The organism is Microbacterium limosum (genome assembly GCF_036324365.1).
Lineage (GTDB): Bacteria > Actinomycetota > Actinomycetes > Actinomycetales > Microbacteriaceae > Microbacterium > Microbacterium limosum.
In genome coordinates, this window is record NZ_CP137080.1 from 506034 (window position 1) to 563704 (window position 57671).

The 57671-nt window shown below is 66.8% G+C and carries 46 protein-coding genes, 1 tRNA gene and 2 pseudogenes (2 of these 49 cut by a window edge); 27 read left to right on the forward strand and 22 right to left on the reverse strand.

Features of this window, described 5'->3' with window-relative positions:
* The 6 genes from RYJ27_RS02505 to RYJ27_RS02530 all read left to right on the forward strand — a co-directional run.
* Nucleotides 1-534, forward strand: the end of a protein-coding gene (locus tag RYJ27_RS02505; protein WP_330171203.1) for a thiamine pyrophosphate-binding protein. 1110 nt of this gene lie to the left of the window's left edge; only the last 534 of its 1644 coding nucleotides appear in the window; its start codon lies beyond the left edge, outside the window; it ends in the stop codon at nucleotides 532-534.
* Nucleotides 535-602: 68 nt separating this feature from the next.
* Nucleotides 603-1658: an ABC transporter substrate-binding protein gene (locus RYJ27_RS02510; protein ID WP_330171204.1), complete on the forward strand. Its 1056-nt coding sequence runs from the start codon at nucleotides 603-605 to the stop codon at nucleotides 1656-1658.
* Between the two features lie 10 nt (nucleotides 1659-1668).
* Nucleotides 1669-2460 (forward strand): ABC transporter ATP-binding protein, encoded by a 792-nt coding sequence (locus RYJ27_RS02515; protein WP_330171205.1) that lies wholly within the window; start codon nucleotides 1669-1671, stop codon nucleotides 2458-2460.
* Entirely contained in the window at nucleotides 2457-3239 is a 783-nt protein-coding gene (locus RYJ27_RS02520; protein ID WP_330171206.1) for an ABC transporter permease, read from the forward strand. Before RYJ27_RS02515 ends, RYJ27_RS02520 begins: the two co-directional genes overlap by 4 nt.
* Nucleotides 3236-4030, forward strand: coding sequence for an ABC transporter permease (locus tag RYJ27_RS02525; RefSeq protein WP_330171207.1), 795 nt, complete (start codon nucleotides 3236-3238; stop codon nucleotides 4028-4030). The genes RYJ27_RS02520 and RYJ27_RS02525 overlap by 4 nt, the downstream gene beginning before the upstream one ends.
* Nucleotides 4031-4216: 186 nt before the next feature.
* Nucleotides 4217-4873 (forward strand): histidine phosphatase family protein, encoded by a 657-nt coding sequence (locus RYJ27_RS02530; protein WP_330171208.1) that lies wholly within the window; start codon nucleotides 4217-4219, stop codon nucleotides 4871-4873.
* Nucleotides 4874-4906: 33 nt separating this feature from the next.
* On the opposite strand, the gene RYJ27_RS02535 is transcribed toward RYJ27_RS02530, so the two are convergent.
* Nucleotides 4907-6226, reverse strand: coding sequence for a nuclease-related domain-containing protein (locus tag RYJ27_RS02535; RefSeq protein ID WP_330171209.1), 1320 nt, complete (start codon nucleotides 6224-6226; stop codon nucleotides 4907-4909).
* Between RYJ27_RS02535 and RYJ27_RS02540 the strand changes: the two genes are divergently transcribed.
* Together RYJ27_RS02540 and RYJ27_RS02545 are read left to right on the forward strand one after the other, a co-directional pair.
* The gene (locus RYJ27_RS02540) at nucleotides 6111-6626 is read left to right on the forward strand and encodes a hypothetical protein (RefSeq protein ID WP_330172083.1); all 516 of its coding nucleotides are present in this window, start codon (nucleotides 6111-6113) and stop codon (nucleotides 6624-6626) included. The two genes, RYJ27_RS02535 and RYJ27_RS02540, sit on opposite strands and share 116 nt — an antisense overlap.
* A gap of 104 nt (nucleotides 6627-6730) precedes the next feature.
* Nucleotides 6731-7495, forward strand: coding sequence for a type I restriction-modification system subunit M N-terminal domain-containing protein (locus RYJ27_RS02545; RefSeq protein ID WP_330171210.1), 765 nt, complete (start codon nucleotides 6731-6733; stop codon nucleotides 7493-7495).
* 538 nt (nucleotides 7496-8033) lie between these two features.
* Here RYJ27_RS02545 and RYJ27_RS02550 read toward each other — a convergent pair.
* The 9 genes and pseudogenes from RYJ27_RS02550 to RYJ27_RS02590 all read right to left on the reverse strand — a co-directional run.
* Nucleotides 8034-9215, reverse strand: a pseudogene (locus tag RYJ27_RS02550) (OLD family protein); the annotation flags it as partial.
* 20 nt (nucleotides 9216-9235) lie between these two features.
* Complete coding sequence (locus RYJ27_RS02555; RefSeq protein WP_330171211.1) at nucleotides 9236-12625, reverse strand: DUF499 domain-containing protein; 3390 nt, start codon at nucleotides 12623-12625, stop codon at nucleotides 9236-9238.
* Nucleotides 12626-12630: 5 nt separating this feature from the next.
* Nucleotides 12631-15417 (reverse strand): DUF1156 domain-containing protein, encoded by a 2787-nt coding sequence (locus tag RYJ27_RS02560; protein WP_228177893.1) that lies wholly within the window; start codon nucleotides 15415-15417, stop codon nucleotides 12631-12633.
* Nucleotides 15418-15461: 44 nt separating this feature from the next.
* Entirely contained in the window at nucleotides 15462-19061 is a 3600-nt protein-coding gene (locus RYJ27_RS02565) for a helicase-related protein (protein WP_330171212.1), read from the reverse strand.
* A gap of 70 nt (nucleotides 19062-19131) precedes the next feature.
* Nucleotides 19132-19314 (reverse strand): helix-turn-helix domain-containing protein, encoded by a 183-nt coding sequence (locus RYJ27_RS02570; RefSeq protein WP_036294314.1) that lies wholly within the window; start codon nucleotides 19312-19314, stop codon nucleotides 19132-19134.
* Nucleotides 19315-19362: 48 nt separating this feature from the next.
* Nucleotides 19363-20172 carry a hypothetical protein gene (locus tag RYJ27_RS02575; RefSeq protein WP_195692259.1) on the reverse strand — a complete coding sequence of 270 codons (810 nt, stop codon included), beginning with the start codon at nucleotides 20170-20172 and terminating at the stop codon, nucleotides 19363-19365.
* On the reverse strand, nucleotides 20165-20572 hold the full coding sequence (locus RYJ27_RS02580; RefSeq protein ID WP_195692258.1) for a hypothetical protein: 408 nt from the start codon (nucleotides 20570-20572) through the stop codon (nucleotides 20165-20167). Before RYJ27_RS02580 ends, RYJ27_RS02575 begins: the two co-directional genes overlap by 8 nt.
* A gap of 47 nt (nucleotides 20573-20619) precedes the next feature.
* Nucleotides 20620-21000, reverse strand: coding sequence for a hypothetical protein (locus RYJ27_RS02585; protein ID WP_195692257.1), 381 nt, complete (start codon nucleotides 20998-21000; stop codon nucleotides 20620-20622).
* A 72-nt stretch (nucleotides 21001-21072) separates the two neighbouring features.
* Complete coding sequence (locus RYJ27_RS02590; RefSeq protein WP_036295200.1) at nucleotides 21073-21354, reverse strand: helix-turn-helix domain-containing protein; 282 nt, start codon at nucleotides 21352-21354, stop codon at nucleotides 21073-21075.
* A gap of 213 nt (nucleotides 21355-21567) precedes the next feature.
* Between RYJ27_RS02590 and RYJ27_RS02595 the strand changes: the two genes are divergently transcribed.
* Nucleotides 21568-22209 (forward strand): NYN domain-containing protein, encoded by a 642-nt coding sequence (locus tag RYJ27_RS02595; RefSeq protein ID WP_036295197.1) that lies wholly within the window; start codon nucleotides 21568-21570, stop codon nucleotides 22207-22209.
* Nucleotides 22210-22230: 21 nt separating this feature from the next.
* Here the strand turns inward: RYJ27_RS02595 and RYJ27_RS02600 are convergent, their stop codons facing one another.
* From RYJ27_RS02600 to RYJ27_RS02615, 4 genes are read right to left on the reverse strand one after another with little or no spacing between them, the layout of a single operon-like run.
* Complete coding sequence (locus RYJ27_RS02600; protein WP_195692256.1) at nucleotides 22231-22647, reverse strand: hypothetical protein; 417 nt, start codon at nucleotides 22645-22647, stop codon at nucleotides 22231-22233.
* Nucleotides 22640-24745, reverse strand: coding sequence for a hypothetical protein (locus RYJ27_RS02605; protein WP_195692255.1), 2106 nt, complete (start codon nucleotides 24743-24745; stop codon nucleotides 22640-22642). Before RYJ27_RS02605 ends, RYJ27_RS02600 begins: the two co-directional genes overlap by 8 nt.
* Nucleotides 24742-26556: a hypothetical protein gene (locus RYJ27_RS02610; protein WP_330171213.1), complete on the reverse strand. Its 1815-nt coding sequence runs from the start codon at nucleotides 26554-26556 to the stop codon at nucleotides 24742-24744. The genes RYJ27_RS02605 and RYJ27_RS02610 overlap by 4 nt, the downstream gene beginning before the upstream one ends.
* Complete coding sequence (locus tag RYJ27_RS02615; protein ID WP_330171214.1) at nucleotides 26553-27968, reverse strand: tyrosine-type recombinase/integrase; 1416 nt, start codon at nucleotides 27966-27968, stop codon at nucleotides 26553-26555. The genes RYJ27_RS02610 and RYJ27_RS02615 overlap by 4 nt, the downstream gene beginning before the upstream one ends.
* Nucleotides 27969-28019: 51 nt before the next feature.
* On the opposite strand from RYJ27_RS02615, the gene RYJ27_RS02620 reads away from it, so the two are divergent.
* From RYJ27_RS02620 to RYJ27_RS02630, 3 genes are read left to right on the forward strand one after another with little or no spacing between them, the layout of a single operon-like run.
* Nucleotides 28020-28922 (forward strand): HsdM family class I SAM-dependent methyltransferase, encoded by a 903-nt coding sequence (locus tag RYJ27_RS02620; protein ID WP_330171965.1) that lies wholly within the window; start codon nucleotides 28020-28022, stop codon nucleotides 28920-28922.
* 11 nt (nucleotides 28923-28933) lie between these two features.
* On the forward strand, nucleotides 28934-30019 hold the full coding sequence (locus tag RYJ27_RS02625; protein WP_330171215.1) for a restriction endonuclease subunit S: 1086 nt from the start codon (nucleotides 28934-28936) through the stop codon (nucleotides 30017-30019).
* Nucleotides 30016-30912 carry a GIY-YIG nuclease family protein gene (locus RYJ27_RS02630; protein WP_330171216.1) on the forward strand — a complete coding sequence of 299 codons (897 nt, stop codon included), beginning with the start codon at nucleotides 30016-30018 and terminating at the stop codon, nucleotides 30910-30912. The genes RYJ27_RS02625 and RYJ27_RS02630 overlap by 4 nt, the downstream gene beginning before the upstream one ends.
* 30 nt (nucleotides 30913-30942) lie before the next feature.
* Here RYJ27_RS02630 and RYJ27_RS02635 read toward each other — a convergent pair whose 3' ends face one another.
* From RYJ27_RS02635 to RYJ27_RS02645, 3 genes are all read right to left on the reverse strand, one after another.
* Nucleotides 30943-31140, reverse strand: a complete 198-nt coding sequence (locus RYJ27_RS02635; RefSeq protein WP_330171217.1) for a hypothetical protein — start codon at nucleotides 31138-31140, stop codon at nucleotides 30943-30945.
* A gap of 135 nt (nucleotides 31141-31275) precedes the next feature.
* On the reverse strand, nucleotides 31276-32199 hold the full coding sequence (locus RYJ27_RS02640) for an Ltp family lipoprotein (protein WP_330171218.1): 924 nt from the start codon (nucleotides 32197-32199) through the stop codon (nucleotides 31276-31278).
* A gap of 133 nt (nucleotides 32200-32332) precedes the next feature.
* On the reverse strand, nucleotides 32333-33781 hold the full coding sequence (locus tag RYJ27_RS02645; protein ID WP_330171219.1) for an HNH endonuclease signature motif containing protein: 1449 nt from the start codon (nucleotides 33779-33781) through the stop codon (nucleotides 32333-32335).
* 193 nt (nucleotides 33782-33974) lie between these two features.
* Between RYJ27_RS02645 and RYJ27_RS02650 the strand changes: the two genes are divergently transcribed.
* Nucleotides 33975-37364 carry a type I restriction endonuclease subunit R gene (locus RYJ27_RS02650; protein WP_330171220.1) on the forward strand — a complete coding sequence of 1130 codons (3390 nt, stop codon included), beginning with the start codon at nucleotides 33975-33977 and terminating at the stop codon, nucleotides 37362-37364.
* A gap of 8 nt (nucleotides 37365-37372) precedes the next feature.
* Here the strand turns inward: RYJ27_RS02650 and RYJ27_RS02655 are convergent, their stop codons facing one another.
* Nucleotides 37373-37861 carry a YajQ family cyclic di-GMP-binding protein gene (locus RYJ27_RS02655; protein ID WP_330171221.1) on the reverse strand — a complete coding sequence of 163 codons (489 nt, stop codon included), beginning with the start codon at nucleotides 37859-37861 and terminating at the stop codon, nucleotides 37373-37375.
* A gap of 230 nt (nucleotides 37862-38091) precedes the next feature.
* Between RYJ27_RS02655 and RYJ27_RS02660 the strand changes: the two genes are divergently transcribed.
* The 6 genes from RYJ27_RS02660 (at nucleotide 38092) to RYJ27_RS02685 (ending at nucleotide 43626) form a co-directional block, all read left to right on the forward strand.
* Nucleotides 38092-39327, forward strand: coding sequence for a sugar ABC transporter substrate-binding protein (locus RYJ27_RS02660; RefSeq protein WP_330171222.1), 1236 nt, complete (start codon nucleotides 38092-38094; stop codon nucleotides 39325-39327).
* A 66-nt stretch (nucleotides 39328-39393) separates the two neighbouring features.
* Complete coding sequence (locus tag RYJ27_RS02665) at nucleotides 39394-41004, forward strand: ABC transporter permease subunit (protein WP_330171223.1); 1611 nt, start codon at nucleotides 39394-39396, stop codon at nucleotides 41002-41004.
* Nucleotides 41005-41011: 7 nt separating this feature from the next.
* On the forward strand, nucleotides 41012-41965 hold the full coding sequence (locus RYJ27_RS02670; protein ID WP_422732879.1) for a sugar ABC transporter permease: 954 nt from the start codon (nucleotides 41012-41014) through the stop codon (nucleotides 41963-41965).
* A gap of 47 nt (nucleotides 41966-42012) precedes the next feature.
* Nucleotides 42013-42498: an FBP domain-containing protein gene (locus RYJ27_RS02675; RefSeq protein ID WP_330171225.1), complete on the forward strand. Its 486-nt coding sequence runs from the start codon at nucleotides 42013-42015 to the stop codon at nucleotides 42496-42498.
* Nucleotides 42499-42538: 40 nt separating this feature from the next.
* Nucleotides 42539-43462, forward strand: coding sequence for a PfkB family carbohydrate kinase (locus RYJ27_RS02680; protein ID WP_330171226.1), 924 nt, complete (start codon nucleotides 42539-42541; stop codon nucleotides 43460-43462).
* A gap of 79 nt (nucleotides 43463-43541) precedes the next feature.
* Nucleotides 43542-43626 (forward strand) — tRNA-Tyr (locus RYJ27_RS02685).
* 50 nt (nucleotides 43627-43676) lie between these two features.
* On the opposite strand, the pseudogene RYJ27_RS02690 reads toward RYJ27_RS02685, so the two are convergent.
* Both RYJ27_RS02690 and RYJ27_RS02695 read right to left on the reverse strand, forming a co-directional pair.
* Nucleotides 43677-44860: pseudogene (locus RYJ27_RS02690) on the reverse strand (IS481 family transposase).
* A 210-nt stretch (nucleotides 44861-45070) separates the two neighbouring features.
* Nucleotides 45071-46072, reverse strand: coding sequence for a LacI family DNA-binding transcriptional regulator (locus RYJ27_RS02695; protein WP_330171227.1), 1002 nt, complete (start codon nucleotides 46070-46072; stop codon nucleotides 45071-45073).
* A 212-nt stretch (nucleotides 46073-46284) separates the two neighbouring features.
* On the opposite strand from RYJ27_RS02695, the gene RYJ27_RS02700 reads away from it, so the two are divergent.
* The 4 genes from RYJ27_RS02700 (at nucleotide 46285) to RYJ27_RS02715 (ending at nucleotide 50643) form a co-directional block, all read left to right on the forward strand.
* Nucleotides 46285-47436, forward strand: coding sequence for a Gfo/Idh/MocA family protein (locus RYJ27_RS02700; protein ID WP_330171228.1), 1152 nt, complete (start codon nucleotides 46285-46287; stop codon nucleotides 47434-47436).
* Between the two features lie 34 nt (nucleotides 47437-47470).
* Complete coding sequence (locus RYJ27_RS02705) at nucleotides 47471-48709, forward strand: sugar ABC transporter substrate-binding protein (RefSeq protein WP_330171229.1); 1239 nt, start codon at nucleotides 47471-47473, stop codon at nucleotides 48707-48709.
* A 66-nt stretch (nucleotides 48710-48775) separates the two neighbouring features.
* The gene (locus RYJ27_RS02710) at nucleotides 48776-49789 is read left to right on the forward strand and encodes a carbohydrate ABC transporter permease (RefSeq protein WP_330171230.1); all 1014 of its coding nucleotides are present in this window, start codon (nucleotides 48776-48778) and stop codon (nucleotides 49787-49789) included.
* A 17-nt stretch (nucleotides 49790-49806) separates the two neighbouring features.
* Nucleotides 49807-50643 carry a carbohydrate ABC transporter permease gene (locus RYJ27_RS02715; protein ID WP_330171231.1) on the forward strand — a complete coding sequence of 279 codons (837 nt, stop codon included), beginning with the start codon at nucleotides 49807-49809 and terminating at the stop codon, nucleotides 50641-50643.
* A gap of 76 nt (nucleotides 50644-50719) precedes the next feature.
* On the opposite strand, the gene RYJ27_RS02720 is transcribed toward RYJ27_RS02715, so the two are convergent.
* A complete protein-coding gene (locus tag RYJ27_RS02720) occupies nucleotides 50720-51565 on the reverse strand; it encodes an NAD-dependent epimerase/dehydratase family protein (protein ID WP_330171232.1) in 846 nt (281 codons plus the stop codon).
* Between the two features lie 74 nt (nucleotides 51566-51639).
* On the opposite strand from RYJ27_RS02720, the gene RYJ27_RS02725 reads away from it, so the two are divergent.
* From RYJ27_RS02725 to araA, 4 genes are read left to right on the forward strand one after another with little or no spacing between them, the layout of a single operon-like run.
* Entirely contained in the window at nucleotides 51640-52632 is a 993-nt protein-coding gene (locus RYJ27_RS02725; protein ID WP_330171233.1) for a LacI family DNA-binding transcriptional regulator, read from the forward strand.
* A gap of 33 nt (nucleotides 52633-52665) precedes the next feature.
* A complete protein-coding gene (locus RYJ27_RS02730; RefSeq protein WP_330171234.1) occupies nucleotides 52666-53412 on the forward strand; it encodes an L-ribulose-5-phosphate 4-epimerase in 747 nt (248 codons plus the stop codon).
* Nucleotides 53409-54992: a xylulokinase gene (locus tag RYJ27_RS02735; protein WP_330171235.1), complete on the forward strand. Its 1584-nt coding sequence runs from the start codon at nucleotides 53409-53411 to the stop codon at nucleotides 54990-54992. Before RYJ27_RS02730 ends, RYJ27_RS02735 begins: the two co-directional genes overlap by 4 nt.
* A gap of 21 nt (nucleotides 54993-55013) precedes the next feature.
* A complete protein-coding gene (araA, locus tag RYJ27_RS02740; RefSeq protein WP_330171236.1) occupies nucleotides 55014-56528 on the forward strand; it encodes an L-arabinose isomerase in 1515 nt (504 codons plus the stop codon).
* Here the strand turns inward: araA and RYJ27_RS02745 are convergent.
* On the reverse strand, nucleotides 56525-57671 hold the 3' portion of the coding sequence (locus tag RYJ27_RS02745) for an ROK family protein (protein ID WP_330171237.1). The gene runs 41 nt beyond the window's last position; only the last 1147 of its 1188 coding nucleotides appear in the window; its start codon lies beyond the right edge, outside the window; the stop codon is at nucleotides 56525-56527. The genes araA and RYJ27_RS02745 overlap by 4 nt on opposite strands.

Below are 57671 nucleotides of genomic sequence, written 5' to 3' on the forward strand. Positions count from 1 at the left end.
GACGCGATGCTGCCCTCCGAACGCGTCGTCGTGGTGGACGGCGGCAACGTCAACGCCTACCCGGGCGCCCACCTGCGTGTCCCCGACGACGAGGGCTACGTCCTGCCTCTCTCCTTCCAATCCATCGGGCTGGGGCTGGCCAGCGTGATCGGTGCCGCGGTCGCGCGTCCGGACCGGATAACGGTGCTCGGCACGGGCGATGGATCGCTGCTCATGGGGGCGGTGGAGTTGGAGACGGCGGTGCGCCTGCAGCTCGGCCTGATCGTCGTCGCCTTCAACGACAGCGCGTACGGCGCCGAGATCCACCTCTTCCCCGACTCCTCACCCGCGGAGCAGGAGATCGTCCGCTTCCCCGACACCGATATCGCCGCAATCGCGCGTGGCTACGGGTGCGACGCGGTGACCGTGCGCTCCCTCGACGACCTGAGCGGAATCTCTGCTTGGCTGGAGTCGGATCGCACCCGCCCCCTCGTGATCGACGCGAAGATCACCGGCCGCCCGTCCTGGCTCATGGCACGGGAACACGGTCACTAGAAGGAGCGGCCTCGAATCGACGCGGCCGTTCGAGTACTCGATCGCAACAGAAACAAGGGAGTTTCACCATGATGCACAACACAGCAATCCGTTCCCGCAAGGCGCTCGTCGCCACCGGTGCCGCCGCCGTCCTGGTCCTCGCGGGCTGCGCGGCCGATCCCGAGGGCGCCACGTCCGGCAACGACGACGCCGGCGGCGAAGGCGGCACGATCCGGGTCGCCTACCTCGCGACCGGCTCGTCGCTGCCCCTTTTCGTGACGGCCGAGAAGTACGCCGAAGAGGTCGGCATCGACGTCGAACTCGTCGAGGTCGCGAGCGGAAACGAGTCGATCACCGGCGTCGCCACCGCCCAGTACGACGCGGGGTTCGCCGGCATCGGCTCGGCCGCGTACAACGCCGTGGACGAGGGCCTGCCCGTGCGGTACGTGGCCCCGATGCACGCCGGCTACATCGAGGACTACTTCATCGTCTCGTCGCAGCTCGCGGGCTCGTCGGAAGAGGCGGCCGCCGTCGCGGAGGACATGTCGCAGCTCGCGGGGCAGACGTTCGCCGTCAACGCGCCGGGCGTCGTGACCGAGGCGCTGCTCGGCTTCGCGCTGGAGCGCGGCGGGCTGTCGATGGATGACATCGCGCTGGAATACATCCCGTTCCCCGACCAGGTCCCGGCGCTCGCGAACGGGGGCATCGCGGCCGGCATCCTCTCGGAGCCATTCCCCACGCAGGCAGAGGGCAACGGGTCGGGTTACCGCCCGTGGGAGACGCCGACGGATGAAGAGCCGCTGCCGTTCACCGGGATCATCTACAACACGGACTGGGCGGAGGCGAACCCGCAGGTGGCGGAGGACTTCATGCGCGCCTATGCGATGGCCGCGGAAGACCTCGCCGCGAACGGATGGGACACCCCCGAGATGCTCGAGCTCGTGGAGCAGTACACGGGCGCCGACCCGGCCGTCGTCGCCGCCTCGCGACAGCACCACATCCCGGCCGACCTCAGCGTGGACTTCGATGTGCTGCTGCGCTACCAGGAGTTCTTCATGGAGCAGGGGTCGCTGAACTACGACGAGATCATCCCCGAGGAGGACATCTGGGACTTCAGCTGGCGCGACGCCGCCCTCGAGAACTGACGCGGAGCCGATGAGCGTGCAGATGCAGCCGAAGGTCAGGCTCACCGACGTGAGCAAGCGGTTCCCGGGCAAGGAGCAGGTCACCGCGCTCGAGGATGTCTCGCTCGACATCGCCGAAGCGGAGTTCGTCTCGATCGTCGGGCCGTCGGGCTGCGGCAAGTCCACCCTGCTGCGTCTCGTCGCGGGTCTGTACGAACCGTCATCGGGCACGGTCGAGATCGAGAGTTCCCAGCCGGATCGTCCCAAGACGGCGATGGTGTTCCAGGAGCACGCGCTCTTCCCGTGGATGTCGGTGCGCGAGAACGTGATGTTCGGTCCGCGTAACCGCAACGTCCCGAAGAAGGATGCCGCCGGGATCGCGAACGAGCAGCTGGCGCGCCTCGGCCTGGCGCGCTTCGGCGACTTCTATCCGCATCAGCTCTCCGGCGGGATGAAGCAGCGGGTCGGCATCGCCCGGGCGCTCGCACAGGATGCCGAGGTGCTGCTGATGGACGAACCACTGGGTGCTCTCGACGCGCAGACGCGCACGCTGCTGCAGGAGCAGATCCTCGAGCTGCGGCAGCAGACGAAGCCGACGGTGCTCTACATCACGCACGCCATCGACGAGGCGGTGTTCCTCTCCGATCGTGTCGTGCTGATGTCGGCTCGCCCGGGCCGGATCCGGGACATCGTCGAGCTCGACTTCGGGCCGGACCGCACGCCCGAACTGCGGGGCACGCCTGAGTTCGCCGCCCTGTCGCAGGACATCTGGAACCACCTGCGCGACGAGGTGCAGGCGGCCATGGCGGTGGACGACAGGTGAGCTGGCGTGGCCTTCGCGACAAGTGGGCCCTGTTCGTCGGTCCGGTGGTCATCCTTCTGGCATGGGAGATCCTGAGCCGGACGGGAGTCATCCGTGCCACGTTCTTCCCGCCGCCGACCGAGATCATCGCCCGCAGCGTCATCATCTTCGAACCCGATTCCGGGCTCGGGGGCGACATCATCGCGACCGTGCTGCGCGTGCTCGTCACGATCGTCTTGGCCGTCATCCTGGGAGTGGGTGTGGGGATCGCCATCACCGCCTCCCAGTGGATGGACCGCGGCGCGCACACGATCCTGGCGTTCCTCTACCCCATCCCGGGAGTGCTGTTCTTCCCGTTCCTGACGTTCCTGCTCGGGCGTACCGAGATGGCGATCATCCTGACCGCGCTCGTCACGCCCCTCATCGTCATGATCCTGTACACCGTCGCAGGGGTGCGCAGCATCGACCGCACGCTCCTGGAGGTGGCCGACAACTACGGCTCCCGCGGGGCCAAACGGTTCTTCGGCATCCTCGTACCGGGATCGCTGCCATCGATCGTCACCGGCATCAGGGTGTCGCTCGGGTTCACCCTGATCGCCGTCATCGCGATCGAGATGGTGGGCGCCCCCAACGGTCTCGGCCAGTTCCTGTGGTCGAACTGGCAGATCCTGCGCGTCACCGACATGTATGTGGCGCTGCTGATCATCGCGGTGATCGGACTGATCAGCAGCGTCGGATTCGACGCCGTGGCCGACCGTCTCCTGCCGTGGCGACGCGATGTGCGAGGAGCGCAGATATGACCCCGACGGTTCGGCGCTGGGCGCAGTCCTGGGCCATCCCCATCGTCGTGATCGTGGTGTGGGAGCTGGTCACGCGCACGGGCCTGCTCGACCCCCGGTTCTTCCCGCCGCTCAGCGACATCGTCGCGACGGCGTTCGAGCAGCTCGTGAACGGCCGACTGGGTCTCGACCTCGTGCTCACCGTCCAGCGCCTGATCGTGGCGTTCGCGCTCGCCGCGGTCTTCGGCGTCGCGATCGGTGTCGCATCGGGCCGGTGGCGGACCGTGGAGCTGCTCATCCGTCCCATCACGGACACCCTCTATCCGCTGCCGAAGATCGCGCTTCTCCCGCTCTTCATCATCATCGTCGGGCGGGGCGAGGTCGCGTACATCATCACCGCGTTCGCGACCGCCTTCTTCCAGATCATCATCAGCACGCGCGGCACCGTCCGCGACGTGCCGACGGATCTGATCGAGGCGGGCCGCAATTTCGGGGCCACCGGCATCCGCTTCTTCACCCGGCTGCTGTTCCCCGCGATCGCGCCGGGCCTGTTGAACGGGCTGCGTCTGGGGATGGCGACCTGTCTTATCACCCTGATCGCCGCGGAATTCGTCGGCGCCGAATTCGGTCTGGGCGCCGCCATCCGCCGGGCGGGTCAGCAGTTCGCGATCGACGAGGTCTACGCGGGCATCCTGATCGTCGGGCTGCTGGGCCTGCTGATCAATGTGCTCTTCCGCCTGGTCACTCCGCTGGTGCTGCCGTGGCAGAGAAGGACGCGACCGGCGGCTGCCCGCTCAGTCGCCGGACGGTGATCTCTCGAGTGCTCGGTGAGTCTCGGAGCGTTCGGGCGATGGCGACTGCTCGACCTCGCGGCTTGGTCGAGCCCGACCTGCTCGCCCGGGTCGCCGCGACGACGACGCCGTGGTGTGGGTCGGTGGGGCGAGCACGACCCGCATCCGGGGGAGCGTCCTGATCTAGCACACGGTACGGTTGCGGCTATGCCGACGCTCGATCCGCTGCCCGATCGTCCCGCGCCCGACAACCCGTCGGGAAAGCTGGTGCTCCTGCGACACGGCGAGACGGAGTGGTCGAGAACCGGACGGCACACGGGGCTGACCGACATCCCGCTCACAGCTCGTGGGGAGGATCTCGCCCGCGGCGCCGGCGAGCTGGTCGCGGACTACGACTTCTCGCTCGTGCTGACGTCGCCGCTGGAGCGGGCGCGCCGGACCGCGGAATTGGCGGGCCTGGATGCCGAGGTCGATCCGCTGCTCGTGGAGTGGGATTACGGCGGGTATGAGGGGCGCACGACGCGCGACATCCGTGCCGAGCTCGGCTACAACTGGAGCACGTTCACCCACGGGGTGGTTCGGGGCAAGACGCCCGGCGAGACGGTGGAAGAGGTCGCCGGGCGCGCATCGCGTGTGCTCACACGCGTGCTGCCCGCAATGGCGGAGGGCGATGTCGCGCTGGTGGCGCACGGGCACTTCCTGCGCATCCTGACGGCGGTGTACCTGCGGATGGCGCCCCGGTTCGGCGCACAGATCACCCTGGATGCCGGATCGGTGTCGGTGCTGAGCTTCTACCGCGAGCAGCCGGCGATCCTCTCGTGGAACTACGGCCGCGAGCTGCCGCTGGTGCCGTCGGAGTCGTGATGCAGGGGCCGGCGTGCCGACGCCGCCCGTTGGTCAGAACGGCAGCAACGGTGCGAGCTGGACGAGGGCGAGACCCGCGAAGGGGAGTGCCAGGATGCCGACAGCCCAGACACGCCGTCGACGTCGGGCCGCAGCAACCGACTCTCGCAGCTTCGCGAACGCGATCAGATCAGGTTCGACGGGGGTGGCTGCACCCCACGTCTGTATGTCGTTGATCGCCCGGGCGAGCGCTTGCGTCTCAGCCGAGGAGTAGACGGTTGGTTGCCGTTGAAGCCATCGGGCGAGCTGATGCGACCGTAGGACGGAGACGTCCTCCGGTCGCTCTTTGAAGGTGATCTCCCGGGCGGCCACGATTGCGATGATCGGTCGTACCACGACTGCGGCGAGCGTCGCTCGGGTGAGCAGCTTCGCGACGCGTCGGGCTTCGTGTCGAGCGTTGCGCAGGTGGTCGGTGCGGTGACCACCGACGAGGATGCGCTTGCTCGCCACCCAGACCTTCTGCCCTTGGTGATACTTCGAGTTGATCGTGAAGACGCCGCCGGGTCCGACCACGACGTGGTCGATGTCGCTTCCCCCGTTGCCGACGGGGACCGCATGCACGACGTGCCACTCGGCCCCCAGTTGATCCAGCATCCGCGCCACTTCGAGCTCACCGATGGCACCGAGGTACCAAGGTTGGCTTTCTGGGGTGAGCGGGCTCACCCCGAACAGGCGCGCCGCGCCCGAACGCGGTGGAGCGCTCTCCTGAGCGCGCAGTGCTTCGACGATCACCGCTGCCGCGGGCGGGCGGAGACGGAGATCACCAACGGGCGTGCGTTCGGGTGACGGAGTTGCCACGGATGCTGCTGTCGCGGGCACGGTAGTCGCGGTCGTTGGAGCGGGTGCGGGCGGACCGCAATCCAGGCATCGAGTCGTTCGCGTCGTGCGCTCGTAGATCGCGGTCGTTCCTGCCGGAAGGTCGTTGCTGCAGAGGCGGCATGTGCCTCTGTAGCGCAGTCGCATCTGTGCGTCACTCATTCGTCTTGCGCCCTCCGAGTTCAGACTATGAGAGCGTCGGGTTCTGAGCTGAAGCCCGCGTCCTGCGCTCTGTACGATCGCAGGGGCGGGTCGAGATCGTCCGCACGTCGAATCCAGGGAACTCATGCACAAACCAGCCCGTACCGCGCTCGCATCGCTGATTGTCAGCACCGTCATCGTCCTCGGCAGCTGCTCTGCCGAGAGTGGCGAGGGAGCTGCGGTGGATGCCGACTCCACGCCTGCCGCCGTCGAGGTCGAAGAGGATCTGGTCTCGGTCGACGTGCGGGTGGCCCGGTCTCTCATCGACCCTGACGGCTCGCTGGCCGACGACGACATCGTGGCGGCCGCTGACGCGCAGGGCATGACGGCCGTCGTGGACGGTGAGTCGGTCGTCTACACGATGAGCAAGCCGCAACGCGACGAGATGTTGGCGGAGATGCGCTCGTCCGCGCAGGACTCCATCGACGACATGGTCTCCGATACGTCGAACTCCGTCACGGACGTGGAAATCGACAACGCGATGACGAGCTTCCGTGTTTCGGTCGACCGTCAGCAGTTCTCGCCGCTCGAGAGCATGCTCGTACTCGGCTTCTACATCCAGGGAGCGCTGTACCAACAGTTCGCGGGAGCCTCCCCGGATGATGTCGAGGTGACGGTCGATTTCATCGATGACGCGACCGGCGAGGTGCTCGAATCGGGTTCCTACCAGGAGTGGCGCAAGAACCTCGAACAGTGATGCCGCTGCACCTGCCTGCGCCGCGCGGCGAGGCCAACGGACACGACGTCACCGTCCTACCCCTCGGCTAGCGTGGGAACGTTGTACGCGCGACGGGAGATGGTGTGGTCACAGGTGAGTTGAAGCGCCAGGTCGACAAGGTCTGGGATGCCTTCTGGTCAGGCGGCATCGCCAATCCCGTCGAGGTGATCGAGCAGATCACCTACCTGCTGTTCATCAAGCGCCTCGACGACCTGCAGCTTCTCGCCGAGAAGAAGGCCGCGCGGTTCGGCGACGAGGTCGAGAACCCGGTCTTCCCCGACGGCTACGACAGCGACCTGCCGAGCCGGCGGCCGTACCGCGACCTGCGCTGGAGCCAGTTCACCAATTTCGCACCCTCCGAGATGTTCGAGGTCGTCTCCGAGCATGTCTTCCCGTGGCTGCGACGGCTCGGCGCCGAGGGCTCGAGCTACGCCCGCAACATGCGCGACGCGCGGTTCACGATCCCGACGCCCGCGCTGCTGACGAAGGTCGTCGATCTCCTCCACGACATCCCGATGGAAGATCGTGACACCAAGGGCGACATCTACGAGTACATGCTCTCGAAGCTCGCCACGAGCGGCACCAACGGGCAGTTCCGCACGGCGCGGCACATCATCCAGCTCATGGTCGACCTGCAGCGGCCGCGCCCCGACGATCTCATCATCGACCCAGCGTTTATGCGCAAGTCGGATGTCTCAAGAGACATCCAAGCGCCGGTCAGGCTGGTGCTTGGAGGTTCAAGTCGGTCGCTCTGCTCTCCCGTGAGAACTCGAGCCACCACCCTGCGAAGGCAGCCGGCGCAATCACTTCCAGCCTGTGCACGCCTTCGCCAACCGGAAGGACCTTGACGAGGCGCGCGTCAGCCTGCGCGGATGTTCCGACCGGCGAACCAAACTGGGCCGATGGGTCCTCTCTGAGGGCTTCCATGATCGAGTGCGCGACTCTTTCCACGGCCACTGCGAGAAGCGTTTCAACGTCGCCATGGAGGTCAAGCTCGTAGGCGGACCACACCGCGGCGGGGTCGAGGTCACAGGTCACCGAGGCTGCGGCACGTGCCTCAGCGACGCCCTTGCGATCGATAGCTAGAACCTGCTCCAACGTGCCTTGCGGATGCGCCCACACCCCGTGGTCCGCAAGCAAAGTGAGGAGCCGCGCCTTTCGGATGCCCTCCGCAGTCGACTCGTCATCGAGACCGGCCAACCAAGCTCCCCTCGATGCGGGATCGCTCGGAACCTTAGCCTCATCCGCTTTGCGGATTAGGGGACGCAGCACCGTTGAGATCCGACCGGGGCTCTCGGCGAACGTCTCCGTGATTGCACTTGAGAGCCCCGGCAGTGAGTCGAGGGTGCGCTGCATCTCGGGGTCGAACAGCGCGTCAAGATCACACACCGCGCGTACGTCCAAGCCCAGCTTCGTGCAGATCTCCAGCCATAACGCCACACCGCCGCTCCCGCCGCAGTCGACGAGATCTGTCTGCGCGACCACTTCCGCCGACGCGACGCGTGTAAGAGTTGTAGACATCGCGGCGACATCCGTCACACCCTCGAGCAGAACAGGTCGGGGCGAGAACACGATGTCGCTTACCAGTTGTGGATTCTGTGCGAGCGAAGCCTCCACGCGGTCCGCTTGCACATCCAAGACGCTCTCGCTCATCCGGCGCGGCGGCGATCCGGCGCCGAAGACCCAAATCGACGCCAAGTCGCTGGCGAGTCGTGGCCGCAAGAAGCTCGGCTCGTGTGTGACTACGATCGCGGATCGTCCCGACTGCTCGCATTCTCTGTTCAGCTCGGCGAGCCACAGCCTGGCCATGGAGGGGTGCAGGTGGAGTTCCGCCTCATCGACAACAAGCAACCGCCAGTCATCTCGATAGACCGCGGCGAGGAGGACCACCAGCTCGCGAAGACCGTGACCCTCGTCTCGAAGCAACGAGTACTCGACTGATCCCATGCGCACGTACGGGTCTAGGAATCCGGCTGTTTCGCGCAGTTCGATGGATCGCCCGAGAGCGCGACGGATGAAAGCTGCAACGCGTAGCAGGACCTCTGGCTCCTCACGAAGCGCATAGAGCTCAGTGGTCGCGAGACCAGCGAGCCTTGCCATCTCGAGGATCTGTCGGCGTTCTTCCTCGCCGATTGGGACGCCGCGGTACTCGGTGGGTGTTGAACCCCAGCCGTGGTTAACAACGTTCATCAACCCGACCAGGCGATCGGTTGTCAGGATCCGCTCGCCTGTGGCCAAGGCGATCGCGCGAGCGGCCTTTGACTTTCCGCTGCCATTTCGCCCGACGAAGTACTGGACTGGGTGCGACCAGTCCGAGATCTCGATGAATTCGTGCTCAGAGCCAACCGAGTCGATCCCAAAGACGCCAGCTCGTCTGATGGTGACCGAGTCGGGGAACTTGTCACCATCAGTCGGCATTCGACTGATGGACGTCACCTTGAGCGGAGGGTCCCAGGTGTGGATGGCGAGGAACTGATCTGCAGCTTCCCGCTCACTGCCCGCGTCAACCTGCTGACGGTCGATACTGCCACCATTCGGCGCTACCGCCGACACGAGGAATCGGGTCATTGATCGTGTCCAGACTCTGGTCAGTTCTCGAAACCGGAGCTCGGGTCGAACTTGAGAACGCGCGCGTTCTCGGAGATCGTGCGCACTTCGCCTTCGTCGAATCCGTCGCTCTTGCTGGCCTGGATGTCGATGGTGATCTCGAGCTTGGCGCCGGCGCCGGCGAGGCGGTCGATGATTTCGCGAGTCACGTTTCCGATGTCGCGCGAGTACCGGTCGGGGTCGACCTTCACGGAGCTGAAGTAGCGGCTCGGGCGTCGCGGCGCGGAGCTCTCTTCGTTCGATCCCTCCTCGTCTGCTTCGTCATCGATCAAGACGACGTCCACCGGGCCGACCTCGGCGGCGCCGTCCTCTGCTGCGCGCCGGGCGGCTTCTCGAGCGGCGGCGGCACGATCTGCAGAGGCCTGTTCGTCGGCCTTGTTCCAGTCCACGAGGAGCGTGCTGTCGGTCACCTGGAGCGCGGCGTTCTGCGCAGGCGGCACGATCAGTCCGCGGTAGCGACTGGCCTCAGTGTCCTTCGCTGACGCGATCGCGAACTTCTCGCCGTCGACGAGGACCGAGTTGAGCGAGCGTTCGATCGCGGAGTCGAGCGTCTCCCTCTTGACGAGGCGCGGCAGGTAGACGTAGCGCGTGAAGTAGCCCCACAACTCGCCAACGCTGATCTCGCCCTTGTCGCGCCACAGCTGCCCAAGCTCCTGATGGAGGGTCGCTCCGAGGATCGGCGCACCCAGCTCGGTCACAAGCTGATCGTCGCGGGACAGCTTTGCGGCGACGCGCTCGGCAAGCGAGCGGCCGCTCGAGTCCGGCACCTTGTCGGTGATCAGCTCGAACGGCTTGGTGGCGTCGAACTGCTCGGGGTAGACCGCCCACACGAAGGTGTCGCGGATTCGATCCGAGACGGTCCGATCCAGGCGCGTGACCCAGTCGTCGGTCTGCTTGCGCTGCTGTACCGACAGGTTGAGGCTCTCGCTGGTCGCCTGCACGCGCTTCCACGCGAGATAGCTGCGAGCAGCGGCCTCCAGGCTCTCCAGCTCGCTCTTATCGGCCACCAGGAACACGAGAGTGTTGCGGTGCACGCGCTGGCTGGCGCCCTTGGTCTCGATCGCCTCGCGCACCCACTGGTGGGCTGAGGAGTTGGCACCGTCGGACTTCCGCCGCGAGTGGCGCGGGTGGACGATCACCAGGCGCGCGTCTTCGAGGTCGGGGATGTCGGCGCTGGATGCCGGCGCGACGTGAACTCGATCGAAGACACCGCGCGCACGTTCCTCGCTGCGAAGTCGCTCGGTGATCTCGTTCCACACGGTCTCGACGTCTTCGCGGAGTCGCTCGGCATAGTCGTTCGCAGTCTTCGTCACCGACGGCTGAGTGTCGAACCAATAGTGGCCCTGTTCCTCGTAGAAGTACGTCGACCGCTGCGCGAGCAGCTCGATCGCACTGCCGAAGTTGCCGAGCGTGTCACCGGGCGCCGCGGTTCCGAGCCAGACGTACTGCTTATCCAAGCCTTTCCGCGACGCCTTGATCCTCGGGGCAGCTCCCATGAAGATCGTTCGCGCGATCCGCTGCGTCACGAACCGCTGGCCCAGATTGGGGCGGTCGAGGTCGATCTGTTGCGCCATCGACCCCGGACCGTCGATGTCCGAGTCGATGATCGGCTTCCACTGGTCCTCGAGATACTGAGTGAGGTCGGTGTTGACCGTCGTCGCTTCCAGCGGCACGTTGCCGGGGAGGATCAGCGGGGACGTGTCGTTCGAAGCCCACAGCTCGTGCACGATGGACGACACGAGCTTGAGCACGCCGCGGGTGCGCTGGAACCGTTCCAACGTTGACCAGTCCTCGTAGAGGCGATCCAGCAGCTCGGGGTGCAGCGGGTACGACGCGCGAATGCGCTGCTCGTAGTCGTCACTCGGTGCCGCGGCATCCCGGGGGAATAAGGCGGTGTTGCTCCGATAAAGAGTGACGAAGCTGCGAGCTACGGCGGAGATCGTGGTCAAGCCCTCAGCGTTCGGCGCCTGGAAGATCCGGCGGCGGACGATCTCGAACGACTCGTCCTTGCTCGACGGTCGCCACTGGTCGGCGACCCGGCGGATCACGTTCTGCAGGCGCTCCAGCGCAAGCTGGCCGTTGGCGCCACCGATCTCGATGTCGCTACCGCTACCCGCATCACCGGTATCAGATGCCGGGATCGAGACGACGAGCATCGCGCCGGGCACTGACCGCACGACCTCCGTCAACGACTGCGCGAACGTGAACTGTGTCTCGAACGAGCCTGACGGAAGCTCCTTGTCCGTGACGAGCTGCCGGGCGTACGCGACCCACTCGTCGATCAGGATCAGCGCCGGCGAGTACTTCGCGATCAGCGTCCGCAGCGCTTCACCGGGGTTCGTCCCAGCACGGTCATCGTCTGCGATGAGGTCGTACGCCGCGCGGCCGCCGAGCTGCCACGCGAGCTCGCCCCAGAGCGTGCGCACCTCGGTCCCGTCGTCCTTAATGAGAGGTGATCCCGCCTTCAAGTACGTGCCGACGAGCGCGACGCGCTTCACGCCCAGCGCCGCAAGATCCGGGTTTCCGGTCTCGGCGATGAGCTCCTGCAGCTCCTGCGGGAAGTCCTTTGCGGGGGTGCCGCTGAAGAGGTGGTAGAGAGCGAGCATCGAGTGCGTCTTGCCACCACCGAAGTTGGTCTGCAGGTTGACGACCGGACTCGCGTTGCCGTCCCCGCCGCCCACGCGTCGGAGCGCGCGCGACAGCAGATCCCGCAGACCCTCTGTGAGGTAGGTGCGGGTAAAGAACTCGACCGGGTCGCCATACTCGGGGCTCGTCGCCTGACCGGTTCGCACGAGATGCAGGTCGGCAGCGAACTCGGATGCCGTGAACTCGCCGCGTGCCACATCATCGTGCGGGCGGATAACCTCGCGCCACGGCCGCAACCCCGAACCCGGGTCGAGCGTCACTGCCGTCCGCTTGACCTGCTTACGCGTCTGATCCTCGAAGACCGTGCGCTGTAGGTCGACCCGGAGCTTACGGACGTCCTCGGCCGAGTCCACCGCTCCAACGGCATGAAGCAGTCGCTCGATCGTGTCGAGCGCGCGCGCCGCGTCATCAGAACTGAACGGCTCGTTGTGCGCCCACAGATTTCGCGTCTCGCGGAGCTCTGAGCCGAAACCCTGCTGCGCACGCGACAGCACGTCCTTGAACCGGTAGCCCTGCTCGGTGATCGCGCGAAGCTGCACCTGCACATCATGCTTAGTCAGCGTTCGGGCTAGTCCACCCCGGCGCTGCGCGTCTTCTTGTGCCCACGCGGCAGGCCAATCCGACGTACCGTAGGCTGCGGTCATCACTTCATCGACGGAATCGAGCAGACCCTCCGACAACAGGTCGAAGGCCTTTCCCACGCGATCACGGTTGTTCATCGCCATCGAGCTCAGTCCCCATCCTCATCGAAGTCGAACGCCTGCTGAACGGCCCGCGGCGTACCGGCGTGCTTTCGCGCCTGCTCGTTCACGTCACCCCACGCACTCACCAGCCCGTTGAAGAGAATCGCGTCTTTGGTGTCGCGCTTCTTCTCGGCCTCGTGGAATAGCAGGAATCCCAACTCCTTCACCGCGTCGAGATTCACCCGCGTCTGAACTGAAGGAAGCAGGGAAGCGACCTGATCGGCTCCGTGCTTTGCCATCACCGCCGCAAGGCGAACCGTCGCCTCCCACACGCTGACGCGCTCGTCGGCGCTCACGTCCCATGCGCCTTCAAGCTGGGTCGGCGAGAGAAGTCGCGCCTTCCCGCCCTTTGCCTCGAAGATGCCCCCGCGCTCAAGCGCTCCGATCGACGTATCGGAAGAGCGCGCAAGCTGGTCAGCAATGCCGGAGTTCTCCTGGGTCCAGCCGTATTGGCGATACCACTTGACTGCGAACCGAGTGTCGGGATCGAAGTCCGACTCTTGCTCGCCGATTACTTCGTCCAGCGTGGCGTTTACGAGCAGGAGTGCGTCCTTCACACTCATGTCGGAGCCATCCGCCTCCCGCACCCGCGAGTACCGGGAGAACACGGATATGCCGGGTCCAATTGCCGCCTGCGCGAGATCGACGGGTGCAATCGCGCCCTGCATCAACGTGCGTAGCGCCTCTGGGAGCTCCGCCTTCAGTGCGGCCACGAACGCTCGTCGGGTCGTCGTAGGCGCATCGCTCGGGCGGGGGCGACAAGCCAGGACAATCGAAGAGGCCAGGGCGTTGGCATTTGAACCGATTAGCCTTCCGCTCATCTCGGTTCGCATGGGCCACGTCGCGGTTATCTCCCACCCAGAGTCAATGAGACCGTCCAGTAGCGTGTGCCAGCCGGTAGAGGAGGTCCCCTCGGCGTTGGCCTCCTGTTGCTTGTACGCGTAATAGACAGTCAGCGGGACATTCGGGTCTGCGCCCTCGCGGACTCGGGCAAAGACCGAGTTGAAGCCCTCGATGAAGAACTTCTCCGCTCCTGCTTTGCCATCATGTCGGTACGGATTAGCGACAAGCTCCTCGAACTTCGGAGTGAGCATAGTCCCAACCGTCTTCGAGTGGATCGTTGAAAGAGATCGTCGCAGCCAGACGTAAAAGAAGTCCGATAGGTCCGAGTAACCGATGTTGTCGTAGTAGGGCGGGTCGGTGGAGATGACGGCGCCCGAGTAGTCACGTGTCGAGGCATCCGCCTGACGTGCGGTGCTTCGACGTCCCGCCGGGAGACGGTCGATGGCGTCGGCCATTCCATCGATCTGGGTTATGAACCCTCCAGACCATGTCGAAAACACATTCGCCTCTGCGTAGTCCCACGCCATGGGAATGGCCTGACGAGAGAACACGTTTCGGATCTTCTGGAGACTGCTGTCCCAGCCGCAACTTGATGACGAGGCGTTGGTTTCTCGGCTGACCGCCAGCGCGAGATACGTTGCGACGGCATCTGCATAAGCCTCCGCGCCAGTCCCTCCATTCTCGAGTCGGTCGCCCTTCGGGAGACCCGCGGCAAGCGCGTCGTCGCGGACCTTCTCGCGGGCGTCCGCGACGAGATCACTCAGCGTGGTCAGCGCAACGAGCTGCCTATTGGTGAAGAGGTCGGAGAACTTCGTCAATCCATAGGCCGGTGGCGAAAACCAACGGGGGTTCGTTGGTACGTCGGCATCGATAGATGAATCCGGACGATCGACCGCCGCGGCCGCGGCCTGCTCTGCAGTGGGCGATAGGTAGAGTCGGCCGCGCGCGCCCTCCGCCACTACGGCTATGAGGTGTGCTCCAAGCTCGCCCCGCTTCCCCGCTTCGCGGACGTAGTCATACGTGAAGGGTGTGCCATCAGCAACCGAGCGGGCGCCTTTCCCGTGCTTGATGGTGCCGTCGTCATCACCCTTCGGGCCGTTGGCGTCATTGTGCACCTCGTAGTGGATCTTTCTGCCGACAACCCGGGCTTCGATCCACGCCTCGCTACCCTTCTTCTTGTTCAGCCACCAGGAGCGAACCAACGGAACCTCGATTGGGTTTGCCGGATTCGGGCTATTGACGGTGCGGGCCCAGATCCAGGCAATGACAGTGTGCTGCGTACCGTCTGGTCCGGTGACCTTGGGGTAAAGATGCCCGATGGTCCGCTCGGCTTGGTCTCGCATCCAGTTGCCGTACGCGCGAACATCCTCCGCCAATCCCTCGGAGCGGCCCCACGCATTGCGGGTCCCAGCAGCGCCTGGATGGACAGGTGGTCGGCCGGCGAAGGTCGGCGGAATCTCGATGAGCGCCTTGTTGATGAGGACCGCGACGGGGTTTAGGTCGCTCGCGTGCGCTTCGAGCCCCAGCCGCTGCGCTTCGAGTGGAATGGCCCCACCGCCGGCGAACGGGTCCAGGACGGAGGGTAGCTTGCCATCGTTGCTCTTGCGGATTTCCGCTCTCGCCTGGGCAAGAAGCGCATCATCATTGCTGTTCTCCCAGATGATCAGCCGCTCGAGCAGTCGATGCAGTCGTGCACGCTCCGCGTCCTGCGCATCGACTGTGGGGAACTCTTCCGGACGAGACGCAGGGTCGTCGACCAGCTGGGCGAAGAGAACGGCGCGTGCGACCGAAATAGGGCGGCGCGCCCAGTAAAGGTGCACCATCAGAGGTAGCCCTTTGCGGATCGACTTTTTCTCACGAGCGGCGGCGAAGTTGATGGCTTCGAGCGGCAGAGACGTCTCGATGAGCTTCTTCTTGGGTGCTGCGTTCACTGATGCATCTCTCGTGGGTCCGTTAGTCGTGTCGCCTGAATCTGTCATCGCGGTGGGCCTCCGCGATCCCAGTAGTCGTGCCATTCCTCGTTGTACGACCGTGTTGTCGCGGACGGCTCAATGTGGGTAAACGCGTCCATGACATAGCGAAGTCGGTCCCGCTTCTCGCCGTCCGGCGACACGAGGACGAGGGCGAGTCGGTGACGGTCGCCCTGCGTCTGCGCGAACGTGACCTCGTTCGTCGTGATGGTGAAGGTGTCGGACCCCTCGATCCGCCCCTTCACCTCGATGTAGTGAATGCGCCCGTCGGGATCGAAGGACTGGATGTCGTATCCGGGATTGTTCCTGGGCATCTCGTGGGGCGTGCGGCCGAGTGCGCGTTCGGTAGCGAGAACGGCTTCGACGGCTCGGCGTTCGACGAGCTCGGTGTTGCGCGCGAAGGTCTGAGGCGCGGCATCCTCGTCGCCAGGCGACAGTCGTTTGCTCGGCACGACGAGTGCTGACCCGCGGACAACGGCGGGAAGTGCGACGAGTTGCGTGCTCTCGTCGAGGGCGCGGAGCCGCTTGTCGAGTCGTTCGTCGAGCTGGCGGGCTCGCTGGAGCGCGGCGTCGGCGCGGAGGCGGCCTATGGTGCCGGAGCGTTCGAGCGCTTCGAGGCGATTGTGCTCGCGGTCCCAATGGTTGATCTCGGCCAGGAGGCGTTCCTTGACCTGCACGCGGGTGCGGTCGACATCCACGGCTATCCGCGCGGCGAGTTCGTCCATGCGAGGTGCGAGTCCGTCTCGATACGCCCACGTCCGGATAGAGCGTTCATGGTCGCTGTTTGCCCACTCGTCCGCGAGGACCTCGGCGATTGCCGCAGCCTCACCCGCGTGTGGTGCGTCGTAGTCGAGGTAGGGCGGCGCAGCAGCGAGCGTGACAGCCCCCGTGGTGTCGAGGACGGGGTAGTCGAAGTGGTGCGACACGGTGTCGGCATCGGTGGTGGCGTTCTGGATGCGCTGCTCGACGGCATACAGCAGTGCAGTGTGCTCGGATTGCTGTTCACGGCGATCGACGAACACGGTTCCTCGTTTGAGCACGGGCCCGAGGTCTTCGATCGTGAGTTCGATGACCGCTTGGAGGAGCGGGTGGCCGGGGGCGAGAAGTGCCGCCTGTGTCTGATTCTCGGGGCGAACGTGTGCAGTCTCGAACGTGGCTCGTTCGTACCGCTCCGGCACAGGTGCCCACCGGTTGAGTCGGCGTGCCGTGTCGATGACGCGCTGTGGTATCCGCGTGATCTCGTATCGGCCCTTCTCGCGCCGACGGATACGGCCACCGAGGCGTTCGAAGGCGGGGAGGAAGAACGCCGCGATGTATCCGGGCTGCAGGCGTCGCTCGCGGGCCTTCTCCATCCGCTCACGGATCTCTTCGAGATTGAGCGAGGAGTACATCTCGGGGTGCAAGGCTCGTTCAGCGACCATGGTGTCGAGCCCGTGGGCGACGCTCGCGTCGATGACTCGGTCGAGCTCGGCCTTGCGTTCCGGCTCGTCGCCGTACCGGATCGCCTCGATCAGCAGTTCACGGAGCGACTTCTCCTGGAAAGCATCCGCGTCGCCGAGAACGTTGAACAGGTTGCCGTTGTACGCGATCGACATCTGGTCGATCTTCGACAGCAACCGCGTGAACACGTCCCCCTCGCGTGTGTCCTTCGCGACCATGTTCCACAAGTGGCACACTTCCCGCTGGCCGATGCGGTGGATGCGGCCGAAACGCTGCTCGATCCGGTTCGGGTTCCACGGCAGGTCGTAATTGACCATGAGGTGCGCCCGCTGCAGGTTGAGGCCTTCGCCCGCGGCATCCGTCGCCAGGAGCACGACGGTGTTGCGGTCGTAGGTGAACTGCTCGCGCGCCGCCTTGCGGTCTTCGCGGCGCGTGCCGCCGTGAATCGTGATGACCGACTCCGGGCGACCCAGCTGCGTCGTGATCTTCTGCCGCAGGTAGTCAAGGGTGTCCTTGTGCTCGGTGAAGATGATGATCTTGCGCGGTTCGCCCGAGTCGTCGTGCACGAGTAGCTGGTCGTCGAGGATCGTGCGCAGCTCCACCCACTTCTTGTCGTCATCCAGCAACCGGACGCGGCGCGCGACGCGGATGAGGTCTTCGAGGATCGCGATCTCAGCGCGGAGTTCACCGATCGACTCGGCCGCAGTGGCAAGGTCGACCACCTGGTCGACACGGGCCTCGAACTGTGCTCGTTCTTCTTCGGAGATTTCTTCATCGAGGTCATCGAACTCGTCGGGGTTGAAGCTTGGCGCCGAAGCGGAGGCGTCCTCGAAGTCGAGTGCGACGCGGCCGGTTGACCACTCGTCAATAGACGCAGTCATGGAGGTGCTGTAGCGGGCCTCGTCGGTCGCGCGCTGCCATTCCCGCAGACGGGTCTCGAGTCGCACTTGGCGTCGCTCGAGCGATCGGAGGATCGCCTCCGGACTTGAGGCGAGGCGTCGCTGCAGCACGGTGAGCGCGAACCCCACGTTGTTGCCGCGCTTCTTGTCGCCCGCCTGCGCGAGCCGTTCCGCACGACCCATCTCGGTGCGCACGTAGCCGGTCACCAGCTCATATAGCTCACGCTCGGGGTCGCTCAGCTCGTACTCGACCGTGTACGCGCGACGCTCGGGGAACAGAGGCTTGCCCTCGAAGGTGAGGAGCTCTTCCTTCACCATGCGCCGCATCAGGCCGCGCGTGTCAGTGCGGTGCACGCCGGCGCGGAACTGGCCCTCGAACCGGTCGCGGTCCAGCAAGGACATGAACAGCTGGAAGTCTTCTTCCTTGCCTGCGTGCGGGGTCGCGGTCATGAGGAGGAAGTTGTGCGCGGTCTCGGCGAGCAGCCGCCCCAGCCGGAACCGCTTCGTCTCGTCGACTTGACCCGCCCATGACGAGTAGTGCGCGGACATGCGATGCGCCTCATCGACGACGACAGCGTCCCAGGTGACGTCGGAGAGCTGCTCGATCAGGTCATCGCTGCGGGAGAGTTGGTCCATCCGTGCGATGAGGAACGGGTGCTCGTCGAACACATTGCGGCCCTGCGCGTCGTCGACCATCTGACGGTTGAAGATCTCGAACGAGAGGTCGAATTTCTGCGACAGCTCTTCCCGCCACTGCTCCACGAGGCCGCCGGGCGCGACGATGAGCGCTCGTTCGCAGTCGGCGCGGAGGATGAGCTCCTTGAGGTAGAGGCCGGCCATGATCGTCTTGCCCGCGCCGGGGTCATCAGCGAGGAGGAACCGCAGCGGGATTCGCGGGAGGAGTTCCTCGTACACTGCGCGGATCTGATGCGGCAACGGATCGACGTCCGAGCTATTCACCGCCGCCATCGGGTCGTAGAGCGCGGCGTACTTGATGCGGAGCGCCTCGGCCGCGAGGCGGAACTCATCAGGGTCGCCGTCGAACGCGGGCGCGTTACCCAGCTCCGTGACTAGTTCGAGCTTGCCGGCATCGAGCTCGGTGATGGTGCGTTCGCCGGTCCGACCCGAGTCATCGCGGAAGAAGATCTCGACGAGCGCGTCGTCCAGCGGTGTCACGCCGACGAGTGTCACCGGCTGCCCGGGCAGGACACCGCGCAGGCGTTGCCCGGCGCGCAGCGATGCCAGCGTCACCGCAGGTGCGTCCACGTGGTTCCTCCCCTGGAAAATGGCAAGTCGATCAGGATACGTCGTGCCGCCGACATCGCGGCCGACTGGGTCAGTCCGGAGATCCTGCGTCCCCTCTGCGTACCCAGTCGTCGACCTCGCTCGCCTGGAACTTCCACAGACGCCCGACCTTGTGCGCCGGCATCCCCTTGTCGGAGATCCAGGCGTAGATCGTGTCCTTGGTCACGCCCAAGTGCTCAGCGATGTCGTCGGCAGAGAGCCACGGCTCGGACATTCACGCCCCCATGCGGATTGAACCGGATTTATCCGGGTATGGCCGATCCTATCGGGACCCCTTGCCCTCGTCGCCATTAAGGTGCCCGACTTCGTCAACGGCCGCCAGCAGCTCTTCGAGGTGCATGTGAATTTCGTCGTACGCCTGCATGAAGAACATCAAGTCCATGTTGAGTGGGGGCGTATCGTCCAGGTCGGCGAGGACCTCTCGAGCCTCGCGGACCGCTGTCTGCAGCCGAGTCTCGATTCCCGGCAGGCTCAGGATCCAGCCGTCGATCACGCTGAACGGGACTGGTGAGAAGTCGTGGGCGTCGACGCCGACGTGGAACTGATGCCCATTCGGGCCATGGTCCCGTGCGTGGGTGTGCCCGTGGATGAGCGGGATGCCGTCGTCCCAGCGCGGGCGATGCGAAGTGTGTCGATCCTGTTCCTGGCTGTCGCCGGCGTAGGGGTAGTGCGAAGCGATGATCCGGTACCCGCGGCGGGTGCCCTCGACGACCTCTGGGAGGATCTCCCAGCCCGCCGCTTCGTACATGGGCAGGAATCGCTCGATCGCCCGTTTCGACTGCGTCGCGGGCGAGACACGATCGTGGTTGCCGGGGACGAGGAGTCGGCGTCCGTGCAGGTGTGCGGTGAGCGGAAGGGATTCAGCGATCGCTCCGAGCGCGAGATCTCCCAGGTGCAGCACGACGGAGTCAGGAGCGACAACGTCGTTCCACCGGCCAATCAGCGCGGCATCCATCTCCGCGACGGTTGAGAAGGGACGGTCGGCGAGCTCGCTGATGCGGGCATGACTGAAGTGGGTGTCAGAGGTCACGAAGTCGACTTGGTCGAAGTCGAACCAGGGGTACTCACGCATCGCCAGGATCCGGGGCGTCGGGATCCATCTCGAAGGCGCGAAGCAGCGTTCGTTCGAGGTCGCTGACCGGCTCCGGCGGCATCCCAGCGATCTCGTCACGCAGCTGACCGAGAGCGGCCTCGATTGCGGTCCGATGCTCGTCGCGCCAGGCGCGAACGCTCGGATCGCGGAGGACTCCGTCGTCACGACTGCCCGGATAGTCGAGCAGGAGCTCGGTCTCGATCGCCGACGCCATTGCGCGTGCATCGACTGCGCTGGTCATGCGGAGAATCGAGAGGTGGGTCGCGGCGTCCGAGCCCGACACCTCGACGAGGTAGCGCTGGATATCGCCATCCTCGCCGTGCGTGGTCGCGACGAGCGAGACCGTGACCGTACGGCCTGCGATTGAGATCTCGCGCATGCTTCCTCCTCGACGTAGAACCGGCCAACCTATCAGGCGGTGATGGATCAGTCAGTCTCCGGCTCGGGATAGATTCGTCCCGGCCGTACGACGTCGTCGTGTCCGGGGATGAAGGCGATCGCGCCCAGTCGGGTCCAGTAGCTGATCAGCCAGCGCTGGATGAGCTCGGTCTGTTCACGGCGTTCGAGGAGTGTCCGTCCCGGGTCTTCGATGACGTCGTCCCACGCGATGCTCGTGAACATCGCGTTCAAGAGTTCGGCGCACGACGGCCCAGTGCCATGTGTGTCCCACCATGCGATCGTCAGCCTGCCGGCTTGGGCTGCGGTGCTGGATCCGGCGGGCTCCTCGATCGTTCCGATCAGGGCGGTGAGGTAGGGATCTTCCACCGCCATGACGAACGACTCCTGGTTGAGTTCCGCAGCGCCCATACAGTGCAGAATGCCATACAGATTAGGCCTCTCCTGGTAGTCGCGGGCTGTCACCCGCAACGCCGAAGTGCCTCAGCGGATCGTGAGGTCGGGCGTCACGCTGGGCAAGAGGTCGGTGAGCTGAACGTCGAGCACCTGAGCTACCGCCAGCAGAGTCTTGACGGTCGGATTCGCGGGAGTTCCGGGCTTCGACTCACCCTTCTCGAGCTTCTGGTACGTGTAGCGGCTCAGGTTGGACTCGTACGCCACACGGTCCTGGCTGTATCCGACACGCGCTCGTTCCCGCTGGATGTTCTGGCCGAGCTCGCGAGCGTAGTGGTCCCACGCATCAGGCGAGGTCGCGGGGGAAGGCACCCATCAAGCGTCACGAGTAGGCCTCTGCAGTAAGGCCTAATCTGTATGGCAATCTCGATGGCTCGACAACCCGGCTCGGACACAAAGACGCCCTCCACGAGGGAGGGCGTCGGGCCACGGTTGGGATGAACAACCGGGCGGGGTGTATCCACACTATACACACGATCGCTGGTAGGAAGGTGATCACCTCGTGCACCGATTTGGAGTCGTCTGTTGTCAGCCTCACCCGTTCCTGGACCGCCGCACGAGCGCCTCATCGTCTACATCGACGGCTTCAACTTCTATCACGGCATGCACGACAAGTTCGGACGCTCGACGCTCTGGATCGACTTCGTCGCACTCGCGCAGAGCCTGCGCCCACGCAGCCACATCGTCGCGGTGAAGTACTTCACCGCACCTGTGCTGGGCGATGCGGGCGCGGCCAGTCGTCAGGCCTACCATCAGGCAGCCGTCGCTGCGCGTCACACCAACGTCTTCAGCGTCACGCAGGGCCGATATCAAGCGAAGACCGTGACGTGCTTCAACTGTCGCGCAACGCGTACGGTGCACGAGGAGAAGGAGACCGACGTCAACATCGCCGTTGCTCTTGTGGGCGACGCCGCTGCGAACGCGATGGACTCGGCACTGATCATCAGCGCCGACAGCGATCTTGCGCCCGCGGTCAGGGCGGCCAAACAATTCCGCCCGCACATGTTCATCGGCGCCGCCTTCCCACCCAAGCGGTTCTCGAGCGAACTCAAGCAGCTGATGCCCGCGTCGTCGCAGATCGGTCGCGACAAGATCCGCCAGGCTCTTCTGCCCGAGAGCTTCACCGTCGGCGCGACCACGTACACCCGACCTCCGAAGTGGCGATGACACGAGCAGCAGCAGCGCCCGTCATCCCCGGCGTGAGTCCGCGTTCGGGCGCTTCATCGGAGTGACGTTGTGGCTCGGGTCATCGCCACGCAGCAACTGGTTCTCGACGTGCAGCTCGGCGATGGCGGTCGCGGCGATCGTCAGCTGTGCTTCGAGGCTGCTCACTCGCTCGCGGAGCTGTTTGATCTGGGCTGCACGATCGGCCAGCGAGCTTCGCAACGACTCGATCTCACGATCTCGCGGCTGGGACCCGTCGACGCGACGTGCCCACTCATCCATGACCGCAGTCGCACGGTTCATGGTGGCGCGGCTGACGCCAGCTTCGCGATAGAGGTTCTCCTTGATGAGGCGTCCGTCGGTGCGGATCGCCGCGCCGGTGAGCAGGCGCTCCATCGCGTCGCGCAGTCGGCGTTCGGTCGCGGCAGAGATCTCAGGCATCCGTGAACTTCCTCGTGATACGGCGAACGTCTTCAAGTTCTGTCTCGAGTTGTTCGCGATTGTGTGGTGCCATCTTTCGGTCGCGCAGCTTCGCGACGAGGTCGCGTTCCTCCGCGATCCAGATCGGCGCGTGCTCCTCGGTGACGACGGAATTGCCGCAGGCGGTGGGTTGGCAGCGATTAGGCATGACGCCTCCTGCGGCCGCTTCGGCGGGCAGCCCCTTCAAGCACGCCGCCTGCTCAGGGATGCCGAGGCAGTGGTTGACGGTTCCCCATCGGAGCGTGCTGAAGCGATCGCGCAGGAGTGCGCGCAGTGTGCGCTCGTCGCCGACTTTGACCTCGTTGCTTGCGACGGCCTCGACCTTCTCGAGCTCGTCTCGGAAGCGCTGTGCGCCTGCGCCTGCGAGCCTCATCTCGTGGTCTTGGTGAGAAGACCAGGCGCCGACCAACCGTGACGCGACAGCTTCCTGAAGCTCATGCTCGAACTCCGCGGCCCACTCCGGCGTCTCGCTCGCGTACCCGGAGGTCGTGCCGTTCGCGACGGCGCGTCGCGCTGCGTGCTTGAGCTGGATGCCGAGGGCGATCTCGCCGTCTGGCTGTTGCGCGGTGATCACGGCCATCGTCCGCCGGAACATGTGCGGTGCAAGCTGGAACGCGGGGATCGGTTCGAGACCGGCATCCGCGGATTGACCATTGAGCTGAGAGATGAACTGCTTCAGCTCGCTGTGACGATCGAACCGACCTGCTCCGTCGTGCGCTCGATGTTCACGTCGAACAGAGCTGAAGACGTCGTCGCCGAGAGCAAGTCGTTCCGCGACGGCGATTGCTTGCGCAACGGGTTCGATGATCCACCAGTTGCGTCGCTGGGTCCCACGCCGACCCTTCCGGAGCTGGGAGGTGACGGCGGGCGCCCCGTACGAAGTGGTGAGCGCTCCCTTCTTGATGCTCAGCAGTTCCGAGTCGCGCATCATCGTGAGAGCCGCGCAGAAGACGTAGCACGCGTTGCGGAGGAGCTTCAGTTGGACTCGGATCGTCGCCGGGTCGAATCCGTCGATCCACGGACCGACGGATCCATCGGCGCGTTCGATCGCCGTCGCTTTTGTGGCGAGCCCACCGCGCGCGGTCGCGAGCGTGCCGGAGCCGATCGCGTCGACGATGTCCTGACGTCGGCGGAGGACGTCAGGACGGTCCAACTCGGAGAACATCTGCTTGCTGTGCCCATCGGAGACGAGCAAGGAAAGAAGTGTCCAGTGGATCTCGCCCTCGCGGAATCTGCCGTACGTCATCCGATGCAGGGGCACCCGATTTCCGGGCGTTACGATCCATCGCGCGAGCGTGTCCTCGGGGTGTCGTACCTTCACGCGCTCGGCTTTGGGGCGGTCGAGCGCCGACCATTCCGCGGCGGCCGCAAAGATGTCGTGCGAGAACACGTTGATGTACTGCCAACACGCCCGCAGGAGCGGCCACCACACCTGCGGTGGAATCACCGGCGTGCTCAGCTCGGCGCTGGACTTCTGCCCGCTGAGCGCGATCGTGTGGAGATCTCCCCATGGACGGAATGGGATGCCTCCGCCAGAGAGGACTGCCGCGTAGGTGTGCAGTTCGCGAACAGCATCGACTGCTTGTCGCGTTCTGGAGGGGATCCCCATCGTCTTGACCTCAGTGAGGAAGCCGTCGAGGTGCGACTGATGGAGATCACGGAGTGGAGTGTCAGGGAGGTTGTCGGCGTACCACGCGGCGAACCGCTTCAGGCCCTCGAGCTTGGAACGGATCGTCTTCACATGGGCGGGCGTTGCTCGCAGATAGATCATCTGCCCGCGCAGCACGGGATGCACAGGGTTGAGAAGTGCCATTGCGAGTTCGCGAGCACGAAGGTTCCACTCACCGATGAACGAGTCGAACAACAGCACCGCGGAATGGCGGCCCGCAGCAGGGTTCCACCCCAGGGCGCTGAGGTCCCAGCGATCCTCATCTCCGAAGAAGGGGATGGGGAAGTCATGTTCGAGGTGTCGATCTGAGATGACCGCCGTGTCGCTCGCCCAGTAGTCGCTCGCGAACAGCGACACCGGCTCGGCAGAGTACTCGCGATCGACGCTCACAGGTGGACTCCTCTCTGGGTGAGCGGCACATGGACAGAGGCGGTCTCGCACGCCGTCCGCGCGTTCTCGATCTCCGTCGGGGAGAACTCGTGGAGGATGCGTTCGACGTTGACCAACTGCTGACCGTGTACCGCCGCGAACTGGGCCGGGGGCATCTCGTTCTCGTGACCGCGGAGAATCTCTCGGTACGCGAGGACTCGCGGCAGGTGATCTGCGAACACGATCGCGTTCGGGCACGCGAAGCACATCGATGGCCGATGCTCGCAGAGCCGCCCCGCCGGCGTGAAGGGCGATTCGTACGGTGACGTGCACTGAGTCACGTTGATTCCCTGGTCAGTGGCGCTCGAGGCCAACTCGGCGGCTGCGGCAGCACCCAGGTCGCCTGCTGCGTCGTCGACGGTGCTGGCCGCAGCACGAACGAAGACCGGCCCTCGTACTCGATCGAACACCTGACTCTGCGCCGCGTTGACTGCGTTGCCGGCCAGAACATGCACGGTTGTCGACTGCGCGTAATGGCGTTGGTAGACAGCGATGCTGTGGTCGTCTCCCGCCGCGGCGTCAGCGCTGCGGAGCACTGCTGCACGAACACTCTTCACTGTCTTGCGTAGCCGGCGGGAATCGTATGGCTTTGATATCTCGGGCGAGATCGCCATCAGAAGCGACGTGAAGGGGCGGCGCGAGAATGACTCCTGGCGCGCGACGAGATGCCTGGACGCGGTGCGCTGCACGGTGATGAACAAGGCGTCCGCGTCGGAGCCGCCCACCTCCTTTGCCTCCTCCCGAGCTGCCTCGGTGACAGCGATCAGGCGAAGTATGAGATCCCCTGCTCTCCACCCGGTGCCATCGCGAGACCCGGTGATCGCGCATCGCACGGTTCGAGTTCGGTGGGCTCGCGCCTTGTGGAGCCGTACGCGGACCGAGTCTGTCGTGTGCTCGATGTCTGTGAGTCGAACGTCCGACCACTCTTCCGGCGCCGCACCACTCTCCAACTGCAGGAGTGTGCGAAACGCAACGAGGTCCTCGCTGGACGGATAGAGGTGGGTCAGTAGTCGTCGCGTGATCCGGCCGGCATTGGCGCGGACCGGTGACTGTTCGAGCGCGAAGTCGTCGTGGAGGTCGTCGAGCACACCCGATGCGCACGCGCGGAGGACATCAGCCTCGATCGATGCTCCGGGACGTCGTCCGAGATGGCGAATGCCCCACAGGACATCGGCGCTTCGTTCCCACCCTGTGCTTCGGGGATCGTCTGCGCTGGCGAGCAGCCGACGTCCGACTGCCAGACGAGCCTCCAATTCGCGGATTCGGGCGCGGCAGGCGTTGCGAATCGCGAGTCGCTCCGCGTTCGAGAACTCATCGAGCGGCGTGGAGTCGCCGCCCTGGTGCAGCACGTGCGCCTGCGCCCAACGGAGCGTGGCGTCGCTGACGTCACGACCGTTCGCTGCGTGGACGCGGACGAGAGCGCGGATCTGTCTGCCGTACTTGTACGGGATCGCGCTCTCTGGCGGGTAGTTGCCGGCCAACGCGGATTCCCACGCGTGCAACGCGTCGATGAGGGCGAGTCCCGGCGTTGCGAGACTCACAGTTCGCGGGCAAGCGTCAGGTAGACCGCGCAGAAGGCTCATCAGCGCCCGGCGGTACTGATACGCGGTGCCGTCGGTGTGACCCATGGCTCGACGGATGTCGATCAGCGCGTCCGCGAGCTCAGCCGCAAGGACGGGGTGTGCGAAGTCGAGCGGGGCGAGTGTTCCATCGACGTTCGCGGTCGGAAGAACGAACAGCATCTGCCGCGGGGTGAGGTCGATGTTCGTCACGCGACGTTCCGATCAGCGAGGACTGCGTCCGCGTATGTCATGCCCTCGTCGCTCCAGCTCTCGAATACGTCCTGGATGAGCGCATCGGTGTCCTCGATGTAGCGCAGGTAGACCATGGTCGTCGCCGGGTTCGAGTGCCCCAGCAGCCGCTGCACTGTAAGTCGCGGGTTGATGGCGATGTGCTCGGAGATCGTGGCTGGTCCCACGTTGCCTGCCCGTCGCTCCGCCTCGCGGGCCAGCGCCACATCGGTCAGCGATTTCAGGAGCACGACAGCGAAAGTGTGGCGCAGATCGTGCGGAGTGATCCGTGCACGGCGACCGCCCATCTCGTCCTGAGCGAGCCTCAGAGCACGCCCGCTTGGAGCCTCGAACGTCGCGTGCCATTGCCTGCGGCTGATCGGCAAACCGCCTCGACCGACGAACAGCCCCAGCGCCTCCATCCCGTGGTCCCGCTCGATGACGGCAATTCGTCGCAGGTGCGGAGGCAGCTGGTGCAGCCGCCATCTCGATCGCCGCCCATTCACCCGGCCTCGCAGGATGCCTGCCGACACGTCGATCTCGTCGACGACGAACAGCTCGGAGCGGCGTCGCCAGAGGGAGGCAGCTGACGCGCGGACGACCGCTCGGCGCTCCGTCTGCCGGTAGAGATCGACCGCCCGAAGCGTCGTGAGGGGGACGTGGACGCGTCGACGCTTCTGGTACTTCGCGCACGCCTCGAGCAAGACGGAGATGCCGGTGCCCGTCGGCGGCGGGACTTCAGCGTCGAGCAGTGTGGAGAACTCACCGAGGCGCATCCCCGTCGTCACGGCCAGCTGCGCGCCCGCCTTTGAACGCAGGCTCGTTGTGCCCCGCCAACTCTCGTCCAGATCGCCCGCGGCGGTTCGTCCGCCGAGACCGACGTCGAGGAACGTGCGCCACTGCGCCTGCGTCAGCGGCCGAATGTCGGGCTCGCTCCTCCAACGCATCCGGAGCGGCGACGACCTTCCGATGGTGATCCACGGTTCGCGCTGGATCTGCCCGGTCTGAGTGAGCAGCTGATAGATCCCGCGTATCACGACCACGTCGCGTCGCCACGTCGCCGGCGACACCGGGCGCTCGGAGCCGCTCAGCCGCCATTCGCGGAACGCGACGATGTCGTCGCTCGACGCATGGATCACGTCGGTCTGTCGCGTGGCGAGGAAGGACGCAAACCGCCTGGCGTCGTATGCGTACGCGCGCAGCGTCGCCGGGTCTGTCGACGCTGCGACGATCCGGAAGTACGTCAACCACGGCTCAACCGGCCGCCACCGATCGTCAAGAAGGATCGGCATCCCCTCGGGGAGCGAACGGGTGCGCGAGTAGATGTCGCTGGCGCGCGCGTCGAAGTCGGTTGAGGGGGCGAGTTGGTGGTCGACGAAACGCAGATACATCATGCTCCGGGGGTGCAGTCGGGTGGGTCGTTGAGACACTGACCGAACGTACACATAACCGCCGTCGGCACCGCGGGCTTCCTCGTCGCCGCGGAGGAGTACCTGCGCGATCACCACCCCGAGATGTGGTCGGATGCCGCGACCCGCGCCCACTTCAACGGATCCATGTTCACCGGGTACGACTCCGATGCGGCGATGGCGCGCATCGCGAGCATGAACATGCTGCTGCACGGCGTCGAGAACCCCACGATCGAGCGCGCTGACTCGCTGTCGGAGGGGCATCCCGGCGACGATCGCTACACGCTGGTGCTCGCCAACCCGCCGTTCGCGGGCTCGCTCGACCAGGAGACGGTGTCGAAAGACCTGCAGAAGCTCGTCAAGACCCGCAAGACCGAGCTGCTCTTTCTCGTGCTCATGATCCGGATGCTGCGCAACGGTGGTCGCGCGGCGGTCATCGTGCCCGAGGGGGTGCTGTTCGGATCGTCGAACGCGCACAAGGCCGTGCGCAAGATGCTCGTTGACGACCACAAGCTGGATGCCGTCATCAAGCTCCCCTCCGGAACCTTCAAGCCCTACACCGGGGTTTCGACCGCGATCCTCCTCTTCACGAAGACCTCGTCGGGCGGCACCGACAACGTCTGGTTCTACGACGTGCGCGCCGACGGCATGACCCTCGACGACAAGCGCACCCCGATCGAGGCGAACGATCTGCCCGATGTGCTCGCCCGCTGGCAGGCGCTGGATGCCGAGGCCTCGCGGGCGCGCACGGATCAGAGCTTCGTCGTGCCGCGCGAGGAGATCGTCGACAACAACTACGACCTCAGCCTCAACCGCTACAAGGAGATCGAGATCGAGGAGGTCGAGCACCGCTCGCCGACCGAGGTCCTCGACGAACTCGACGCCCTCGAGGTCGAGATCCAGGACGGCCTCAAACGCCTGCGGGAGATGCTCGCGTGAGATGGGAGACGGTGCCGCTGGACGACCTGATCGAGCTCAGGTACGGAAAGGCTTTGGTGGCTGGCGACAGGGTCGCGGGAGACTACCCCGTGATCGGCTCGGGCGGAGTCGCAGGGACGCACACGACAGCACTTGTGACGATGGCCACGATAGTCGTAGGGCGTAAGGGGTCTATCGGATCCCTCACCTGGGCTCCCGACGGATGCTGGCCGATTGATACCGCCTACTACGTCGCTCCCAAGCGCGATGTCGATATGCGCTGGCTCTACTGGTCGCTCCACTCATTGGGACTCGACCGAATGAACAAGTCAGCCGCCGTCCCCGGTCTCAATCGTGAGGACGCCTATCGAGCATCGCTCCCCCTCCCACCCCTCCCCGAGCAGCGTCGCATCGCCGCAATCCTCGACGAGGCCGACGCCCTCCGCGCGAAGCGGCGGCGGACCACCGCGCTCCTCAACGACATTCCCGCGGTGGTGTTTGACTCATACGACAAGTCCAGGTGGGACGTGGCGACCCTCGCAGACGTGGCCCGCCTACAGGGAGGAATTACACTCAACGCGCGGCGCGGGGCGCTTCCAGCGAAGGCGAACTATCTTCGAGTTGCGAATGTGTTCCGCGGCTCAATCGACCTCTCCGAACTGAAGGAGACTGGAGTGACCGATCGCGAGATCGCACGCACTCGCCTGCAGGTCGATGACGTGCTGGTCGTCGAGGGGCATGGTAACCGGGCCGAGGTCGGGCGCGCTGCGCTCATCGAGACACCTCCTGACGGAGAGCTCACTCATCAGAACCACCTGTTTCGACTTCGTCCGATCACGGGACGAGTGACGGGTCGCGTTCTCGAACTCGCCCTCAATTGCGCCACGTCTCGCGAGTACTTTCGACGAGTCGCGAACACCACGTCTGGGCTGAATACTCTGAACGCCACCAATGTGCGAGCCCTATCGCTGCGTGTACCACCGATCGGTATGCAGCAGGCGATCGCGGCCGATGTCGAGCGTGCGCGTTCCGCGCGTGGCTCAGCACAACAGCACGAGTCACACCTCGATGGCCTCTTCGCATCCCTCCAACATCGCGCTTTCCGAGGAGAACTGTGAGCGGCAAGCAGATCAAGCTGTTCCTGGTCGACGGGACACCTGGCGGCCTCTCGACGGCCGAGATCACGAACTGGACGGGACACATTCTCACGGCGCCGAGGTCGGACGTCGGCGAGCTGCTGCGGCGTCCCGAGGCGTCGCGAACCGGGGTGTACTTCCTGCTCGGCGACGACGAGTCGGCAGTCGGCGACGTCCGCTGCTACGTCGGTGAGGCGGATGTCATCGGCGACCGACTCAAGTACCACTTGCGCGAGAAGGACTTCTGGGACCGCGTGGCGGTTGTCACGTCGAAGGACACAAATCTGACGAAGTCGCACGTCAGGTACCTCGAGTCGCGGCTGATATCGCTGGCGCAGCAGGCGGGGCGGTCGACACTCGATAACGGCACTGCGCCGGCGACTCCGCCACTCCCGGAGGCGGATGAGTCCGACATGGACTACTTTCTACAGCAGCTTCAGATCGTCCTGCCGGTGCTGAACATCAATGTGATCAGGTCGCGCCAGGCGCATGAGTCGTCGGAGATCTCTCACGCTACGCCCTCACCGATCTTCGAGCTCGTTAGCCAGCGCGCAGGTGTGCGTGCGACGGCGCAGCAGGTCGACGGGGAGTTCACGGTGCTGGAAGGTTCGGTCGTTGTGCCGCGGTGGCGCGGCAAGGGAATCGCGGAGAGCACCATTAAGGCCTACGCCGCGTACCGGGCGCAGCACGAGAAGCTCGTCGCGAACGGTGCAATCCTGGTGGAAGGGGCCTCGGCGCGGGTCGCTCGCGACATTCCTTTTCCCTCCCCGTCAACGGCGGGTGCCATCTGCCTCGGCCGCGCATGCAACGGACGCGTCGAATGGGTCTCGGGCGCGGGTACTTTCGGTGCTTGGGAGTCCCGGGATGTCTCCTGACGCCCTCCTTGATGGAGTCGCGTTCTGACGTCAGTCGGCGAGATCGTCCTCGCCCAACAGGTAAGCGAGAGAGTCAAGCTCGTTACGGAGCGCCCACTCGCGATCTGTGAGGACTCCGGCGCCAGCGCGCTCACGGAACTCGTCGTAGGACGCGAGGCGGAGGCTGGCGAGCAACTCGTCTCGCCGAGCCGTCAACTGCTCGGTGGTGAGTTCGATCACGGGTGCCATCGGAAACGTCCTCTCTGTGTTGCCAAGAGTAGATCACCACTCACCGACATCGGCGCGGCGCGCGCCACCCTAGCCCGAAGCGGCGGCGGACCTTCCCCAGATGTCCGCCGCCGCAGCCTCAGTGACTCGCCCGGCTTAGTAGCCGACGGCGGCGAGCGCGTGGTTCGCCTGGTCGGGGGTGAAGCCCTCGCCGTATTCGCTGGTCAGCTGGTCGAACAGTCCCTGCCGAGAGAACGAGGTGAACTCCAGATACGACTCCGCCGACTCCACGGCTTCGGCGTTCCAGTCGACGAGCCCGTTCTGCTCCAGGTGCGCCAGGGCGAACTCGGCATCGGCGGCCTCGAATCCTTCGCCGTACTCGCTGGTCAGCTGCTGGAACAGGCCGGCGCGCGAGAACCCGGTGAAACTCAGGTATGACTGCGCCGACCGGATCGCGTTCTCCTGACCGAGCGTGAGCTGCGGCTTCTCCTCGAGCGTGAGAGCGATCGTCGACCCTTGCTCGATCTCGGTGCCCTCGGCGACGCCCTGGGCGATGACCGGCATGGTCTCGTCGCCGTCGAACGTCGTGTCGAAGCCGAGGGCCTCGAGCGCGGCGCGGGCGCTCGCTCCGTCCATGCCGACGACGTTCGGCACCACGACCATCACGGGCTCCGGCTCAGCCTCGGGCTGCGAGACCACCGGCTCGTCGGTCTGCACGACGGATGCCGCGTCGGCCACCTCGTCATCGCCGCCGCCCATCGCGCCGCCGATGCCGGCGATCATGATGACCCCGCCGACCACGGCCGCCGGGATCACGATCGCCTTGCGGGCATACCACGGCCGCTTCACTGCCGCGCCCGCCGTCGCGCCGTCCGCGGCATCCTGCGCCGCCGCTTCACGCGCCGGGGCATTCATAACCGCCGTCGGCGAGACGGCCACCCCATCCCGGCGCACCATTGCGGTGCGCCACTGCGCACCGTCCCAGTACATCTCGGTGCCCGGCGCCGCATCGGGCGAGGGGTGGGGGAACCAGCCTGCGGCCGGAGTTGCGGGCGTGGTGTTGCTGCTGTTGTCAGACATGACAGAACCTTCCGGATCGAACGGGCACGCACCCCCAGGCGCATGCCACCGGCCGATGGCCAGTAGGACAGGACACACCATGCCTCCGACATCGCCGTGTCGGGTCGCCCGATCGGGGCCTCTGGCCGCCGGCTCAGGGCGCGGCCGTCTCCCGCGTTCGCAGGCGATTGCGCATCCGGATCGGGGATGTCGTCACCGCGCGCCAGCTCGCCGATCGGTCCCACCAGGAGGGGCCGCGCACCTCGGGCAGGCCGTTTCGCATGCGCACGTGCCACCCGCTCGAATCGAGTGTGCGGTGATGGTGCCAGCAGAGGAGCACGCCGTTGTCGGTGTGCGTCGGGCCGCCTCGCGAGTGTTCCTCCACGTGATGGATCTCGCACCACGCCGCCGGCACCTGGCAGCCGGGAATCACGCAGCCGCCGTCGCGGAGCACGATCGCGCGGCGCTGGTGCTGGTCGAAAACACGCTCCAGCGTGTGGATCGCCCGGATGCGGCCGGCACTGTCGGTGACGACGCGCTGCACGCCGCCCGTGCAGGCCACCTGGCGAGCCGCCGCGAGCGAGACAGGCTCGTCGCAGCCGTCGATGTGTGCGTGCCCGCGGCCGGATCGCAGGTCATCGGCCGTGACCGAGACGACGAGGGTCGGTGCGGCGCCGCCGATCGTGGGAACCTCGCCCGAGCGCGCGGCGACGGAGAGGATCGACGCCAGCGCGTCGTGCTGCTGCTGGGCTCGGGTGCGGGTGTCGGCAGGGGGCGCGAGGGAATCGCTGGCGTCGCAGGCGCGGTCGTCGTCGCTGACGAAATGCGGCCCCTCGGGAGCGTCGGGACCGCCCACCTTGGGATTAAGCATCGCGTGCAGCAGCGTGGTGAACTGCCCCGCCACCTCGGGCAGCAGGTCGCCGCGCACCGGCACCAGCCCATCGCGGCAGACGCCGAGAGTCACACCGCGCCCCCGCATCGCACGCGCCTCGCGCGGCTCGGCGCCGTCCTGGTCGAGATACATCGCCCACACCTGCGCCTGCAGGCGCAGCTCGTCGACACAGGGCGGCGGGCATCCGTCGCTTCCCGCACCCCGGGCGGATGCCGCGAGTTCCGCGTCGGCGGCCAGGCGCGCCTCGCCGCTGCAGGCGGCGCCGTCGAGCGCGCCCGCGACCACGGCGATCCCCTCCGCGCCGAGCGCGCCGTCGGCGAGTGCCTCGCGCATCCCGGGGTAGCGTGCCGGCAGCCGCTCGCCCGTCGTCAGGGCCACGGGTTCGGCAACGGCTCGCGCCGCGCGCAGCAACTCGCCCGCCGAACGCGACGACCCGTGGGTCAGCCGCTGCACCAGCTCCTTCATCGACCGGCAGCCGTGTGTCGTCGTGATGCGCTCGGCGTGGGGCGCGGCATCCGCTCTCTCCTGCACGTGACCGATCGCCTCGACGAGCACCGCATCGACCAGCCGCGCGACCTCGGCCGACACAGCGATCAGCGACAGCAGCGACTCGTCGTCGACCGCCCGAAGAGCGCCCCCGCGCACGGTCTCGGCAACTGCCCCGCCGAGCGCGCGCCGCACCTCGTCGAGGGTGCGGGCGAGCTCTTCCATACCCCTCATTCTGCCGGGGGCCTCCGACATTGACGGGCGTTCAAAATCCAGATCAAGGTCACAAAAACGGATGCCGAGACCGGCGCCATGACCGGGTCTCCGCCACGCCGGGCGTCGAGGTCGCCGGGCGCTCGGGGCGGCTTGGATAGCATCGGTTCGGGGCCGGACGTCGGCCCATCAGAGGAGCGGTTCGGTGGGGAACTTCGACTTCGTCGCGCAAGCGTGGCCGCAGCTCGGTGAGCCCGCCGTGCGCGCCGAGGGCTACCTGCGCGCCGACCCGCGCGCGGCCGCGACCTACGCGCGCCGCGCGGGCGAGCTGCTGACGTCGTGGATCTTCGCGGTCGAGAACCTGCCGCGCCCCGATGACGAGTCGTTCTCCAATCTCACCCGCCAGCGGGAGTTCCGCGACTGCGTGGGCGAGTCCGTCACCAGCAGCCTGCGCATCGTGCGCCTCGTCGGCAACGACGCCGTGCACCGGGAGGAGGAGGTCGGCCTCGACCGTGCCCGCGGCGCGCTCGAACAGCTCCACCGCGTCTTCCGGTGGCTCGACCACCGCTACGGCGATCCCGCCGCGCCGACCCCCGGTCCCTTCGTGTTCGACCGGGTTCCGCCGGCGCCCGCGACCGTGGTGCGGCGCGCCCGCGCCGACCTTGAGAAGATGCAGGCCGAGTTCGACGCCACGCGCTCACGCCTGGCCGAGGCCGAAGCCCTCGGCATCCAGGCCAAAGGCGAGATCGAGACGCTGCGCGCCGAGCTCGCGCGCGTGAAGGCCGAGAACGCGGCACGCAACGCCCAGCTGAACATCCCCGACCCCGTGGCGATCACCGAGGCCGAGACGCGCGCCACGCTGATCGACCTGCTGCTGCACGAGGCGGGGTGGAGGCTCGACGAGGCGCGCGATCGTGAATGGCCGGTCACCGGCATCCCGAGCCCGTCGGGCGCCGGCAACGTCGACTACGTGCTGTGGGGGGATGACGGCGCGCCGCTCGCGGTCGTCGAAGCGAAGCGCTCGTCTAAGAGCGCGAAGGAGGGGCGCGAGCAGGCGCGGATCTATGCGGATGCGCTGGAGCGCGACTTCGGGCAGCGGCCGCTGATCTTCTACACCAACGGCTACGACACCTGGTACTGGGACGACCGGCGCTACCCGCCGCGCGCGGTCGCCGGGTTCCTCACCAAAGACGAGTTGCAGCTCGCTGTGCAGCGGCGCACCACTCTGAAGCCGCTCGATGCCGTCGACGTGAACCGGACGATCGTCGAGCGGCCCTACCAGCTGCGCGCCATCCGCGCCGTGTGCGAGGCGCTCGAGCAGAAGCGGCGCCGCGCCCTGCTGGTCATGGCCACCGGCACGGGCAAGACGCGCACGGTGATCGCGCTGGTCGACCTGCTGCAGCGGGCGAACTGGGTCAAGCGCGTGCTGTTCCTCGCCGATCGCACGGCGCTGGTGAAGCAGGCCGTCGGCGCTTTCAAGGAGCACCTGCCCGACGCGTCGCCGGTCGACCTGCTCACCGACCGCGACAGCGAGGGCCGCGTCTTCGTCTCCACCTATCCCACGGTGATGAACCTCATCGACGCGGGCGACGACGATCTGCGGCGGTTCGGGCCCGGCTACTTCGACCTCATCGTCGTCGATGAGGCGCACCGCTCGATCTACAACCGCTACGGCGAGATCTTCGACTACTTCGATGCGCTCGTCGTCGGGCTCACTGCGACGCCCCGTGCCGACATCGACCACAACACCTATCGCCTGTTCGAGCTCGAAGACGGCGTGCCGACCGACGCCTACGAACTCGACGACGCCATCGAGAGCGGCTACCTCGTGCCGCCGGTCGCGCGGGTCATCGACCTCGGATTCATGAGCCGCGGCATCCGCTATGCCGATCTCAGTGACGCCGAGCGCGTCGAATGGGACGCGCTCGAATGGGCCGACGGAGAGATTCCCGACGAGGTGGATGCCGCGGTGATGAACCGGTGGCTGTTCAACGAAGACACGGTCGACAAGGTGCTCGAGATCCTGATGACCGAGGGGCGCTACGTTCAGGGCGGTGATCTGCTCGGCAAGACGATCGTCTTCGCGAAGAACCAGCATCACGCCGAGTTCATCCAGAAGCGCTTCGACGACCATTTCCCCGAGCGTCGGGGCGGCTTCGCCGAGATCATCACCCACGCCTCCGGCCCCTATGCGCACACGCTGATCGGCAAGTTCTCGACCCCCGGCGCCGAGCCGCACATCGCGATCTCGGTCGACATGCTCGACACCGGAATCGACGTTCCGGATGTGGTCAACCTCGTCTTCTTCAAGCCCGTGCACTCGCAGACTAAGTACTGGCAGATGGTGGGGCGCGGCACGCGACTGCGACCCGACCTCTACGGGCCGGGCATGCCGAAGACCGACTTCATCATCTTCGACGTCTGCGGCAACATCGAATACTTCAACGCCGACCTGCCCGAGGCCGCCGGCGGGCGCGCGCCCTCGCTGTCGGAGCGGTCCTTCCTCGCGCGGCTGAACCTGCTCGGGCTGCTCGGCGGGCGGGATGACGAGGATGCCGCCGGGCTGCGCGCGACCCTGTCCACCCGCCTCCACGCCGCGGTGGCGGGAATGAACCGCGACAACTTCCTGGTGCGCAAGCGCCGGCGCACGGTCGACCGATTCGCCGAGCCGGAGGCCTGGCAGCAGTTCGGCGCCGCCGACGTGGACCCTGCTGCCGAACTCGCCGGACTGCCCTCGGCGGCCGAGTCCGACTTCGACGAAGCCGCCAAGCGGTTCGACCTGCTCCTGCTCCAGGCCCAGCTCGCCGTCGCCTCCGGGCAGACGCCGCCCCGCATGGTCGTGGCCAGGGTCATCGACCTGGCGGCCGCGCTGGGCGAGCGCCGCGGCATCCCGGCCGTCGACCAGCAGGCCGCACTGATCGCCGCCGTCGGCGACCCGGAGTGGTGGAATGCCGCGACCCTGACGCTGCTCGAGGCGGTGCGGGTGCGCCTGCGCGGACTGATGCGTCTCATCGACCGGGCGGGGCAGGCGCCGATCTACACCGACTTCACCGACTCCGTCGACGGCATGCGCGACGTCGAGATCGCGCGCGTGATGCCCGGCCTGAACCGACGCGCTTTCCGCGAGAAGATCCACGGGTTCCTCGCCGCGCACGACGACAATCTCGCGCTGCGCAAGCTGCGCACAGGTCGCGAGCTGACCTCGATCGACCTCGCCGAGCTCGAGTCGATCCTCGCCGGGGCCGGGGGAGTGGATGCCGGGCAGCTGCGCACGCAGGCGGTCGAGGCCGGCGGACTGGGGCGCCTCATCCGCTCGATCGTGGGACTCGACCGCTCCGCCGCCGAGGAGGCCCTTGCCGACTTCGTCTCTGGCCCCGGCTTCGGCCACCGGCAGCACGTCTTCGTCGACCTGGTGGTCGAGCAGCTCACGATCGCCGGGTACCTCGACCCGCGGCGACTCTACGAAGACCCCTTCACCGGTCTTGCGCCGGAGGGTCCGGATGCCCTTTTCAGCGACGCGCAGGTCACCGACCTGATCGCGCGCCTGCGCCGGATCGACGAGACGGCCGAGCCGCGGGAGTCCGCCAGCGCCTGAGCGCCGCGTCAGCGGTAGTTGACGAACTGCAGGTCGACGTCGAGGTCGGCGGCCTTCAGCACGCGGATGACCTCTTGCAGGTCGTCGCGGCTCTTGGACTGCACGCGAAGCTCGTCACCCTGGATCTGCGACTTCACGGACTTGGGCGCCTCGTCGCGGATGATCTTGCCGATCTTCTTGGCGTTCTCCTGCGAGATGCCGTCCTTCAGCGTCGAGACGATGCGGAACTCCTTGCCGCTGGCGAACGGCTCGCCGGAGTCGAGGCTCTTCAGCGAGATGCCCCGCTTGATGAGCTTGGACTGGAAGACATCCAGAACCGCGTTCGCGCGCTCTTCGCTGCTCGCCTTGATCAGGACGGACTCGCCGCTCCACTCAATGGATGCCCCGGTGCCCTTGAAGTCGTAGCGCTGCTCGATCTCCTTGCGCGCCTGGTTCAGGGCGTTCTCGGCCTCCTGGTGGTCGACCTTGCTGACGATGTCGAAAGATGAATCGGCCATGCGCCAGAGTCTACCGGCGGATCGTTTGTGGAAACGCTTGCAGATGCACCCATCCACCCGTGCCGAGAGTTGGTGGAATCCATCAGCAATGTTACGGATTCGTTCCGAGTTCGGATCAGTGTTTGACGAATCAAGTGCGCAGAGTGACACTGTAAGCGCTTGCAACAAAGCCACGGCCGACGGCGACCGCGATGGTGCCGCGACCGACACCACTTCAGAGAGGCACACCGATGAGGGTGAACCACAGGGGAGCGCTGGCATTCGGCGCGATAGTCACAGGCGCAGCACTGGTGCTCGCAGGATGCTCGGGCGGCGGCGGGGACGCCGGCGAGGAGGAAACCGGCGGCTCGGACGGTGCGCTGACCGTCTGGGTCGACGCCGACCGGGCGCGGGCGCTCGAATCCGTCGCCGCCGACTTCGAGGAGGACCGAGGCATCGCGGTCGACCTCGTCGTCAAGGAGTACGAGGACATCCAGCAGGACTTCACGACCCAGGTGCCCGCGGGCGAGGGCCCCGACATCACGATCGGCGGCCACGACTGGACGGGCGCCTTCGTGCAGGACGGCGTCGTCGCGCCGGTCGAACTCGGCGACAAGGCCGCAGAGTTCGAAGACGTCGCCGTGCAGGCCGTGACCTACAACGGCAACACCTACGGGTTGCCGTACGCGATCGAGAACATCGCCATGCTGCGCAACGCCGATCTCGTCGCCGAACCCGCGACGAGCTTCGACGACATGATCGCGAAGGGGCAGGCCGCCGGCACGCAGTACCCGTTCGTCGTGGGGCTCAACCCCCAGAACTCCGACCCGTACCACCTCTACCCGTTCCAGACGTCGTTCGGGAACTCGGTGTTCGCGCAGAACGCCGACGGCTCCTACGACGCCGCGAACCTCACGATCGGCGACGAGGCGGGCCAGCAGTTCGCGGCATGGCTCGGGCAGCAGGGCGCCGCCGGCATCCTGAACCTGAACCTCGATTCCGACCTGGCGAAGGAGGCGTTCAACGCCGGGCAGTCGCCGTTCTACCTGACGGGCCCGTGGAACGTCGCCGATGCGCAGGCGGCGGGTGTCAACGTCGCGGTCGACCCGATCCCGTCGGCCGGTGGCCAGACGGCGTCGCCGTTCGCCGGCGTGCAGGTGTTCTTCGTCAGCGCTCAGTCGGAGAACGCACTCGCGGCGAACGAGTTCCTCGTCAACTACATCGCCACCCCTGAGGTGCAGACGGCGCTGTTCGAGGCGGGCGGCCGCGCCCCGGCCCTCACCGAGTCGTTCGAGGCGGCCCAGTCCGACCCGATCGTGGCGGGCTTCGCCACCGTCGGCGCCGAGGCCGTGCCGATGCCGAGCATTCCGCAGATGGCCGCGGTGTGGGACGACTGGGGCACCACCGAGGTCGCCATCATCCAGGGCGCCGACCCGGCGTCGAGCTGGACGACGATGGCCGGCAACATCGAGGGCAAGATCGGCTGATCGGTCGGGTGGGGGATGCCGCGACAGGCGTCCCCCACCCGCCGGTCCGCGCGACCCGGAGCCACGATGACGACTCCCACTCTCGAGCACACCCGCCCCCCGCTGCCGGCGCCCGACCGTGCCACCCTGCGCCGCCGCCGTCGCGCCGAAGCCTGGGCGGAGGCCGCCGCGGCCGGATGGAAGGTCTGGCTGGTCAAGATCGTTGCCCTCGGCATCATCGACGCGCTGGCGATCTACGCCGTCCTCGTCCTGATCACGCAGCAGCAGTGGTTGATCGCCGCGCTCGTCGTGGTCGGCGCGGTCGCGATCAACGCCGTGTACCTCGTCCCCGGCCTCCTGCCGGCGAAGTACCTCACGCCGGGACTGGTGTTCCTGCTGATCTTCCAGGTGTTCGTCGTGATCTACACGATCTACATCGCGTTCACCAACTACGGCTCCGGTCACATCTCCACGAAGGAGGACGCGGTCAGCTCGCTCCTCCAGCAGTCGCAGACGCGGGTGCCGGACTCGCCCGCGTACCCCGTCGACATCCTCGAGCAGGCGGGGCAGTTCTTCCTGCTCGTTCCCGACCCCGACACGGGCGAGCTCAGCGTCGGCGGCGCCGAGCTGCCGCTCGAGCCGCTCGACGACCCCGAGGGCTCTGGCTTCACGGTGCTGGACTTCCCGGCGATCATCGCGAACCAGGGCGAGATCGGCGCGCTCGCCGTTCCCCTCTCCGACGATCCGAACGACGGATACCTGCGCACGACCGACGGCTCCAATGCCTACGTCTTCACCTCCAGCCTGGAGTGGGACGAACGGGCCGACACGATGACCGACACCACCACCGGCGTCGTCTACCGCGACATCGGCACGGGAGCGTTCACCGCCGACGACGGCACCGAGATCCTGCCCGGGTGGCAGGTGTGGGTGGGCGGCGACAACTTCGTCCGCGCCTTCGCGACGGAATCGATCCGCGGTCCCTTCGTCGCCGTGCTCATCTGGACGTTCGTCTTCGCCGTGCTCTCGGTGGCCACAACCTTCGTCCTGGGACTCTTCCTCGCGATCGTGTTCAACGATCCGCGGATGAAGAGCAAGAAGTTCTACCGGACGATCCTGATCCTGCCCTACGCGTTCCCGGCGTTCCTGTCTGCGCTCGTCTGGGCCGGCATGTTCAACCAGGACTTCGGCTTCATCAACCAGGTGCTCCTGGGCGGTGCCCCTATACCCTGGCTGCTCGATCCGACGCTCGCGAAGGTGGCGATCCTCATCGTCAACCTGTGGCTGGGCTTCCCCTACATGTTCCTGGTGTGCACGGGTGCGCTGCAGTCCATCCCCGACGACATCCAGGAGGCGGGGCGTGTGGACGGGGCCGGTGTGTGGCAGATCTTCCGCCTCATCAAGTTCCCGCTGCTGCTCGTGTCGGTGGCGCCCCTGCTGATCGCGTCGTTCGCGTTCAACTTCAACAACTTCAACCTCGTCTACATGCTCACCGGCGGCGGGCCGAGGTTTGCGGATGCCGCGATCAACGTCGGCTCGACCGACATCCTCATCTCGATGGTCTACAAGGTGGCCTTCGTCGGAGCCAACCGCGACTACGGGCTCGCGAGCGCGTTCTCGATCATCATCTTCGTGCTCGTCGCGGTGATCTCGTACGTGAGCTTCCGCCAGACCAAGGTGCTCGAGGAGCTGAACTGACATGGCAATGAACTCGACCCCGCTCACCGGAGCGCCCGCCCCCGTCGTGGCGGAGGCGATCAAGGATGCCGGGGCGCGGCCCGCCACTCCCGCCCCGCAGCCGCGGCGGCCGTTCCCGCGCTACTTCCGCGAGACCGGCTGGCGCCATCTCATCGGCATCGTCATGCTGCTGTTCGCAGCGTTCCCGCTCGCGTACGTGCTCTCGGCATCCCTCAACCCCGGCGGCACGCTGCTGACGGCGAACGCGCTCTTCCAGAGCGTGGACATCGGCAGCTACATCCGGCTCTTCGAGGACCCGCGGCAGCCCTTCGGCGCCTGGTTCGTCAACACCCTCTTCATCGGGCTCACGACGGCGGCGGGCACCGTCATCCTGGGGGCTCTCGCCGCCTACGCGTTCTCACGGATGCGGTTCACGGGGCGTCGGTTCGGGCTGCTGACGCTGCTGCTGGTGCAGATGTTCCCGCAGCTGCTGGCGTTCGTGGCGATCTTCCTGCTCATGTCGGCGATCGCCGATATCTTCCCGGTGCTGGGGCTGAACTCGCAGCTGGGGCTGATCATGGTCTACCTCGGCGGCGCGCTCGGCGTGAACACGTACCTGATGTACGGGTTCTTCAACACCGTGCCCTCGTCCATCGACGAGGCGGCGAAGATCGACGGCGCCGGGCACGCGCGCATCTTCTTCACGATCATCCTGCGGCTGGTCGCGCCCATCCTCGCCGTCATCGGGCTGCTGTCGTTCATCGCCAGCACCAGCGATTTCATCCTCGCATCGGTGATCCTCGTCGACCCCGACAAGCAGACACTCGCCGTGGGCCTCTACCAGTTCGTCTCGCAGGAGACCGCGCGCAACTGGAGCGTCTTCGCTGCGGGGGCCGTACTCGCCGCGATCATCCCCGTCGCCCTGTTCCTCGCGCTGCAGCGCTACATCGTGGGCGGCCTGACGGCGGGGAGCGTGAAGTGAGCTTGCCTTCGTAGACTGGTCGGCGGCTACCCATCCCCGGAGGTGACATGCGGCCGCTGACCCGCGAAGACGTCCTCGCATCGTTCGTGAACGCGACACCGGAGGAACTGCGGCTGATAGAGCTGCCGCACGACTTCCTGCTGACCGACTGGGACCACCTGGACTTCTTCGCGTGGCGCGATCCGCACACGCGGGGTCTCGCCTACGTCATCACGGAGGAGGACGGTCGGGCCCGCGGCGTCATCATGCGTACCGCGTCGGGGACCTCTCGCGCGCGGTCGGCGATGTGCGACCTGTGCCACACGATGCAGCCGGCCGACCAGGTGAACCTGTTCACGGCCAAGAAGGCCGGTTCCGCGGGCTCGGCGGGCGACGCGGTGGGGTCGTACATCTGCGCCGACCTCTCCTGCCACGAGACCGTGAGGCTGGCGGCCCCGCTCGCCCCCTCCGAGATTCGCGCGAGCGTTGACCGTCGCATCGACGGCGTGAGACGACGCACGGAGCGGTTCGTCGAGCGCGTCCTTGCCGCGTGACCCGCGGCGCGACAGGATCGAGCTGGACAGAAAGGCTGCCATGAGCACCACACGCACGGTCGTCGTCGGCGACGCCCTGATCGACGAATTGCGCGACGACCGTGGGGTGCGGGAGTTCGTCGGCGGTGCCGCCTTGAACGTCGCGGTGGGTCTCTCGCGACTGGGAGTGCCGACCACGCTCATCGCGATGGTGGGCGACGACGAGGCGGGACAGCGCATCCGCGCGTACCTCCGCGACTTCGATGTGCAGCTGCTGGCGTCACCCTCGCCGCACGGGAGCTCGCGGGCGGTGAGCACGAGGGTCGGCGGGGCCGAGCCGCAGTACGTATTCAACGAGGCCGCGCAGGGCCGCCGCATCGTCTTCGGCGACGCCGAACGGGCCGCGATCGCCGACGCGCCGTTCACGGTCGTCAGCTGCTTCCCGTTCGACGACGAGCCCCAGGCCGCGGAGTTCGCCGATGCGCTCGCCGCTTCGCAGACGCGACTGGTGATCGACCCCAACCCCCGGACGGGGATGATGCGCGATCTCGCGGCGTTCGTCGCCGGGTACGAGGCGCTCGTGCCGCGAGCCGACCTCGTGAAGCTGGGGGACGATGACGCGGCGCTGCTCTACGCCTCCCCTCTCAGCGAGGCGGTCGATGCCACCCGGGCGCTCGGTGCGCCGGTCGTGCTCTGCACTCGCGGCGGCGCCGGAGCGGGCATCGTCGCCGAGGGTGTCGACATCGCCGTGCCCATCGCGTCGATGCCTGGGCGCATCGTCGACACGATGGGGGCGGGGGATGCGAGCCTGGCGGCGACGGTCGCCGCTCTCGTCGGCGAGAACGTCCCGAGCGATGCCGCGTCGTGGGAGATGGCGCTCGAGGGGGCGATGCGGATCGCGGCCGCGACCTGCCGCTTCGAGGGGGCGTTGCTGCGCACCCCCGACGAGCTCGCCGACGTCGACGTGGACAGACTCAGCACCTGATTTCTACCGTCGCGGGGAGACCGGGTAAGATCGTTTCTTGCGCCTCCGGTCGTCTGAGGAAGTCGGACGGGCGCGCACTGGCGAGTTACCCAAGCGGCCAAAGGGATCTGACTGTAAATCAGCCGGCGTAGCCTTCGGGGGTTCGAATCCCTCACTCGCCACCATGTGATGAGTCGCGACATAGGAGACATCTGAGTCGCGTCATAGGCGACATTTACGAGAGAGAGTCCGGCCATCGGCCGGGCTCTCTCTCGTTGTTTCGCCAGTAGGTCCGGGCGGGGTCGATGGTGTTGGTCGCGATGATTTCGCCGGTGTCGAGGTGGATGACGGTGACGGTGTGTTCGTCGGCGATGAGGATGCAGCGTTTCCCGCGGTGGTTGGCCGCCGATGCCGAGGTGGTGCATGCGGGCCGCGCGGCGGAAGCTGATTTTCCCGTTGCTGTCGACGTGGTCGTGTCGGATCCGGTAGTGGGTGCGGTCGCTGTGGCCGGCGGGGGTGGCTTTCGGGGTGGCGGCGTAGGCGAGGTCGGGTGTGGTTGCGTGGGCGCGGTGGGGTCGGGTGGTGTTGTAGTAGTCCCGGAACTGGTCGAGCTGGGTCTGGAGCTCCGTGATGGTTGCCGCGCGGGGTCGGGCGGTGAGCCAGCGTTTGAGGGTCTGGTGGAAGCGTTCGATCTTCCCTTGGGTTTGCGGGTGGTTCGGGGTGCCGTTCTTCTGTCGGATGTTCAGCGCGGCGAGGACGTATTCGAACTCGTTGCGTCCCCCTCCGTGGCGGGCGGTGTAGACGCGTCCGTTGTCGGTGAGGGTCGATGCGGGCGGTCCGAACTCGTCGACGCAGTGTAGGAAGGTGTCCACGACGGTTTTGCCGGTGACGGGGTGGTGGACGGTGCAGGAGAGCAGTTTGCGGGAGTGGTCGTCGAGCCAGTTCAGGATCTCGACGTCGGTGCCCTCGGCCAGGCGCCAGTGGGTGAAGTCGGATTGCCAGGTCTCGTTGGGCCTGTCTGCTTCGAACCGGATGTAGGAGGAGCGGGGGCGTTTGCGGGGTTCGGGGGCGATCAGCCCGGCAGTGTGCAGGATGCGGCGGATGGTGGAGGTCGACGGGGCCTGTAGCCCTTCCTGGGTCAGGTGCCAGGCGATCGTGACCGGGCCAGCGTCGGTTCCGGCCGCGGTCAGCGCGGCCCGCAGCTGCACGATCCGGTCACGGACCCGGTCGGTGACCGCCTGCGGGCTGGTCAACGGGGCACGGGATCGGGGCTTCAGCCCGTCCAGACCCTCGTCGCGGTAACGGGCGAGGAGCTTGTGTAAGTACTGCCGAGACATCCCGTACTCGGCCGCTGCTGCCGGTGACCGACAGCTCCCCGGCGACGATCTTCAACACCACGACCCGATGCTTCGACGACATGCACGAGTGTCGCCTATGACGCGACTCACGTGTCGCCGATCACCTGTCGCCTATGTCGTGAACCCAGACACCTCACTCGCCACCATTGTGAATGGCCCGGAACGACTGACCAAGCTCGGTCTCCGGGCCGTTCCGCTTTCCGGCGGGCGTGCCGGATCCCCGCATCTGCGAGACTCTCGAGCTCAACGGTTCCGGTGCGCTCGAATGCTCCTATACCGTCGAGCCCCGGACGATCAGGGTGCACTCGACGCGGTGTTCCCCCGGGGAGGCCTCGCCGGCGATGGCCTCCGTCAGGAGACGGGCGGCGACATCACCGACCTTCGTGAGATTCATATCGATACTCGTGATGGGGGGTCGGCTCGCGAGCGTCATGATGTCCCAGTTGTCGAATCCGACGACCGCCACGTCATCGGGCACCGAGACCCCCGCCGACGAGAGCTCGTCGATCAGCCCTCGAGCGATCTGATCGCTCGCACAGAACACGCCGTCGAATTCGTCGCCGCGTCGCAGTAGCATCCGCGCCGCCTGGCGTCCGGCTTCTTCCTCCCATGACACGAAGAGCGGGGCGGTGGTGAGGTCGAGCCCCGCAGCGGCAAGAGCTTCGCGGAACCCTCTCAGACGAAGGTGCGATGCGGTGTAGCTGGCGGGACCGCCCACATAGGCCAGTCTCGTTCGCCCGACTTCCAGGAGGTGGTCGCCGGCGAGGCGACCACCCTGCGCATCATCCGGGACCACGGAGATATCGTCCGGTCGTTCCGAGGGCGAGTAGGCGTAGACGACGGGAACGGAAACGAGGTCGCTGAGTGAGGGCCGTGGGTCGCTGCGCAACGACGTGACCAGGATGCCGTCGACGTTGCGAGCGGAGAGCGTGCGAATCCAATGGCGTTCGCGCACGGGATCCTCACGGGCATCGCAGAAAAGAATCGCCATCTGACCGGTGGCGAGCGAGTCCTCCGCGCCGAGCATGACGGGCACGCTGAATCGCCCGAGCTGGTCGGACGTTATGAGCCCCACGGTGTAGGAGCGGCCGGAGACGAGCCCGAGCGCGGCGACGTTGGGCTCGTAGCCCAGCTTCTCCGCGGCGGCAAGCACGCGTTCGCGTGTATCTCGGCGGAGGGCGCCGCGTCCGGTCAAGGCTTTGGAGGCGGTGCCGGTCGAGACGCCAGCAACGCGCGCGACATCGGCGAGCTTCGGCCGGGGAGCGTTCGTCATGTGTCCTCCTGGTTGACACTGACCATAGCACTTTCGGAAAGTTTCCTAGCTCGGCCCTGATTTTCCGGTTGAGGTTGCGCTCTCGGAGACTCGGACATGCCAGAAAAATAGAGAGAAATTGTCCATTGCGCAGGGGTAGGCGTATGGGTAGCATCGAGACAGTTTCCGAATGAGAAACCGTTTGCCTAACTTGAAGGATGTCGATGCACGTCATGAATCTCGCGAAGGGTGACCTCACGGTTGCTCTTGTCGGACTACGGTTCGGCGCAGAGTTCGCTCCGATCTATCAGGCTCATCCCGACGTACGCGAAGTCGTGCTTTGCGATTCGGATCCGGAGCAGCTGGAGACCGTCGGCGCTCGGTTCGGAATCAGCCGCCGGATGTCATCGCTGGAGGAGGTCCTCGCTGCGCCCGACATTGACGCGGTGCACCTCGTCACGCCGTTGACGTTGCACGGGAGCCAGTCCATCCAAGTGATGGAGTCGGGCAAGCACTGCGCAGTGACGATTCCGGCCGCACTCTCCATGGAGGAACTCGACAGCCTGGTCGACGTCGAAAAGCGGACCGGGATGCGGTACATGATGATGGAGACCGCCGTCTACACTCGCGAGTTCTTGTTCGTCCGCGAGATGTTCGAACGCGGTGAATTCGGCGCGCTTTCATTCGCCCGCGGCGCGCATCTTCAGGACATGGAAGGTTGGCCGGCTTACTGGCGGGGCTTCCCGCCCATCGCGCACATCACGCATGCACTTGCCCCGGTCCTCGCGCTTACCGGTACGGGAGCCGACCGGGTCCACTGTTTCGGGTCCGGGCGGCTGAGCGACGAAATGGCAAGCGCGTACGGGAACCCCTTCCCCGTGGAGACCGCCATCTTCCGTCTCGACGACGTCGACATATCGGTAGAGGTGACGCGGTCGATGTTCAGGACCGCCCGCCCGTACACCGAGAGTTTCGCCATCTACGGCGACAGGTTGGGCTTCGAATGGCCGCAGCTGGAGGACGAGCAGCCGTTGCTGTTCGAGATGGGTGCCCTCTCGACCGAACGAGGGAGGCCGATCGACGTGAAGCGTCTCGATGTCCCCGACCGCGCCGACCTGCTTCCGGAAGAGATCCGCCCGTTCACGCGGGAATCCGTGTATCAGGGAGGCGACCACTTGTCGTTCGTCCAGGGTGGCGGTCACGGCGGCTCCCATCCTCACCTCGTGCACGAATTCGTGCGTGCAGTGGTGGAAGATCGCCAGTCTGCCATCGACGCGGCCACGGCGGCCAATTGGACAGCGGCCGGCCTGGCGGCTCATGAGTCGGCGATGCAGCAAGGCGCCGAAGTGACGATCCCACGGTTCGATCATCAACTGGTCGCTTGACGCTCCACCCCACAACCCACAAGAAGGACGTGCAATGAAGCTCGAAACTACTCACCAATCGTGGCGTGCCGCCGCGGCCCTCGGCATCGCCATCGGGGTCACGCTCTCGCTCGGGGCATGCTCCTCAGGTTCTGGGGCATCCACTGACGGGGAGAAGCTGATCCTCTGGGACTACCAACAGGAGCCTGGCGCGGAGTACCTGAAACGACTGACTGATTACACCGCCGAGACCGGAATCGAAGTCGAGCGGGTAGCGATCAAGTACGAGGACTTCCTCGGAAAGATACTTCAGGCAGCGGCCGCGAACTCCCTTCCCGACGTCATCATGATCGACAATCCGTGGAACTCTGCCATGGCCGCCGAGGGTGTTCTCCTGGACCTGACGGATCGCGTGGAGGAGTGGGGGCAGTGGGACCAGTACTTCGACGGCCCCGCTGAGTCCGCGACCTGGGACGGGAAGATCTACGGGGTTCCCAACGAGAGCAACGATCTGATCATGTACTACGACAAGACGGTCTTCGACGAGGCAGGCCTCGCGGCTCCGACCACGTGGGAGGAGCTGAAAAGCGCCGCCGAGCAGCTGACCACAGCCGACCGGTACGGCTTCTCGACGTCGATGATCAAGAGCGAGAACTCCGTCTTCGTCTTCGAGTCCTTGCTCTGGCAAGCCGGTGCCGACCTGGACTCGCTGGACTCTCCGGAGGCCCTCGAAGCAATGGAGTTCCTGAAGTCCCTCCAGGACAGCGGCGCGATGTCCAAAGAGGTGCTCAGCTGGGATCTCCGAGGCGGAGTGACCGAGTTGGTGAACGGCCGGTCAGCGATCGCATTCGGCGGCACCTGGGACGGCGGCTGGATCGAAGAGAACATGGACAATGAGCTCGGCATCGCCCTCCTGCCCGCCGGTCCTGCGGGACAGGCTTCCAATCTCGGCGGCGAGAACTGGGCCATCACGGCAACGTCCAAGCATGCCGATGCGGCATGGGACCTGGTGACCTTCGCCGTGGATCCCGAGCAATCGCTGCCGTACCTGGTGGAATCGGGACAGCTGCCGTCGCGTCAGGACATCGCTGAGGAGCAGGCGTTCACGCAGGAGCCCTTCGCGACCTACATCGAGCAGCTCGCCGTGGCTCGCGCGCGTGTGTACGGCCCCGAGTATCCCCGAATGGCAGACGCCCTCACGACGGCATTCCAGTCTGTCTTGAGCGGCCAGGAGGGGCCTGAAGCGGCCCTGCAGGAGGCCGCCACCACCATTCAACCTCTGCTCGCAGAGTAGGCAGTGGGCGCCCGCTGCGACCGGCGGGCGCCCACTTTCGTTCGAGTCGAAGAGGAGATTGAACGAGTGTCAAGAATCACAACAGGTGCGAGCGTGCCCGAGGCCGAAGCGGTTCCCGCAGAGGCGACGGTTCCCCGCACCCCGCTCCCCGAGCGGCGCGCCGCGCATTTGCCCTCGGGCTCCACGGGCGCCCGCATCGGTAGCGCCAGGACGCGGGGATATCTTCTCCTCGCGGCTCCCGCGATCCTGTTCCTCATCGTGTTCGCGGCCTACCCGATCGTCATCACGATCGTCAACAGCTTCCGAGACGTGACCGTGGTGGGGCTCGTCACCGGCATCATGCCCTTCGTCGGCTTCGACAACTACGTCGAGGTGCTGACCGATCCGCAGTTCGCTCATTCCACGTGGCTGACGGTGGTCTTCACCGTATTCAGCGTGGCCTGCCAGTTCCTACTCGGACTCGGCATGGCGCTACTTCTCAATGGGCGCTTTCGGGGTAGGCGCGCACTCGCAGGGCTGCTCATGGTGCCGTGGGTGCTGCCCATCGTCGTCATCGCTGCGACATTCAAGTGGATGTTCCAAAGCGGCAACGGGCTGGTCAATACCGTGCTGCGCGCGATCAACCCGGATCTCGCCGTGGGATGGCTGGAGCAGGCCACCCCCGCGATGATCGCCATCATCATCGCGAACATCTGGTTCGGATTTCCCTTCGCGATGACCAACCTGCTGGCCGCGCTCCAGACGATTCCGACCGCAGTGACGGAGGCGGCGACCGTCGATGGAGCGAACGGTTTTCAACGCCTGACGAAAGTCACGCTTCCCATGATCCGAGGACCGATCGCGATCCTCCTCACCCTTCAGCTGATCTACACCTTCAACGTCTTCGAGTTGATTCTCGTGATGACGGGCGGTGGGCCGGCAGGCGGAACTTCCGTCGTGACCTATTACGCCTACCAACTCGGATTCGAGTTCTTCGACCTCGGCCCGGCAAGTTCCGTCACCGTTCTGATGCTGATCTTCCTGAGTCTCATCTCCGCGCTCTACATCCGCCTTTCGACTCGATCGGAGTCCCGACGGTGACCGCTCTGCAATCTCCGATGCTCTCGTCCCGTGGGCGGCCCCGTCGGGCCTGGCTCGGCGTCGCGGGCGCGTACACGGCGTCCGCCATCCTCGTCATCCCGATCTACTGGTTGCTGGTCACCTCCATCCGCCAGCCGGCCGAGTTGCAGTCGGCGACGACGCTGTGGCCGACCGAGCCGAACTTCGAGGGGTACGCCAGCGTCTTGGGCGATGCCGCCTTCGGGCAGAATCTCATCAACAGCCTCATCTACGGTGCGGGCGCGGCGGCGATGGCGATCCTCCTGGGTGCCGGCCTCGCGTATGCGCTCGCGCGGTCCGAGGCTCGGTGGACTCGCTGGGTGCTGTTCGGCATGCTCGTGCTGCAGACGTTCCCGGGAATCATGCTGGCGATACCGCTCTTCGTCATGTTCTCGCAGCTGCAGCTCATCGATTCCAGATGGGCCGTGGTCATCGCTCTTGCGACGAAGACCGTCCCGTTCACGGCATTGATGCTGAGACCGTATTTCCAAGCCATCCCGGTCGAGGTCGAGCACGCGGCCTGGCTCGATGGGGCGACAAGGCTCCAGACTCTGGTTCGAGTCGTGCTCCCTCTGACTCTGCCCGGACTGGTGACGGTCTCCGCGTTCAACTTCGTCGCCGGCTGGGGCGATCTGCTCTTCTCGATCACGCTCCTCACCGACCCGGCTCTGCAACCGATCAGCGTTGGTCTCTACCGATACATCGGCCAGTACGCGGTCGACTGGAATCAGCTCATGGCTGCCTCGGTGATCGCATCCATTCCGGCAGTTGCCGTCTTCTTCTTCGCGCAACGCTTCCTCGTTTCGGGGACGACGGCAGGGGCGACGAACGAGTAGTCCCGGTCAGTGCACGCGCGTACGTGGGCGCGTCGTCGCGATCACCGTTGGAGCCGCGAGCACGGGCCCTTGCCGATCAGCGCGACTCGTCCCGCCACGAGTGACGCGGCTCGTACCCGAGTAGGCGCCGCGCCTTCGTGATGGAGAGCATCGTGTCGTGTGCGCCGAGGTCGCCGTGCACGGGGACGTCGGGGAACACCTCGGCGACGAGCTCGGCGTTCGGCCGCGTCGTGACGGTGTCGGCCGCCGCGATGATGAAGCGGTCGAAGCCGGCCGGCGCGGCATCCAGGGCCCGCTCGATGGCCTGCGCGCCGTCGCGGGCGTCGATGTATCCCCAGAGGTTCCACTTGCGGTCGCGTGCGTCGTCGTCGTAGGGGAACGCGGCGTAGTCCTCGGGCACCATCACGTTGGAGAAGCGCAGCGCCGTGATCGAGAGGTCGGGGTGCCAGCGCACGAGCTCGGTCGCGAGCTGCTCCTCGAGGTGCTTGACGAGCGAATACACCGACTCGGGCCGCGCGGCGTACTCCTCGTCGACGGGGATGTAGGGCGGCGGCACGTCGAAGGGCAGGCCCAGCACGGTCTCGCTGGAGGCGTACACGATGCGCCGGATGCCGAGGCGTATCGCGGCCCAGAAGACGTTGAACGTCGCGGCGATGTTGTTGTGGAAGGTCGCGACGTCGGAGCGGATGCCCGGCGCGGGCACGGCGGCGAGGTGCACGAGCGCGTCGACGCCGTCGTGGGTGTCGTTCACTCCCGCGAGGGCGTCGATCACCTGGCCGTAGTCGGTCAGGTCCACCTGCACGAACCCCGGTTCGCGGACGCCGACGACGTCGAGTCCGATGACATCATGACCGGCGGCGCGCAGTTCGCGGAGGACGACCGAGCCGAGCTTGCCGGACGAGCCGGTGAGTGCGATGCGCATGCCCCCAGGCTCGCACACGCACGTCGTGCCCGAGGCCGTGGCTACGCTGAAGCCCGAACCGGAGGAGAAATCGGATGCCGCAGCCGCCTGTCGCCCGCGCCGTCGGCGTGCGCGATGTCGCCGTTCGTGCCGGGGTGTCGACTCAGACCGTCTCGCGGGTACTCAACGCACACCCCCACATCCGGCCCGAGACGCGCCAGCGGGTGCTCGACGCCATCGAGGCGCTCGGCTACCGCGTCAACAACGCGGCCCGAGCGCTCGGCACGAGCGTGACGCGCACGATCGGCATCATCGCCTCCGACGCGAGCCTGTACGGTCCGTCGGTCGGCATCGCGGCGCTCGAGAGGGCCGCGCGCGCAGCGGGCCGGTGGGTGACGACGGCCTACGCCGATGCGGCTGATGAGGACTCGGTGCTGGCGGCGGCCGCCCACCTGCGCGAGCAGGGGGTGGACGCGATCGCCGTCGTGGCCGCGCACACCGGATCGTTCGCCGCGCTCGTGCGGCACGGCGGGGTCGCGATCGTCGCCCTGCACGGTGACGCGACGGCGCACCGGCAGGGCGCGGCCCTGGCCGTGGCGCACCTCGCCGAGCTCGGCCACGAGCGCATCGCCCTGCTGGCCGGCCCCGACGACTGGACGGAGGCGGTCGCCCGCGAGAGAGGATTCGACGACGGGCTGGCAGCGCGAGGGCTCGTGCGTGCCGGCCGGTGGCGGGGGGACTGGACGGCCTCCGCGGGCGCGGCCGCCGCGGATGAGATCGCGGGGCTGCTCGGCGCCCCGGGCGCCCCGACGGCCGTCTTCGCCTCGAACGACCAGATGGCGCTGGGGCTCGTCGCGGGCCTGCGGCGCGCGGGTGTCGACGTTCCACGCCAACTGAGCGTCGTCGGCTTCGACGACAACCCCGACGCCGCCTTCTACACCCCCGCGCTCACGACGGTGCGACTGGACGTCGAGGCTGAGGCGCGGCGCTGCATCGCGGCGCTGCTCGGTTCGGCGGATGCCGGGGCGTCCGCCCCCGCTGCGCCCGTCCTCGTCGTGCGGGAATCCGTCGGCCCACCCGACGCGTGACAGAAGACACCTGTTACCGGTAACATTCCGGGCATGAGCACTGCCGCCCAGACGACGCCGTCCGCCCCCGATCTCGAGGAGGCGATCCGCGCTACCCGCGCCGAGGTTGCCCGGTTGCATGGGGAGTTGGTGCGGTATGGCCTGGTGGTGTGGACGGGTGGGAATGTGTCGGGTCGTGTGCCGGGTGCTGATCTGTTCGTGATCAAGCCCAGTGGTGTGTCCTATGACGATCTCGCTCCCGAGAACATGATCCTGTGTGACCTCGACGGGAACGTCATTCCGGGGACTCCGGGCAGTGACCGGTCACCGTCGAGTGACACGGCGGCGCATGCGTATGTGTATCGGAACATGCCGGATGTCGGGGGTGTGGTGCACACGCACTCCACCTACGCGGTGGCGTGGGCGGCGCGGGGTGAGGAGATCCCGTGTGTGATCACGGGGATGGCGGATGAGTTCGGGGGTCCGATTCCGGTGGGTCCGTTCGCGGTGATCGGGGATGACTCGATCGGGCGGGGGATCGTGGAGACCCTGACGGGTCACCGGTCGCGTGCGGTGTTGATGCAGAACCACGGCCCGTTCACGATCGGGGTGTCGGCGAAGGATGCGGTCAAGGCCGCGGTGATGTGCGAGGACGCGGCGCGGACGGTGCATATCGCGGCGCAGGCGGGCCCGTTGATCCCGATCCCGCAGGAGAAGATCGACGCGCTCTACAACCGGTACCAGAACGTCTACGGTCAAGCCACCGACGACCGCCGCGACGAGAGCGAGGACGCCCGATGAGCGCCGACGCGATCCGCGCCGGTCGCACGGCGCTCGGCATCGAGTTCGGCTCGACCCGCATCAAGGCCTGCCTCGTCGACGCCGCCGACCCCGGCACCGTGCTCGCGGTCGGTTCGCACGAGTGGGAGAACCGGTTCGAGGACGACACCTGGACCTACGCGCTCGAGGACGTCTGGTCGGGCGTGCAGGATGCCGTCGCCGGCCTCCTCTCCGACGCCGAGCGTCGCCACGGCGAGCGCCCGGCCACCTTCGGGGCGATCGGCGTCTCGGCCATGATGCACGGCTACCTCGCGTTCGGCGCCGACGACGACCTCCTCGTGCCGTTCCGCACGTGGCGCAACACGTCCACGGGGCCGGCCGCCGCCGAGCTGACGGATCTGTTCGGTGTGAACATCCCGCTGCGGTGGTCGATCGCGCACCTGCACCAGGCGGTGCTCGGCGCGGAGGCGCACGTGCCCGGCATCCGCTTCGTCACGACCCTCGCCGGCTACGTGCACTGGCGCCTCACCGGGCGCCGTGTGCTCGGGGTGGGGGATGCCTCGGGCATGTTCCCGATCGATCCCGCGACCGGCGGCTACGACGCCGCCATGGTCGCGGCCTACGACGCGCACGTCGGCGATGCGCTGCCCGGCGACCTGCTGTCGCTGCTGCCCGAGGTGCTCCCCGCCGGTGCGCCGGCCGGTGCGCTGACCGCCGAGGGTGCCACGCTTCTCGACCCGACCGGCGGGCTCGCCCCCGGCATTCCGTTCTGTCCGCCCGAGGGCGACGCCGGCACCGGAATGGTGGCCACGAACGCCGTCTCGCCGCGCACCGGTAACGTCAGCGCCGGCACGAGCATCTTCGCGATGGTCGTGCTCGAGCGGCCCCTGGCCCGCGTGCACCACGAACTCGACATCGTGACCACGCCCGCCGGCGACCCGGTGGCGATGGTGCACTGCAACAACGGCGCGAGCGAGCTCGCCGCATGGGTGGGCGTCTTCGGGCGGTTCGCCGCGGCGGCGGGCACGCCCCTCGAGGCCGACGCCGTGTACGAGGTGCTCTTCAGCGAAGCACTCGACGCCGAGGCGGATGCCGGCGGCATCCTCGCGTACAACCACCTGGCGGGGGAGCCCATCGCGGGGCTCGACGCGGGGCGTCCGCTCGTCGTCCGCACCCCCGATTCGCGCCTGACGCTCGGCAACGTCTTCCGCGCCCAGCTCTACGGCGTCTTCGGAACCCTGAGCCTCGGGATGCGGGTGCTCCGGGGCGAGGGCGTCCAGATCGAGACGATGTACGCGCACGGCGGCATGTTCCGCACCGCCGGCGTCGCGCAGCGCTTCCTCGCGGCCGCGATCGACGCCCCCGTGGCGGTCGCCGCGACGGCGTCCGAGGGCGGGGCGTGGGGCATCGCCGTGCTCGCGGCCTACCTGGACGCGGCCGCGGAGCTGTCCCTGGACGCCTATCTCGCGCAGCGCGTGTTCGCGGACGAGGAGTTCGCCACCGCGCCCCCCGACGCCGCGGATGCCGCGGGCTACGCCTCCTACCTCACCCGCTACGAGGCGGGGCTCGCGATCGAGCGCGCCGCCGTCGCCGCCCTCTGAACCGACCGAAGGAAGAACCCCATGACCCGCACCCCTCTGTCCACCTCGCTCGAGCCGTACGAGGTCTGGTTCGTCACCGGCAGCCAGAACCTCTATGGCGAGGAGACGCTGCGGCAGGTCGCCGACCAGTCCCGCGGCGTCGTCGCCGAGCTCGAGGGCAACGTGCCCGTGAAGGTGGTCTGGAAGCCCGTCCTGAAGGATGCCGACAGCATCCGCCGTCTCGCCCTCGAGGCGAACGCCGACGACAGCGTCATCGGTCTCATCGCGTGGATGCACACCTTCAGCCCCGCGAAGATGTGGATCGGCGGGCTCGACGCTCTGCAGAAGCCGCTCCTGCACCTGCACACGCAGGCGAACGTCGAGCTGCCGTGGGCCGACATCGACTTCGACTTCATGAACCTCAACCAGGCGGCGCACGGCGACCGCGAGTTCGGGTACATCCAGACCCGCCTCGGCGTCGCGCGCAAGACGGTCGTGGGGCACGCCTCCGACGCCCGTGTGCGCGGCGAGATCGCGTCGTGGCAGCGCGCCGCCGCGGGCTGGGCCGCCTCGCGGAGCCTCAAGCTCGCGCGCTTCGGCGACAACATGCGCTACGTCGCCGTGACCGAGGGCGACAAGACCGAGGCCGAGCTGCGCTTCGGCGTGCAGGTCAACACGTGGGGCGTCAACGAGCTGGCGGATGCCGTGGCCGCGGTGTCCGCGTCCGACATCGACGCGCTCGTGGCCCTGTATGAAGAGGAGTACGACGTCGTGCCCGAGCTGCGCGCCGGGGGCGAGCGCCACGAGTCGCTCCGCGACGGCGCCGCGATCGAGCTCGGTCTGCGATCGTTCCTCGAGGAGGGCGGCTTCGGCGCCTTCACGACGAGCTTCGAGGACCTCGGCGCACTGAAGCAGCTGCCGGGCCTGGCGGTGCAGCGACTGATGGCCGAGGGTTACGGCTTCGGCGCCGAGGGCGACTGGAAGACCGCCATCCTCGTGCGTATCGCGAACGTCATGGGCGCGGGCCTGCCCGGCGGGGCCAGCCTCATGGAGGACTACACCTACGACCTCGTGCCCGGCAACGAAAGGATCCTCGGTGCGCACATGCTCGAGGTGTCGCCGTCGCTGTCGTCGGCGAAGGCGCGGCTCGAGATCCACCCGCTCGGCATCGGCGGCAAGGACGACCCCGTGCGCCTCGTGTTCACCGCCGACCCCGGCCCGGCCGTCGTCGTCGCCATGAGCGACATGCGCGACCGTTTCCGCCTCGTCGCCAACGTCGTCGAGAACGTCGAGGCTCCGGATCTCCCCAAGCTCCCGGTCGGTCGCGCGATCTGGAAGCCGCAGCCGGACTTCGCCACGAGTGCGGCGGCGTGGCTGACCGCCGGCGCCGCGCACCACACCGTCATGACGACGGCGGTCGGAATCGAGGTCTTCCGCGACTTCGCGGAGATCGCGAAGACCGAGCTGCTGGTGATCGACGACGACACGACGCTGCGGGACTTCCAGCGCGAAGTGCGCTGGAACCAGGCCTACTACCGCCTGGCGCAGGGGCTCTAAGTCGCGCGCAGCGCGCCGACGGGGTCGTCGAGGAGGGTCGTGAAGGCCGCCTCGGCGGCCCCGATCAGCAGGCGGTTCTCGCCCAGAGCGGCCGGGCGGATCTCCACCTCCTCCGCCGCGGCGGGCATCGCCTGATCGCGCACCGCGTCCAGCAGCTGATCGGTGGCGCCCTCGCCGAGGGTCGCGATCGTGGCGAGGAACCCACCGAGCACGATCAGCCTCGGGTTCAGGACGTTGACGGCGTTGGCGAGGGCCGTCGCCAGGATGCGCCGCTGCCGGGCGATCTCCGCCGCGGCATCCGGCACGTCCCTCTCGGTGAGCGCGGCCGCGAGCGTCGGGTCGTCGGCGACGGTGAGCCGGGCGACGGCGAGCAGCCGAGCGCGGCTGACCTCGTCCTCGAGCACGCCGTCATCGGCGCGGCGGTCGGCGGTCGAGGGGATGCCGGGGCGGTTCTGCCCGAATTCTCCGGCGTACCCCGACAGCCCCGACAGCAGGGTGCCGCCGACGATGACCCCGCCGCCGATGCCGCTCGCGCCGCCGTTGAGGTAGACGAGGTCGTCGATGCCGCGGCCGGCGCCGAAGAGGTGCTCTGCGATGGCTCCGAGGGAGGCGTCGTTGCCGACGGCCACCGGCAGCCCCGTGGCGCTCTCCGCGAGCTCCCGCAGCGCGACATCGCGCCACCCCAGGTGCGGCGCGATGCGCACGGCGCCGTCGCTGGCGCGCACGAGGCCGGGCACGGCAAGACCCACCCCGATCGGCCGCGCCTCGCGCAGCTCGTCGGTGCGCCACTGGGCCATCGTGTCGACGACCATCCCGACCGCCTCTTCGGGCCTGAGCAGATGGTCGACCTCCACACGTCGTCGAACCACGACGGTGCCGTCGAGGCGCACGGCGCCCAGTGTGATCGCATCGACCTCGGGGTTTGCGGCGATCGCCACGATCGCAGGATCGGCCGCGACGACGGGAGAGGGCCGGCCGGCGCGCGTCGCGGGTGCGGGCGGGAGCTCGGCCACGACCCCCAGCGACACCAGCTCTGCGACGAGGTCGGCGATGGTCGACCGGTTGAGTCCCGTGGCCGCGGTGAGGCGGGCACGGGACTGCGGGCCCTCGAGGTGCACGATGCGCAGGAGCCGCGCGAGGTTC

Coding starts and splice junctions, on each gene's coding strand:
- RYJ27_RS02735 (WP_330171235.1), top strand. CDS start 53,409: ATGAGCGCCGACGCGATCCGCGCCGGTCGCACGGCGCTCGGCATCGAG.
- RYJ27_RS02720 (WP_330171232.1), bottom strand. CDS start 51,565: ATGCGCATCGCACTCACCGGCTCGTCCGGCAAGCTCGGCTCGGTCGTC.
- RYJ27_RS02695 (WP_330171227.1), bottom strand. CDS start 46,072: ATGACGAACGCTCCCCGGCCGAAGCTCGCCGATGTCGCGCGCGTTGCT.
- RYJ27_RS02660 (WP_330171222.1), top strand. CDS start 38,092: ATGAGGGTGAACCACAGGGGAGCGCTGGCATTCGGCGCGATAGTCACA.
- RYJ27_RS02570 (WP_036294314.1), bottom strand. CDS start 19,314: ATGTCCGAGCCGTGGCTCTCTGCCGACGACATCGCTGAGCACTTGGGC.
- RYJ27_RS02670 (WP_422732879.1), top strand. CDS start 41,012: ATGAACTCGACCCCGCTCACCGGAGCGCCCGCCCCCGTCGTGGCGGAG.
- RYJ27_RS02665 (WP_330171223.1), top strand. CDS start 39,394: ATGACGACTCCCACTCTCGAGCACACCCGCCCCCCGCTGCCGGCGCCC.
- RYJ27_RS02585 (WP_195692257.1), bottom strand. CDS start 21,000: ATGGGCGCTGCGGAACTCAACCAGGAGTCGTTCGTCATGGCGGTGGAA.
- RYJ27_RS02725 (WP_330171233.1), top strand. CDS start 51,640: ATGCCGCAGCCGCCTGTCGCCCGCGCCGTCGGCGTGCGCGATGTCGCC.
- RYJ27_RS02675 (WP_330171225.1), top strand. CDS start 42,013: ATGCGGCCGCTGACCCGCGAAGACGTCCTCGCATCGTTCGTGAACGCG.
- RYJ27_RS02535 (WP_330171209.1), bottom strand. CDS start 6,226: ATGTCGTCGTCGGCCAGCGAGCCGTCAGGGTCGATGAGAGACCGGGCC.
- RYJ27_RS02575 (WP_195692259.1), bottom strand. CDS start 20,172: ATGCGTGAGTACCCCTGGTTCGACTTCGACCAAGTCGACTTCGTGACC.
- RYJ27_RS02635 (WP_330171217.1), bottom strand. CDS start 31,140: ATGGCACCCGTGATCGAACTCACCACCGAGCAGTTGACGGCTCGGCGA.
- RYJ27_RS02600 (WP_195692256.1), bottom strand. CDS start 22,647: ATGCCTGAGATCTCTGCCGCGACCGAACGCCGACTGCGCGACGCGATG.
- RYJ27_RS02580 (WP_195692258.1), bottom strand. CDS start 20,572: ATGCGCGAGATCTCAATCGCAGGCCGTACGGTCACGGTCTCGCTCGTC.
- araA (WP_330171236.1), top strand. CDS start 55,014: ATGACCCGCACCCCTCTGTCCACCTCGCTCGAGCCGTACGAGGTCTGG.
- RYJ27_RS02730 (WP_330171234.1), top strand. CDS start 52,666: ATGAGCACTGCCGCCCAGACGACGCCGTCCGCCCCCGATCTCGAGGAG.
- RYJ27_RS02555 (WP_330171211.1), bottom strand. CDS start 12,625: ATGGCGATGAACAACCGTGATCGCGTGGGAAAGGCCTTCGACCTGTTG.
- RYJ27_RS02530 (WP_330171208.1), top strand. CDS start 4,217: ATGCCGACGCTCGATCCGCTGCCCGATCGTCCCGCGCCCGACAACCCG.
- RYJ27_RS02515 (WP_330171205.1), top strand. CDS start 1,669: ATGAGCGTGCAGATGCAGCCGAAGGTCAGGCTCACCGACGTGAGCAAG.
- RYJ27_RS02715 (WP_330171231.1), top strand. CDS start 49,807: ATGCTCTCGTCCCGTGGGCGGCCCCGTCGGGCCTGGCTCGGCGTCGCG.
- RYJ27_RS02510 (WP_330171204.1), top strand. CDS start 603: ATGATGCACAACACAGCAATCCGTTCCCGCAAGGCGCTCGTCGCCACC.
- RYJ27_RS02640 (WP_330171218.1), bottom strand. CDS start 32,199: ATGTCTGACAACAGCAGCAACACCACGCCCGCAACTCCGGCCGCAGGC.
- RYJ27_RS02525 (WP_330171207.1), top strand. CDS start 3,236: ATGACCCCGACGGTTCGGCGCTGGGCGCAGTCCTGGGCCATCCCCATC.
- RYJ27_RS02655 (WP_330171221.1), bottom strand. CDS start 37,861: ATGGCCGATTCATCTTTCGACATCGTCAGCAAGGTCGACCACCAGGAG.
- RYJ27_RS02700 (WP_330171228.1), top strand. CDS start 46,285: ATGAATCTCGCGAAGGGTGACCTCACGGTTGCTCTTGTCGGACTACGG.
- RYJ27_RS02615 (WP_330171214.1), bottom strand. CDS start 27,968: ATGATGTATCTGCGTTTCGTCGACCACCAACTCGCCCCCTCAACCGAC.
- RYJ27_RS02680 (WP_330171226.1), top strand. CDS start 42,539: ATGAGCACCACACGCACGGTCGTCGTCGGCGACGCCCTGATCGACGAA.
- RYJ27_RS02705 (WP_330171229.1), top strand. CDS start 47,471: ATGAAGCTCGAAACTACTCACCAATCGTGGCGTGCCGCCGCGGCCCTC.
- RYJ27_RS02645 (WP_330171219.1), bottom strand. CDS start 33,781: ATGGAAGAGCTCGCCCGCACCCTCGACGAGGTGCGGCGCGCGCTCGGC.